The 42,319-nt window shown below is 68.4% G+C and carries 39 protein-coding genes and 3 pseudogenes; 20 read left to right on the top strand and 22 right to left on the bottom strand.

Translation table 11 applies throughout. The features are described from left to right. On the top strand, positions 1 to 672 hold a 672-nt coding region (locus tag M2302_RS29555), incomplete at its 5' end, for a hypothetical protein (protein WP_280841100.1). Positions 673 to 1,003: 331 nt separating this feature from the next. On the opposite strand, the gene M2302_RS29550 is transcribed toward M2302_RS29555, so the two are convergent. Continuing rightward, positions 1,004 to 2,104 carry a hypothetical protein gene (locus M2302_RS29550; RefSeq protein WP_280841099.1) on the bottom strand — a complete coding sequence of 367 codons (1,101 nt, stop codon included), beginning with the start codon at positions 2,102 to 2,104 and terminating at the stop codon, positions 1,004 to 1,006. A 298-nt stretch (positions 2,105 to 2,402) separates the two neighbouring features. Here M2302_RS29550 and M2302_RS29545 point away from each other — a divergent pair, with 298 nt between their 5' ends. The 3 genes from M2302_RS29545 to M2302_RS29535 all read left to right on the top strand — a co-directional run bounded on the left by M2302_RS29545 (position 2,403) and on the right by M2302_RS29535 (position 4,425). Next, positions 2,403 to 2,624, top strand: a complete 222-nt coding sequence (locus tag M2302_RS29545) for a hypothetical protein (protein WP_280841098.1) — start codon at positions 2,403 to 2,405, stop codon at positions 2,622 to 2,624. A gap of 559 nt (positions 2,625 to 3,183) precedes the next feature. Continuing rightward, positions 3,184 to 3,522: a hypothetical protein gene (locus tag M2302_RS29540; protein WP_280841097.1), complete on the top strand. Its 339-nt coding sequence runs from the start codon at positions 3,184 to 3,186 to the stop codon at positions 3,520 to 3,522. A gap of 321 nt (positions 3,523 to 3,843) precedes the next feature. Then, positions 3,844 to 4,425, top strand: coding sequence for a hypothetical protein (locus tag M2302_RS29535; protein ID WP_280841096.1), 582 nt, complete (start codon positions 3,844 to 3,846; stop codon positions 4,423 to 4,425). A gap of 528 nt (positions 4,426 to 4,953) precedes the next feature. On the opposite strand, the gene M2302_RS29530 is transcribed toward M2302_RS29535, so the two are convergent. From M2302_RS29530 to M2302_RS29505, 6 genes are all read right to left on the bottom strand, one after another. Further along, entirely contained in the window at positions 4,954 to 5,601 is a 648-nt protein-coding gene (locus M2302_RS29530) for a 3'-5' exonuclease (RefSeq protein WP_280841095.1), read from the bottom strand. Between the two features lie 19 nt (positions 5,602 to 5,620). After that, entirely contained in the window at positions 5,621 to 6,868 is a 1,248-nt protein-coding gene (locus tag M2302_RS29525; RefSeq protein ID WP_280841094.1) for a hypothetical protein, read from the bottom strand. A gap of 11 nt (positions 6,869 to 6,879) precedes the next feature. Then, positions 6,880 to 7,389 (bottom strand): nucleoside-diphosphate kinase, encoded by a 510-nt coding sequence (locus tag M2302_RS29520; RefSeq protein ID WP_280841093.1) that lies wholly within the window; start codon positions 7,387 to 7,389, stop codon positions 6,880 to 6,882. After that, positions 7,386 to 8,408 carry a thymidylate synthase gene (locus tag M2302_RS29515; protein WP_280841092.1) on the bottom strand — a complete coding sequence of 341 codons (1,023 nt, stop codon included), beginning with the start codon at positions 8,406 to 8,408 and terminating at the stop codon, positions 7,386 to 7,388. The genes M2302_RS29520 and M2302_RS29515 overlap by 4 nt, the downstream gene beginning before the upstream one ends. 11 nt (positions 8,409 to 8,419) lie before the next feature. Next, positions 8,420 to 9,451: a hypothetical protein gene (locus M2302_RS29510; protein ID WP_280841102.1), complete on the bottom strand. Its 1,032-nt coding sequence runs from the start codon at positions 9,449 to 9,451 to the stop codon at positions 8,420 to 8,422. A gap of 411 nt (positions 9,452 to 9,862) precedes the next feature. Further along, positions 9,863 to 10,105 carry a hypothetical protein gene (locus tag M2302_RS29505; RefSeq protein ID WP_280841091.1) on the bottom strand — a complete coding sequence of 81 codons (243 nt, stop codon included), beginning with the start codon at positions 10,103 to 10,105 and terminating at the stop codon, positions 9,863 to 9,865. A gap of 279 nt (positions 10,106 to 10,384) precedes the next feature. Here M2302_RS29505 and M2302_RS29500 point away from each other — a divergent pair, with 279 nt between their 5' ends. Next, entirely contained in the window at positions 10,385 to 11,452 is a 1,068-nt protein-coding gene (locus tag M2302_RS29500; RefSeq protein WP_280841090.1) for a helix-turn-helix transcriptional regulator, read from the top strand. Positions 11,453 to 11,736: 284 nt separating this feature from the next. Here M2302_RS29500 and M2302_RS29495 read toward each other — a convergent pair whose 3' ends face one another. Further along, complete coding sequence (locus M2302_RS29495; protein WP_280841089.1) at positions 11,737 to 12,612, bottom strand: alpha/beta hydrolase; 876 nt, start codon at positions 12,610 to 12,612, stop codon at positions 11,737 to 11,739. Positions 12,613 to 13,214: 602 nt separating this feature from the next. Between M2302_RS29495 and M2302_RS29490 the strand changes: the two genes are divergently transcribed. From M2302_RS29490 to M2302_RS29480, 3 genes are all read left to right on the top strand, one after another. Next, on the top strand, positions 13,215 to 13,847 hold the full coding sequence (locus M2302_RS29490; RefSeq protein WP_280841088.1) for a hypothetical protein: 633 nt from the start codon (positions 13,215 to 13,217) through the stop codon (positions 13,845 to 13,847). A gap of 11 nt (positions 13,848 to 13,858) precedes the next feature. After that, positions 13,859 to 14,176 carry a hypothetical protein gene (locus M2302_RS29485; RefSeq protein WP_280841087.1) on the top strand — a complete coding sequence of 106 codons (318 nt, stop codon included), beginning with the start codon at positions 13,859 to 13,861 and terminating at the stop codon, positions 14,174 to 14,176. Between the two features lie 67 nt (positions 14,177 to 14,243). Continuing rightward, positions 14,244 to 14,948, top strand: a complete 705-nt coding sequence (locus M2302_RS29480) for a hypothetical protein (protein ID WP_280841086.1) — start codon at positions 14,244 to 14,246, stop codon at positions 14,946 to 14,948. A gap of 151 nt (positions 14,949 to 15,099) precedes the next feature. Here M2302_RS29480 and M2302_RS29475 read toward each other — a convergent pair whose 3' ends face one another. Beyond that, complete coding sequence (locus M2302_RS29475; RefSeq protein WP_280841085.1) at positions 15,100 to 15,777, bottom strand: hypothetical protein; 678 nt, start codon at positions 15,775 to 15,777, stop codon at positions 15,100 to 15,102. Positions 15,778 to 15,794: 17 nt separating this feature from the next. Between M2302_RS29475 and M2302_RS29470 the strand changes: the two genes are divergently transcribed. Continuing rightward, positions 15,795 to 16,052, top strand: coding sequence for a transcriptional regulator (locus tag M2302_RS29470; protein WP_280841084.1), 258 nt, complete (start codon positions 15,795 to 15,797; stop codon positions 16,050 to 16,052). 500 nt (positions 16,053 to 16,552) lie between these two features. Here the strand turns inward: M2302_RS29470 and M2302_RS29465 are convergent, their stop codons facing one another. Continuing rightward, a complete protein-coding gene (locus M2302_RS29465) occupies positions 16,553 to 17,782 on the bottom strand; it encodes an IS110 family transposase (RefSeq protein WP_280841083.1) in 1,230 nt (409 codons plus the stop codon). Positions 17,783 to 18,088: 306 nt separating this feature from the next. Between M2302_RS29465 and M2302_RS29460 the strand changes: the two genes are divergently transcribed. From M2302_RS29460 to M2302_RS29425, 8 genes and pseudogenes are all read left to right on the top strand, one after another. After that, entirely contained in the window at positions 18,089 to 18,697 is a 609-nt protein-coding gene (locus tag M2302_RS29460) for a DUF6368 family protein (RefSeq protein ID WP_280841082.1), read from the top strand. A 638-nt stretch (positions 18,698 to 19,335) separates the two neighbouring features. Beyond that, the gene (locus M2302_RS29455) at positions 19,336 to 20,031 is read left to right on the top strand and encodes an SDR family oxidoreductase (RefSeq protein ID WP_280841081.1); all 696 of its coding nucleotides are present in this window, start codon (positions 19,336 to 19,338) and stop codon (positions 20,029 to 20,031) included. Next, positions 20,025 to 21,659 (top strand): MFS transporter, encoded by a 1,635-nt coding sequence (locus M2302_RS29450; RefSeq protein ID WP_280841080.1) that lies wholly within the window; start codon positions 20,025 to 20,027, stop codon positions 21,657 to 21,659. The genes M2302_RS29455 and M2302_RS29450 overlap by 7 nt, the downstream gene beginning before the upstream one ends. A 28-nt stretch (positions 21,660 to 21,687) precedes the next feature. Next, on the top strand, positions 21,688 to 21,885 hold the full coding sequence (locus M2302_RS29445; RefSeq protein WP_280841079.1) for a serine hydrolase: 198 nt from the start codon (positions 21,688 to 21,690) through the stop codon (positions 21,883 to 21,885). Between the two features lie 389 nt (positions 21,886 to 22,274). Further along, positions 22,275 to 22,487, top strand: a complete 213-nt coding sequence (locus M2302_RS29440; protein WP_280841078.1) for a hypothetical protein — start codon at positions 22,275 to 22,277, stop codon at positions 22,485 to 22,487. Positions 22,488 to 22,763: 276 nt separating this feature from the next. Continuing rightward, positions 22,764 to 24,767, top strand: a pseudogene (gene ctaD / locus M2302_RS29435) (cytochrome c oxidase subunit I). Between the two features lie 212 nt (positions 24,768 to 24,979). Next, positions 24,980 to 25,588 carry a hypothetical protein gene (locus M2302_RS29430; RefSeq protein WP_280841077.1) on the top strand — a complete coding sequence of 203 codons (609 nt, stop codon included), beginning with the start codon at positions 24,980 to 24,982 and terminating at the stop codon, positions 25,586 to 25,588. Between the two features lie 171 nt (positions 25,589 to 25,759). Continuing rightward, on the top strand, positions 25,760 to 26,413 hold the full coding sequence (locus tag M2302_RS29425) for a DUF1345 domain-containing protein (protein ID WP_280841076.1): 654 nt from the start codon (positions 25,760 to 25,762) through the stop codon (positions 26,411 to 26,413). 173 nt (positions 26,414 to 26,586) lie between these two features. On the opposite strand, the gene M2302_RS29420 is transcribed toward M2302_RS29425, so the two are convergent. Continuing rightward, on the bottom strand, positions 26,587 to 26,748 hold the full coding sequence (locus M2302_RS29420) for a hypothetical protein (protein ID WP_280841075.1): 162 nt from the start codon (positions 26,746 to 26,748) through the stop codon (positions 26,587 to 26,589). A gap of 1,378 nt (positions 26,749 to 28,126) precedes the next feature. Between M2302_RS29420 and M2302_RS29415 the strand changes: the two genes are divergently transcribed. After that, a complete protein-coding gene (locus M2302_RS29415; RefSeq protein WP_280841074.1) occupies positions 28,127 to 28,915 on the top strand; it encodes a hypothetical protein in 789 nt (262 codons plus the stop codon). A gap of 133 nt (positions 28,916 to 29,048) precedes the next feature. Here M2302_RS29415 and M2302_RS29410 read toward each other — a convergent pair. The 8 genes and pseudogenes from M2302_RS29410 to M2302_RS29375 all read right to left on the bottom strand — a co-directional run. Continuing rightward, positions 29,049 to 29,312: pseudogene (locus M2302_RS29410) on the bottom strand (transposase); the annotation flags it as partial. Between the two features lie 1,332 nt (positions 29,313 to 30,644). Beyond that, complete coding sequence (locus tag M2302_RS29405) at positions 30,645 to 31,079, bottom strand: transposase domain-containing protein (RefSeq protein ID WP_280841073.1); 435 nt, start codon at positions 31,077 to 31,079, stop codon at positions 30,645 to 30,647. Positions 31,080 to 31,248: 169 nt separating this feature from the next. Further along, a complete protein-coding gene (locus M2302_RS29400) occupies positions 31,249 to 31,977 on the bottom strand; it encodes a hypothetical protein (RefSeq protein WP_280841072.1) in 729 nt (242 codons plus the stop codon). A gap of 151 nt (positions 31,978 to 32,128) precedes the next feature. Beyond that, a complete protein-coding gene (locus tag M2302_RS29395) occupies positions 32,129 to 32,764 on the bottom strand; it encodes a site-specific integrase (RefSeq protein WP_280841071.1) in 636 nt (211 codons plus the stop codon). 341 nt (positions 32,765 to 33,105) lie between these two features. Further along, positions 33,106 to 33,591, bottom strand: a pseudogene (locus M2302_RS29390) (site-specific integrase); the annotation flags it as partial. Between the two features lie 123 nt (positions 33,592 to 33,714). After that, positions 33,715 to 34,023 carry a helix-turn-helix domain-containing protein gene (locus M2302_RS29385; RefSeq protein ID WP_280841070.1) on the bottom strand — a complete coding sequence of 103 codons (309 nt, stop codon included), beginning with the start codon at positions 34,021 to 34,023 and terminating at the stop codon, positions 33,715 to 33,717. 53 nt (positions 34,024 to 34,076) lie between these two features. Continuing rightward, positions 34,077 to 35,036 (bottom strand): DNA methyltransferase, encoded by a 960-nt coding sequence (locus M2302_RS29380; RefSeq protein WP_280841101.1) that lies wholly within the window; start codon positions 35,034 to 35,036, stop codon positions 34,077 to 34,079. 55 nt (positions 35,037 to 35,091) lie between these two features. Further along, on the bottom strand, positions 35,092 to 35,988 hold the full coding sequence (locus M2302_RS29375; RefSeq protein ID WP_280841069.1) for a hypothetical protein: 897 nt from the start codon (positions 35,986 to 35,988) through the stop codon (positions 35,092 to 35,094). Positions 35,989 to 36,782: 794 nt separating this feature from the next. Between M2302_RS29375 and M2302_RS29370 the strand changes: the two genes are divergently transcribed. Further along, positions 36,783 to 37,652, top strand: coding sequence for a hypothetical protein (locus M2302_RS29370; protein WP_280841068.1), 870 nt, complete (start codon positions 36,783 to 36,785; stop codon positions 37,650 to 37,652). Positions 37,653 to 38,047: 395 nt separating this feature from the next. On the opposite strand, the gene M2302_RS29365 is transcribed toward M2302_RS29370, so the two are convergent. Both M2302_RS29365 and M2302_RS29360 read right to left on the bottom strand, forming a co-directional pair. After that, positions 38,048 to 38,992, bottom strand: coding sequence for a hypothetical protein (locus M2302_RS29365; RefSeq protein ID WP_280841067.1), 945 nt, complete (start codon positions 38,990 to 38,992; stop codon positions 38,048 to 38,050). A 134-nt stretch (positions 38,993 to 39,126) separates the two neighbouring features. Continuing rightward, positions 39,127 to 39,720, bottom strand: coding sequence for a hypothetical protein (locus M2302_RS29360; protein WP_280841066.1), 594 nt, complete (start codon positions 39,718 to 39,720; stop codon positions 39,127 to 39,129). An 88-nt stretch (positions 39,721 to 39,808) separates the two neighbouring features. On the opposite strand from M2302_RS29360, the gene M2302_RS29355 reads away from it, so the two are divergent. Beyond that, a complete protein-coding gene (locus M2302_RS29355; protein WP_280841065.1) occupies positions 39,809 to 41,473 on the top strand; it encodes a DUF885 domain-containing protein in 1,665 nt (554 codons plus the stop codon). A gap of 181 nt (positions 41,474 to 41,654) precedes the next feature. On the opposite strand, the gene M2302_RS29350 is transcribed toward M2302_RS29355, so the two are convergent. Continuing rightward, entirely contained in the window at positions 41,655 to 42,116 is a 462-nt protein-coding gene (locus M2302_RS29350) for a hypothetical protein (protein WP_210776355.1), read from the bottom strand. Positions 42,117 to 42,319 lie beyond the last annotated feature (203 nt).

Here is a 42,319-nt window from a genome sequence, read left to right as displayed (position 1 = left end):
ACGCCTGCCCGAGACCCGCTGCCGGAACCGGAAAAATCAACGTCAGAGGGTCAAAACCCGAGCCTTGACCGGCCCCGCTCCTTCATGGATGACACCGCGGAGCTGAGTCGGGTCGCGCAGCTAGCTGGTTCTTTGGATGATCATCTGAACACTCGCCGTCTAAGGGATTGGCAAATCGCTGCGTTCTGGCACGCCGTTGACCGGTTGCTTCACGTCAGCTATCACACGACCACCCGCGAGATGTCCGACAGTCGGCGTGAATTCCTGCCTTACATGGACCCGACAGATGCAACCGTCCAGCTCACAGCTGCCCTCGAAGGCTTGTTTGATGACGAGGGCAGCCATGACGACGTGACGCGACGTCTCGCTCAACGAGTTGCGATCCTCGCCGCAACCGAGACGGATGATCGTCGCCAGTTAAGAGACAGGGTCATTCGTCATTATCGGATTCGCTCGGCCCGAGCCCACGGGCGACTGAAGCCTCCGCAAGGCGTAGACCTGGTTGACCTCCGTCGCTTGGTGCGTGCCGCCGTCTTGGGGTGGGTCGCACTCGCTCCCATGTTCGTCACCAAGGGCTCGATGGCCAAGGCGCTGGATGACGCCCTAGTCTCGCCAGATTCCGTCGGTCGCGAGGTCATGTCCCACATAGCCAGCTTCCGGCCAAGTACATAGGAGTCGCCAGCAGGAAGGGGTTGTTGGCAGCGAACTTGCCCCGGCCTGAGTGCACGGACCGGCCCGGATGGAGGGTGCAGTGCTTGAAAGGCGGAGAGCCCGGGCTTTGAGGAGCAGCCAACTGAGCAGCCAAACCGGCGAGCTTGAGCGGACGACGGCGGATCGGGGCGCCAGGTTGCGCAGGAGGACCGGGCGGTGGACCAGCCCGGCGGGGCCGACTCGTATTGCGTAGATCCCTAGCCGGGGTTGGCAGGCGGTGTGCGGGGAGGCGCACCGTCCATCGACGCCGAAGGGCGCGGCTAGTGATGACGCCGAGGCGGCTCAACCTTCCTCAGGATTGTTGAGCCGGCGCCTGCACCCCTACCAGAACGGCATGTCCTGATTGCAGGCTCTCTTGAATAGCTGTCTGTACAAGGGCACTGCCTCCTCCGCGGCTGCCGATCCAGCCGTCGCGGACCAGATCTACGAACATGGTGTTGTTGAAGTAGCGGTCCACGTTGGTGTAACTGATGCGGGTTCCCCCGCGCGGACCCTTGCAGTTCTGAAGCAAATGATCGAAATGCTCCCGGGCAAAGTACATGCCCCCGATGAGCTTTGATGGGTCCTTGACCACGGGTTTTGGGTCGCAAAGCTTAAGCCAGCATGGCGTTGCCAACAGGCGAAAGTCGCCGTCCTGCACTGCGCACGCTTCGTCTACCGCGCGCATGCGCTGCAGTTCGGCCTCGATATTCGCGTCAGGGCGATAAGTCAGCTGACGCTCATGCCCCTCGCCCTCTGGTCTCATCTTCTTGTACTGAACTAGCACAAAGGCGTCGAAATGCTCATTCCAGTACACCACGTCAACGCCAAGTGTCTTTTCCACCGAAGTGCGGTTGGCGTTCATCACGAAGAGTCTGCGTTGCCCGTCGGTAAACGACCGCCAGGCCACGTCCGATGTCGGCAGCTGTGACCATGGCTGAAATACCTCCATGTCGTGGGCGATCAGCAAATCTTCGATCGTGTCACGCTGTGGAATTCCTTCCAGGAATGGCACGCCGACGGGAGGAACGGACCACGAGCGGACTGGTCGCCGCCCAATGCCTGCGATGTCCAGCAGCAGCCCCAAGCCGTCACGCTGCTCATTTAGCAGCTCGCCCCGCTTGCCGCTGGGAAGAAGCAGCGAGCCCCTTTCGAGGCGATCAAGCAGTCCGGCAAAATCAGGCAGGGCTTGCGTCAGCGCGTCCCGTACTGCAGCGGCGGCACCGGACGGCAGGATGCCCCTACGATTGAGGGCCTCGTGATGCCGTTGGGGCATCAGGCGCTTCAGGGTCGCCAAGGCGACTGGTGGAACCTCCTCGATCTCGGAGACATTCACTATCCGGTCGCGGCTCGTGACTGTCTTGCCGCCCTCAGCCCGACCAATCCACCGGACCTGATCCTCGTCGATGATCACGGCAAGATGGCCTCCGCCACCCTCCCAAGACCCCCGCCGCCAAGCCTCAGAGAACTGCAGTGGTTGGCCGTACGCAGCTTGCCGATCGAGTCGGTCCGCGATGTCGAAGTCGCTCCAGAGAACAGCCACCATGGTCAGAGACTGCATGGCAGATCGAGGGATGCGCATCGTCTGGACGTCTAGATGATCCGCGCTGACAGCAACGCCACCGGACGGCAGCACGCTGACAGACGCCGGCACGGAGGAAGCTCCGAAAGTGCAGTGTTGTCGACGTGTCACCGCCTGCCAGCCGGGAAGTATGAACGTGAACCTGCTCGGCCTGGCCCGCCGTCTCGGTCTCATCGGCCAGGTCGTCGCCGTCGCCGGCGGACTGGTCGCTGTCGGCTTCGGGGTGGCCCTTGCTGCCAACGACTCGTCGGCGCTCCTGATCGGGATCGGCGTGGGCCTCCCTGCCGCCGCAGTCGCCTTCATCGCCGGCTCGGTCCGGCGATTCATCACACGAGCAACCGGCTCCCGCTAGGACTGCGAAGAACGACAGCTTGGGGCAAGCGAGCCGATCAGCCTGCTCACAGAGCGCCTATGATCGGCACGTGCTTCGATGGCGGCCGGGCAAGGTGCGGGTTTCCTACGAGCTACCCCTGTTCGTGCCAGTCGCCATACAAGTTCGCGCTCACGACCTGATCGAGACAGGCAGCTTCCGCCATGCCGTGCGCGTGCTGCGGAGGCAGGCTCAGCTTGATCGATCCGAAGCGTGGGAGGCGGCGTCGCGTCTTCGATCTGGAGAGGTACTTCCGGATTTCCCGATGCCTGGCGGACCTGAATTGGCCAGCCGAGTGCGGGATCTTAGGGACAGGGGACGCCGCAAGGAGGCGATCTTTGCGGTCCGTAGCGAGCGGAACGTTAGCCCGGCGGAGGCTACGTCCTTCGTCGACTCCGCCTAGCGAGGGCGTCGGGCGTGACGATTGCCCGGTAGCGGTGGAGGCAGCAAGGAGGCAGCGAAAGCTGCGGCCTAGGCTGTGAAGCCCTGTCAGCTAACCGCAGGCACCGGGCGAGCTCCAACCTTGCACGAGACTGTCACCGTGGCGCACGACGATGCAGCGGTTGTGAAGATGAACGACCTCTTCGACCCCGAGCCGGCAACCTGGGGCCTGCGTGGTGACCCCTACGTATGGGCAGCCCTTCGGAAGCACCTATCTGGTAAAGACATCCCGGCATCGATCGACGAGGTGGTCGCCCTACTGCACGCGGCGTTCGGTGAGCTCCTGGGTCTTGACCTCGTCACCGAACCGGCGTCGTCGATGTACCGGAAGCAATACGCCCACGGCGGCATGTCCAGTGGGATGATCAATCTCGACGCTTGGCGACAGCGGCTGATCCCATTGCTCACGGAGCGCGCCAGGATGCTGCTGGACGCATGATCGCAGCTAAACCTAGATCCGCCATTGCCGCATCCGGCGACGAATCTGTCGGGCCGGCCGAGAGCAGCGGACCTGCAGCGGCGGCTTGACATCAACCCCTGACATCAACGGTCGCGGCCCAGGCCGGACAGCCTCGTACCGATCTCGCCTACGGGCCGGAGCCGACGGACGTCAGCGGACTCTGCGACTCTGGCCCCAAACGCCTTGTAGGCGAGATGTCGCAGCCCCAGAGGTCGACGAAGGGCTCTACCCTTCAACCAACCCGGGTCTAAGGCCCCGAGGTGATCCCTCGGTCCAGCCTTGAACCGCTGAGGAGACTGCATGGCCGATCGTGAGAATCTTCTGGCCGAGTACTCGTCATGCCAAGCGACCTACCTGCACTACGACGCCTTCCGATGGCAGTCGGGATCGTTTCTCCTAGCCGGCGTGTTCGTCTTCTGGGGCCTGCTTGTCCAACAGCCTCTAGAGCCGGCGGTCGTGGCCGCGGGCGCGATGCTCGCGGCGCTGCTCATGTCTGCCTGGGCGCTCTTCGCCCATCACTACAGGCAGATCTACCTCTACAAGCTTCACCGGCTCAAAGAGATCGAGAAGCTACTCGGCATGGAGCAGCACCGCCGCTTTGATAGGTCGCGCCCCGGCCACTACGTCCTCTTCGGTCCGAGAGGGCATGTCCTCGACGTCTTCGTGTACGTCGTTGTCGCCCTCGGGGGCGCCGGAATTGGGGCCACACGGAACGGATTTTCGCCCCTGCACCTCCTGCCAGCTCCGCTGGTCCTGACAGTTGTCGCGTATGTCGTGATGAACGAGAGAAGGGTGGTTAACCAACTGCGGGTCAGGTCGGCGACGCTTGATCCGGAGCATGCACGGAATGATCAAGAAGAGCCAGCGGCATCGCAGGCATGAAGCCCCAGGTGAAGGGGGCGATGACTCCCGTCAGTGCAGCCCTTTCCTAAACCGTGTGCCGCAGTTCGAATCCTGCCGGGGGCACCAGGTCAGCCGCTCCGCACGCCGACCTCATTGGTTCGGGACGATGGTCCGGTTGTCATTGTCCCGGATGGCGGGCAAATCTGAGGCCGCCACCCGACGAGATCCTCCCCAAGTTGACCTGTCTCTAAAGCTTGATCCAGTACCGCCGTGCGGGCGTCGGCCAGAATCCGCACCTGGCGGGCTTGTTTGTCGCGGGTCCCGGTCGGGCCGTGACGAGATGCACCAGGCCCACGCCATGTACCTGGACGTCCTTCAATGGGCGGCCAGGTGCCGCGAAGTCGAAGTCGATGAACGCGACCGGCTGTCCGTCGCGGAAGACCGTGTGGTTCGGACCGGGGTCGTGATGGCAGCCAACCTCACCAGGGAGGATGGACGCCAACCGGTCCGCGCGAAGTGCGAGGTCGGGGCCGTCCGAGCAGCCGAGCGGGCACCAGCGGGCAGGATTTAGAAAAGGGCGGGCTGACGTGCGGTGGGCTGCTTCTCGGGGTTAAGGGGAAAAGCGGCTTCGGCGAGCAGTTCTTCCAGCGTGGGCGCGGTGGGCCAACGGCGGGTGACGAGCTCGGGCAGCAGTAGCGCCGTCGCGGTGGTGTCCCAGAGCGCGCGGTGTGGCTGCGAGCCGGGTGCGGCCGCGTTGACCCGGCCAGTGAGCCTCAGCTCGTGGATGAGCGCGGTCAAAGCGCGGGAGCGGCCCATCGTCAGCGCCTTCGCGAGGCGCAGGGTGTCGATGAGGCCGGCCGGCCGGAGCGCCGGGAGCTGGCGGTGCAGGAGCCGCCAGTCGACGGAGACGTTGTGGCCGACGAGGTAGCGGGCGTTGATCCGGTCGGCGAGGTGCGGCTCGATGTCGGCGAGGGCGGGGGCGTGGCGCAGCGTGGCGTCGGTGAGCCCGGGTGAGAGCCACGGGCGGGCTGCGATTGGCCGGCCGGGGTTGATCAGGGTGGTGTAGCTGGTGGGCATGTCCGGCAGCCCGGCGACGAGCGGAACGAGCGCGATCTCGAGGATCGCTTCGTCGTCGCGGTCCTGGGCGCCGGTGCCTTCCAGGTCGATGACGACCAGGCTGGCGGTGGTCCAGGGGTCGCTCGGGCTGCCGCTCATGCTTCTCCCCCGTTCTGGGTTAGTCGTCGTCTCCATACTTCACGGCTTCGACGAGTTCCGCCCGGACCGCGGCGAACCTTTCCACCTGGCGCGGATCCACCTCGTGGCCGAGGAGCTGGCGGCCGTGCGCGCCGGGGTAGTGCGGCTGGTTCGCCTCCCAGATTTGGTGGCGCAGGTGGTGTTGGACGGCGTACCGCTTCTGCTCGCCGAGGCCGTGGGTCCACACGTGGCCGGGTTCGACGAGGACGGTGCTGTCGTACCCGAGCATGTCGAGTACGTCCTTGACCTCCTGCTCGGTGGGGTCGCGGTAGTCGTCGATGCAGCGCTGCTTTTGCGTGGCGGGGCAGATGTTGCACAGCTCGTTGACGCCCCAGTGGCCGTTGTAGTCAGCCACGCCGTGGGCGTAGGAGACGCCGCAGCTGGTCTTGCGGAACAGCGGCGTCTTGATGCCGGACGCCTTCCACGCGCCGACGATCAGCTTGTCGATCTCGCGCGGGAGGGTCTTGCGGCGGGCGTAGTCGTCGCCGTACGGCACGTCTACGCCGAGCTGGCGTAGGTAGGCCGCGTTCTCCGGCTTGTGGTAGTAGCCGGTGAACACGGCGGCATCGACGTCGCCGGCGACCTCCAGGACGTGGTCGATGGTTTCGGGGGCGGTGTTCCAGCCGGGGACGATGGGCCGCCAGTACAGCACCACGCCGGTGCGCTTCTTGTGGGCGACCGCGGTGTAGATCGAGTTGATCGTGATGGCGCTCTTCGTGATCGGCTCGACCCGGTCGTCCTGGATGCCGGAGTAGGTGAAGAGCAGGGTCACCTTCAGGTGGCGCAGCGACTCCAGGATCTCCATGTCCTGGCCGGTGACCTTGAACCTGGTGATGATGAGGACCTGGTTGGTGTACCCGCGCTCGTCGAGGGCCCGTAGAACCTGGAACAGGTGAGGTTTCACGCCGGGCAGGAACGGGTCGGTGGCCTTGTTGAACAGCTGGATCGGGGTGACGTGGGGCCGGAACGCTTCGTGTCCGATCAGCAGCTCGATGGCCTCCTGCGTGGGCACCAGCAGCGTCGGGGTCTTGTCGTCGAAGTTTCCCCAGAAGTGGCGGACGCAGTACCCGCAGTCGAGCGGGCAGCCGACGATGTGGTTCAGCGACAGCCCGGACTTGCGGTAGCCGACGATCAGCTGCATGTAGGGGTCGAGGCGGGCCTGCTCAGCGGCCGGCATGAGCTTCAGCTGGCGCGGGCCTGAACTGATCTGGACGGGGACCTGGGTCATCGGGCGCCTCCTCAGGCGGCGGGTGGGCGCAGCAGGTGCGTGCGCTGGGGTCCGTACCAGATGCCGAAGTCCCGTTCGACCACGGCGCTGTGGTCGGAGGTGTGGATGAGGTTGTCGACCAGGCGGCCCTCGGCCACCGCCTTGTCGAGGCTGTCCTTGGCGTAGCGGCCCCGGACGGTGGTGCTGGGGGCGCTGGCCGGGTCGGTCACGCCGACGACGGCGCGTACCCGCTCGGCGGCGTTCTCGCCGTAGCCGAGGGCGACGACGACCCGGTTGCCGATGAAGATGCGCCGCAGCTCGGCGGGCACGTCGCGGCCGAGCTGCTCGGACAGGGGCAGCATGTCGGCGTAGTGGGCGAACACCTGGTCTTCGGTGGGGATCACCGTGTGGGAGTCGACGATGGTCACGAGACCGCGCATCCACTGCAGGACCTCGCTGACGAGGCCGCGGCGGACGCAGTCCGGCTTGAGCAGGATGACGGTCCAGCGGGACCAGTCGACGGCGGCGGTGTCGTCGGTCATGCCCGGCTCCCGGGGAAGGCGGGCACCCGCTCGGGCCACCGGTTGGCCACCAGCCACCAGTGCCCCGGGTGCAGCTCGGCGAGGATGTCCCGGCCGACGGGCTTGCCGGGGTTGTGCACGATCTGTCGGTAGAACTCGAACAGCGCCAGCACCCGCCGCCAGTACGGGTCGACGCGCACGGTGGTCAGCCGGCCGGGGGTGAGCTGGTCGCGGTCGTCGCGCAGCACCTGCTCCCATGCGGCGACCTCCCGGATGGTCTCCCAGCTCGTGGCGGGCATCTGGTCGACCGGGAAGCGGCGGTTCGGCAGCGGTCCGGTCGCCTCGGCCAGCATGGCGTCGACCTTGTCCACGTCCAGCTTGTTGATGTGCATCGAGCCGACGTGGTGGGCGTACCTGCCGATGCCGACGCCGAGGCGGCGGGCGGTGAACTCCTGGATGAAGGTGAAGGCGAACGTGTCGCCCAGCAGGCCGATGACGGCGTCGTTGCCGCGCATGTAGGCCGACATGTGCAGCTGTCCGTTGCGCAGGAGGAATTGCAGGCCGAGGGTGCAGGCCACGTCCGGGTTGGCGGGGTCGACCAGCTCGTCGGGGCGCATGATCACCATGGCGGCGCGCTTGGTGTCCGGGTCGTCGCCGAGCAGCCGCTCGACCCGCTGGAACTGGCTGTGCGCGTCGGGCTGGCCGGGGCGGAACAGGCGGGGCCCGTAGGCGGTGCCGGTGAGCCGGGCGCCGTCGGCGGACAGATTCCGCAGCTGCGGCGCGTAGTAGGAGATCATGTCGACGTCGTCGCGGCCGGTCAGGTACCACAGGGCCTCGGCGTGGTTGAACACGACGTTGGCCTTGCGGGCGGCGAGGTAGACGATCCGGTCGACGGGGTCGGTGACGGTGAAGCTGGTGTTGATGATCTCCAGGGCGTCCTTACCTCGCCCGCAGGTGTCGAAACGGTGCCTGGTGGCGATCTCCCGCAGCACGGCCAGGTACGCCGGCTGGAAGCTGCCGAACTCGGGTCCGAAGACCATGGGCGTCTCCCTCACTCGGGGGTGGACATCAGGTCGGTCATGACCTGCTGGAAGACGGCTGCCTGGCGGGACAGCCGCATCTGGTCGAGGTAGCGCAGGCACTGGTAGATCAGCCCGGCGTGGGTGACGGTCCCGGCGATGCGCTGGAGGTACTCGACCCGCTCGACGACGTCTTTGCCGTTGCCGACGATGAGCTCGTCGGGGACGAAGCGGTGCCCGTCAACGACGTCGGCCGGCATCAGCGGCACGCAGCCGGCGAGGACCGCCTCGAACAGCCGCTGCGTGATGTGGCCGACGGCGGCGTACCGGTCGGGCAGCAGCATCACGGTGGCCAGCCCGCCGCGGTGGATCCGGTCGACCTCGGTGAAAGCGCACCGACCGGTGAAGTTGACGTGCGGCCACGCCTGGGTGCGAGTCCACTTCCCCGCGACACGGTGGCCCACGTGGGCGGCCGGGCCGGCGAAGTACCGGTCGAAGTGCTCGTCGCGGTCGTACTGGTTCCCGACGTACACCAGCGGCGTGGGCCGGTGAAGCTGCGCCAACTCGTAGGCGTCGGCCGCGTCGAGCCGGGAGTCGGGCACCGGGCAGAAAGTGGTGGTCGCGCCCGGCGTGGGTCGGGTGGCGAACTCGCACACCCGCACGTTGGGCAGTGCGCGCAGCGGGTCGTCGGCGGGCAGCCGTCGATCGAGGTCCCAGATGATGGTGGGTACGCCGGCGAGGGTGTAGTGCTCGATCAGCTCGGTCTGTCGGTGCAGGTCGCAGTGGTGACCGGGGCTGCCGCAGGCCGTGGTGTTGCGGGCGGGCAGCGGCCACCGCCACTCGAACATCACGACGTCGAGGTCGGGCAGGCCGCTGTTGAAGTTGTACGCGTCGCGCAGGTCGAGGCCGGCCTCGTCGAGGTCCCGGTTGGCCTGAAGCAGCGTCACGAGATGACCGGCGATCTCCAGCGCGTCTATCAGAGGGGCCCGGTACGAGCGCGAGCCGTCGGGGGTGTCAACGACGCCGGCGCCGAGGAACCCCCAGCAGCTGTAGCCGATCTCCAGTCGCCTCACCGAGGGTCTCCCGTCAGGACGGGCGCCGGCGGCCGGGATCGCCGTCGCAGCACGTCTCGGGCGATGCGCAGTGGCAGGCAGTTGGCCACGCCGCAACGTGGGCACCGACCGCGGGCGTTCGGCCAGTGATAGGTGGCCACGATGCGAGCCAGCAGGACCACCCGCGCGGCCGTCTGCGGCAGTGACAGGCCGACGGCCGTCACGCCGGCTGTCGGGCGGCGGCGTCTGCGACGACCTGGGCGAGGTAGCTCTCGGCCCATTCGTTCTCCTCGCAGGTCCCGGGTGAGGTGCAGGAGATGCACACCCTGGCGTGAGGGCGGCCCCCGGGCATCCGGTGCAGGAGAGCGACCGAGTTGGCCCAGGCCGTGGCGGCGGCAGTGATGGCATGGACGAGGATCCCGCTCACCGGGGCCGCCCCGGCACCCGGTAGAGGGTGCGCTGCCCAAGGGTCATCAGCGGCCCGACCCTCGGGTAAAGGTGGGTCGGCTGCTGCGCCCACGAGGGTCGAGAGCCTCTGCTGGCCGAATGGATCTGTCCGGGCTCGAATTCCTGGCCCGCCGCCTCTTTGGCTTGCGCACCGGTGCCGCGTCGAGGTTGCCACCAAGCGCTGGGCACGCTGAGCACTTTGCCGATCGTCACGCTCACCACCGGCCTCCTTTCCCCGAGAACGCCTGGAATCAGGTCCCGGCGCGCTAGCGAGGGCGGCCTCGGGGCGGGCTGGCAACGCCGGAACAGGATTCGCACGGGCGGGGCCTCCTTCATCGGTTGAAGGGGGCCGCCCCACCGTCTCGCCGAGGCGGCCCCGTGCAGGTCCCGCCGACGGTTCGGGCCACGTCAGCGGTTCCGCATGTCCACAGTCTCGTGAGCGCGGGACTACTCTCGGAAGGCGATCGCGCTTTCACGAGCTTTCAACAGGGGGCCCCGATGGACGACCTCGGCGCGCAGTTGCGGCAGGCTCGTACCGAGGCTGGCGTCACGCTCGCCTCGGTAGCGGCCCGGTCGTGCTACTCGGCATCTCACCTGAGCAACGTCGAGGCTGGGCGACGTGCCGCGACGCCTGACATCGTGCTCGCATACGCGCGGGCGCTCGGGGAGGTAGACATGAACCGGCGGGAAGTGCTCGGCCTGGCGGCCGGCGTCGTCGGACCAGTCGTGGCTGGCGAACTCATCCGAGCGGGCTTCAGTGCCGCACTCGACGGCCGAGGTTCAGACGAGGATTGGCGCGAGCGGGTCGACCAGTACGGCCGGGACTACATGGCCGTCGGCGCCGCCCTACTTCAGGCCCGGCTCGCGAGCGACCTCGTGATCCTTCAGCAGCACCTCGACACGCCCCGCATGTGGTCGCACGCCGCGCGGGCGCTCGTGACCTACGGCAAAACGACGGGGAATCCCGCCGAGGCGATCCGCTGGTATGACCTCGCTGCCACGGCGGCCGACCGGTCCGACGACCTCGGCGTCCGCGTGTGGGTTCGCGGCCGGGCGGCGATCGCGCTCGCGTACGAGGGCGCGGCACTGCCAACGGCGCGCCGGTACGCGGACCAGGCCGTCGGCCTGTCCGACCGACCGTCGCTCGGGCGCGTTCAGGCGCTCATGGCACGGGCGCACGTGGCGGCGGGACGCGGAGACCAGGCCAGCGCTATCGCACTCGACACCGAGGCACGCAGGGCCTTCGATCGGGTCGCCTCCCCCGACGGCGAGGTCTCGGACACGGCGGTACCGCCCTGGCGCATGGCCACCTTCCGCAGCATGCTTTACGCCCGCCTCGGGCTACCCAACCTGGGCCGCGAGGCTCAGGAGGAGGCTGACCGGACGCGACCGGCCGGGCTTCCGCGCTTCGCAACGCATATTGAGCTACACAGGGGCCTGACGATGGCGAAGGCCGGCGACCGGGCCGGCGGCGCCGCGTACGCGCGGCGAGCGTGGGAGGCGCTACCGGCTGAGCGGCGATCGCAGAGTCTTGCGCTGATGCTGCGCGAGGTCGAGCGGGCCTAGTGCGCCGTTGTTGACCATGGTGGTCGTTGACCCGGGTAGCACCGGTGCGCACATAATCGGCACTATGCGTGAGTGTGCCGGCCTGCTGGCGGGCTTCCTCGCTGGGCCCGCGTCGCCCCGGCAAGCTTCTCCATTCCTTGCACTGACGTCGTCTCTTCAGCAGGCAACCAGGGGCCCTCGAGAACGCGGCCGCCCACCCGCACAGGACCACCGCCGCGCCCCAGGGCCGCTGCGGCGTCGGACCTACTTCAGGGCCGGCGGGGCGGCCAGTCGGTCGTCACACGTCACCTCCGGCTCGGAAGCCGGTCGCCGAGCCAGTCGAGCAGAACGTTCTCGTACTGCGCGCTGATGCGGTCCGGGGTCTCGCCCTCGTCGAGGGTGGGCAGGTGGTCGCAACCGGCCAGCCGGGCCGCGCTCAGATCACCGCCGCCGGCGGCCCGGCGCCACGCCGCCATGCTCTCCTCGATGGGCGTCCATCCGTCGGTCTCGCCGTAGCAGAGCAGCACCGGGCAGGACACCGTCGCGAAGACCGGCTCCGGGTCGAAGTCCATGTCAGCCCACGAGCCCGGCTCGGGCAGCTCTCTCGGCAGAAACACCAGTGGGAACCAGGGCCGTTCGACGGCGACGTCCAGCTCCGCCTGAGCGGTCGGGCGGGACACCTCGCCGCGCAGGTACGCCTCCGCGGTACGGCGCAGCCGGCCCACCTCGGCGATGTCGGCCTCGCCGTACCCGTGCCGGCGCAGCTGCTCGGCGGTCGCGTACCGCATCTGCGCGGCGGGACTGACCCCGCTGCACCCGATGAGCACGAGGAAGTCGACCGGGTGCCGGCTGGCGGTGAGCGAAGCCGCCCAGGCCCCCTGGCTGAAACCCCAGAGCCCAACTGGGACGTCCCCCACCTGCCGGCGCAGCAGCTCGAGAGCCTCCGCCGCGTCATCGGCCTGTGCAGTCAGCGGCACATCGCGACCGTCCACCCGGGGGCGTCGGTCGTACCGCAGCACCGCGATCCCGGCCGGTGGCAGCAGCCGGGCCAGGTGCTCGTACAGGAAGTACGACCGCTGGTCGGCATGGGACCCGTGCAACGCCACCAGGCTGCCGCGCGCGGGGCCGGCCGGCAGGTCCAGGATGGCGGGCAACCTCAGCTCACCGACGTGCAGCTCCATGCCGGGCAGTCAAACACGGCCGCGCAGATCCCGTCCGCCCGATCGGGGCGGAAAAGGCGGCTGCCAGGGCCGACATCATCGATCGTTCCATGGCGCCGCGGAGCTTGTTGAGCCAGTTGATGTTCCCTGCCATCTGTAGTACTGGACATAGCCCGCGCCAACACACGTACACACACAAAGGGCCTCGGTGACGCCCTGCTCGCTCACCACCGCCAAAGGCTCGACCGCATCGGCTTGCCGGCCATGGCAGAAGTTCCGCCCGCGTCCCGCCGCCTCTTCAGCCGCAACGGCTATATCTCGCAGACCGAGGTCGTTCTCCCCGGCGGCATCAGGTTCCAGCCGATGACCAGCCCTGGAGCCAGTCCTGCCCGTCCACCGTCCGGCTAGAGCCAGCTCGACGCAGCCCGGCACCCGGATGTCCTCCCTCTGACAACCGCATCCTCGTCTCCTGTCCCAGGGCAGAGGGGTCTGGCATCTACGGAACCCCATGGGTGGGCGTCCTTCACGTACGGTGGGTCGTGCTTCGCCGTGACAGGCGAATCACAGAAAGCGCTCGTTGTGCGAGGACACCCGGGGGACGAATGCGGCGAGACAGACGGAGCGTGCGCCTGTCCCTGGCAAGCCTCGACGTCCTCGGCAGCGACACGGAGCTGCGGGCACAGGCTCAACAGGCCTACCTGAAGACGGACACCCGCCAGGCGCCAGGTACCCACACGGGCCAGGACCGGACCGGATCCATCGCGGTGCTCGTCGACGGGCACCGCGACGTCGAAGACGTGTCCATTTCCCAAGACTGGCGCAGCCAGCTCGGCGTAGGCGGACTCGCTGACGCCCTCTTTCAGGCTTACACCGCAGCGCTGCAGACAGCACTTGAGGCAGCAGCACTACGAGAGTTGCAGACAGACCAGGACACGCCGCCGCCGACGGCCCCGGCATCGGACGCCGGTCAAGATGATCACGTCGACGAGGAGCACCTCTGGCTGCGTCGCACCTGGCGCACGCTGCACGAGATCGATGCGGATCTCCAACGGCTGGCCCACGAGCCGAACGTCGACGCCGAGCAGGCAATGTCCAGCCCGCACGGTTGTCTGACGCTTCGCCTGCGTGGCGGGAGCATCGTCGCCATCACACAGGATGTCGCCCGCATCGCACGCATGGATGTGGGCCAGGTGCAGTTCGAGGCCCGATCCCTGTTTCAGACCTACACACTGGCCCGCGCCCGCAACCGTTCCTGAGGTGTGTACGCATGAACGAACTGAACGTCATCACCGATTCTGTCCGCGCCGAGGGCGGCAAGTGGCTGAAGCTGTCCGACCAGGTCGCCGCGATCAAGAGCGCAGCCGAGCAGCTGCACCTCGACGCATCGGCCTTCTTCATCGGCGACGCGAACGTCCTCATCCACTCGGTCGCCTACCGGGACTTCCACACCTTCATGATCGACATCCTCGGCGGCGCCGTCACCGAGTTCGAGCAGATCGGCGGAGCGCTCCGGCGCGTCGCTGACGAATACGACCGCGCCGACAAGGTAGTCGCCCTCGACCTCAACACGATCTACACCGCCTGACGACGAAGGACACGAACACCCGATGCAGCCTGGAACCTCCGACATCGAGTACGGCGAGCCGTTCAACATGGCATTCGACCAGATCCGCTCGGGCATCGACACCGCCGTCGGCAAGTTCAACGAGATCGTCGACCAGGTCAAAGAGTGGAAGTGGCTCCTCGGACCGGCGGCGCTCTGGTGGATCAAGCACAACCTGGACGCCACCCGCAGCGCTCTGAACGCCGTCCTCGACCACGTCGACCGGGCCCTGGAACATCAACTACCGGTACTCTCGTTGATCAATACCAGCTTCCGCTGGGTCAACGACGTGAAGAGGCCCGTCTCCGACCTATCATTCGTCACCACGGAACCAGTCGACGAGAACCTGGCCAAGTGGACCGGCGACGCGGCGAGCGCCTACAACGCCAAGGCCGTCAAACAGAAGGCCGCCATCGACGAATCCGTGCTGAAGTCAGAGTTCATCAGCCAGTGGCTGTTCAAGATCGCCAAGGCGAACGTCGACTACGCCGTCGAACTAGCCAAGATCGTCACAGGCCTCGCCGGCAAGCTGGTGCAGGCCGCGACCGAGGCAACCACCGTGATCGACCTGCCCTGGGCCATCTCCACCCTCGCAGAGTCCGTCGGCGACTCCGTGACCGCCGGCCTGAACACCCTGCTCACCATCGGGCAACGGTTCGTAGACGCGTTGGGCAACGTGCGGGACATCGCCACCCAGGTCGGGGACTATTCGAAGCTGCCGGGAGGACAGTGGCCGCAAGCCGTGCGCGGCTGAGCGGCAACCCACCCCTCCGGTATGGGCGCCAATCTCCGCCCGCCTCCAGGATGGCGGGGCCGGCGGAGGATAAGGCTCCTGGCCGGGCGGTGGCATCGACACCCGCCGTGCCCGACACGCACCCTGCCGGCCGGCGCGCAGGCCCGCGGCATCATGCGGTGGGCACGGACGCCTGGGTCGCCTTGAGGAAGGTCAGGGATTTTCCGGCCAGCGTCTGCGTGGGCGTGTAGGAAGCAGCACCCACGGCCAGCCACACCTTCACCACCAGATTGCCGCTGCGGGCGTGCACCATGTACTCGGCATACCGGAACCCCGGCTCAGACCGCTTCGTGAACGCCTCCGCCTCCTCCCCCACGTTCGCCACCGCTCCCACCGACGTCATGCCCGTCGCCTGCCGGGTACCCCGGTAAAGCAGGCGAGCCTCGCCCTCAGACGCGGGAGTGGACGCCTCCACCCGCAGGTTCGCCTGATAACCCGCCTTGGTGCGCATCTCGAACAGGCACGCCGCCCCCGGCCGTCCGGCAGGCGGCTTCGGGTCGGTTCGCGTCACCGTCACACCAAGGTCCGCCAGCGGCCCAAGATCTGTACGCGCACACAAGTCCACGTTGACCGCCGTGTAGGAGAGCCTGCGGGCCGAAGTGGAGGCGCTGGGAACACCGGTAGATACCTGCGCCTCTGCCGACGGAGCAGCGGTCGGGGGGTCCGCGCCGACGTCGCAGCCGGAGACCGCGAAGACGACGAGTGCAGCGAGCAGGCAGGGAACACGGGGCGACACCAGCACGACCACGAACATACCCGCTGTCATCGGCCGGAACTGTCCGTGCAACAAGCGGCTATGGTGCCGGCATGAGCGCCCGTGAAGCCCTCGAACAGATCACGCGCACCCGCACCGTCACCGCCAGCGCCATCCTCGGCAACCACGCCGACCTGCGCGCGTATCCCTACCGGCTCCTGTCCATCGTCTCCCACCACGGAATCGGCGGCGATCAGGTCACCCAGGCGGTGGCTGCGGCAGAAGTGCTCGAGAAGTTCGGGTGGGAACTCGTCACCGTCTCCGAGTTCGCCAGCAGCAGGATCGTCTACGCCATCATGCGCCGCCGGTGACTGAATCCGGCTCCCACAGCAACGGCGCCACGAACGTCATGCCGCTGGTGGTCGCCGACGTCGCGGGGAGCGGGCTGCTCCCAATCTGCTCCCAATTTGAGGGGCAGACGGCAAAAAGCCCGTTACCGGGTATTCCAGCGACGGGCTTCTGACCTGCAAATATTCACGGTGGGCGATACTGGGATCGAACCAGTGACCTCTTCGGTGTGAAGCAGGACGCTCCGCCCGCTCTGACCTGCGAAAACGCAAGACCGCAGGTCACGACGTACGCCGTTGGGAGCCGTTCGGTGCCGTTGAGTGCAGTTCAACGCCGTTCAGTGCACCCGGCTGCTCCCAACCTGCTCCCCCGATTCCCGCCTCATGCCGTCAGCCTGGACAGTCTGCCTAACGCAGATCCGCCCCGCGGGTACGAGGCGAGCGACCCGACGACAGTGGGAACGGGACGGTGATGAGCGCGCTCGCGGACACCGCGCTTTGTCAGCGGCATGAGTAGCCCTGTGTCAAGCGGGGCAGGCGAGGACGGCCTGCAGAGCTCGGTGGCGGGTGGGGTCGTAGGCGACGCCGTCTTGCCAGCAGCGCCAGATCACGTGCAGCCAGGCGCGGGCGAGGATTCGAGTGGCGTGGGGGTGGTCGTGGCCCCGAGCCCGGGCCCGCCGGTAGAGGTCGGCGGCCCAGGGGTTGGCGTGGTGGGAGTCGCCGGCGAAGTCGATGACCGCTGCACGGAGTTGTTTGTCGACGGCCCAGCGGAAGCCGACGACTTTCACCTTGCCGGACTGCCTGGTCGAGGGCGCGGCCCCGGCCAGGCAGGTGAGTGCCTCGGGCGTCGGGAAGCGGCCGCGGGCGTCACCGATCTCAGCCAGGAGCCGGGCCGCTCGCACGATCCCCGCCCGCGGCAGGGATGTGAACACTGTGGCGTCGGGATGCTGCAGCAACTGGATCTCGATCTGCTCCTCCAGCGCGCTGATCTGCTCCCGCAGGGCAGTAAGCCCAGCCACCAACGCAGCGGTGACGTGCGCCCGGGCGGTGGCTTCAGGACCGTTGGTCCCGCGGGTAGCCGCACGCAGATGGGCGTGCAGCAGCCCGGCTCGTGCCGGGTTGGGGTAGGAGACGCTGCGCAGCCAGTTCTGCAGTCTGCGTGGCGACAGCCAGTCGACCTTGTCCTGAGTCGCGAACCGGGTGAGGAAGCTCAGGGTGATCGCGGAGTCGATGTCGCGGAACAGCCCGATCACGCCGGGCAGAACATGTTCGAGGTGGGCGCGGAGCTGATTGGCCATCGCGACACGGGCGGCGATGAGGTCCTTGCGGGCGCGGACGGTCATCCGCAACGTGAGTGTCGCGGGAGAGTCGACGGTGAGGGGACGCAGGCGATGGTGATCGGTGCGGACGGTGTCGGCCAGGACGTAGGCATCGAAGCGGTCGTCCTTGTTGCCGGCTGCGCCGTAGCGGCGGCGCAGGTGCTTGATCTGGTTCGGGGCGATCACGAAGACCGTGAGCCCCGCATCGAGGAGGGCCTCGACGACGGGCCCGTCGGGGCGTTCGATACCGACCTCGAGCACACCGGTCTGCTGCAGGCATCGCAGCAGCTTCCGCAGCCCCGCAGCGGTGTGCTCGACGATCATCCGTTGAACCTCGACACCGTCGGGGCCAACGATCGCGACGGCGTGCTCAGTACTGGCCCAGTCGATGCCCGCCGTTGGTCGACGCACCGAGGGCTGGTGTTCGACACTCATAGTGTCCTCCTTGCTGTTGCAGCAGCAGGTGGGCACCTGGTGGTCTCAGGACACGGAAGCCGGTCGCTCACTGATCGGCGCTCGACGGCGCGCAGCCCTGTCGCCAGTCATACGTGCCCTGGGACCACCGGGCCCCGCGGAACTCATGCCGGACCTCTCACGGTCAAGCGGACGAGGCGGTGGCCCGGTGGAGACCAGGTGCGCCGACGACCCCAAATCGCCGGCACCAGACACGGTGCCCGACGAGACCGCCGACAGGAAGAGTCTGCGCAGTGAGCGGATGCCAGTTGCCCTCAGCCGTGTTGCATGATTGTCATCGTGGCCGGACCTTCCGCCGCAGTTCTGCTGCCGGGCGAGTGGACTGCTGACGACGTCAGGGAGTTCCGAACGTGGCTGTCGGAGTCGCTCAGCCCGGACAGAGACAACTGGTGGGTACTTCGGGAACCGCGCAACCTCGACATGGCGGAGCCGTCGCCGCAGACCGGGCTGATGCTCGTCGAACCCGATGCTTACGAATGCGACGACGCTGATGAGGCGGCCTGCTTGACGCGTGCGGCGGGCTTCCTTCCGATCACCGAGATCGTCCTGGCCGCAGCAGTCAACGGCAAGGATGACCACCGGTTTCTCGCCCAGCTCGCTGTGGCGATAGCCCGCCGATACGGCGGCCTCATCGATCTCGACGGCCCACTTCCGGTACCTCCACCGCCGGGCGTCTCCGCTCTATCGGCCCTGGAGTCCAGCACTGGTCGCCGACGATGGGAGGAAAGTTCCCGGGCAACTACCGCCATGCTTTCCGGACGGTGGCACGAGATCCCCTACCGGACGGCATGGGACGAGGTTGCTGTGCGCCATGTCGTCGATGCCGATCTCCTCGCCTCATGGCTGCAGCATCCGCTCTTCCAGATGGTGAAGTAACCAAGTCTCGCCGAACGTTCGAATATCGGCACGACCGAGCGTTCGCCCCCACTGCACCGCGCCACCGGGCGTGGCGCCCGGTCGGCGGCATGAGCGAGCGCTCGCCCAGCCCAGCCCAGCGCGCCGCCGCCGCATCCGGCGCTCGTCGCATGGCCGGGCTGCGGAGCTGAGCCGGCATACTGCGGCCAGCCACTCGACGGATGTCGGGGAGGATCTCCACGTGCGTCATCTGAGCCGGGATCAGCTCGCCGCTTCACCGCTGCCCGACGGCCCCTTGGCCGAGGTGTGGCGCACCTACCTGGCGTGCTGGGCGCAAGGGCGGCGCCGTGACGCCTTGGCCAGCGCTAGCCGATTCGTTGACCTCCTGTCTGCCGCAGGGCTCGGCCCGTGCGCGGCTTTCGCCCGGTGGGTGTGCTCGATGCTGTTCGACAGCAGCGACTGGTGGGCCGGACAGTGGGGCGGCGGCATGATCCTGCGCAATGGCCGCTGGGAACGGCCAGCGGAGCCGGCGTTGACCGTCCACCCGATCGTCGTTCATTCGCCCTCATCCGACCCGGGCGCGCCGTCCCAACGCCCGACGTGTGGAAGCTCCGGCAGCGGGAAGGCAGCGCCGTTTGGCAGCCGGCAGCGGGAGGGACATGGGTGCCAGAACCTTCGTGGTGGTCGGCGGCACCAGCGGCCTCGGCCTGGCGGCGGCCCGCCTGCTGGTCGACGAACACCGGGTCGCCGTCCTCGGTGACGTGCCCGACGAGGTCGCCACGGTCGTCGACGAGCTGGGCTGCGCCGGGCAGATCTGCGACGTCTCCTCCTACGAACAGGTCCGGGACGCGTTCGCCGAGGTGGTCGACCGGTACGACGTGATCGACGGGGTGGCGGCGTGCGCCTCGATGTGGGCCGGCGGTGACCTGGCGGCCCTCTCCCCGGAGCGGATCCGGCGGGCCGTGGAGATCAACGCCCTGGGCACCACGTACGTGTTCAAGGAGGCGCTGCACCACCTGCGCCGACAGGGTCACGGCAACCTGGTGTATATCGGAGCGCTGGCCGTGACGAAGCCCCGGCCGGGCATCCCGATCTACCGGGCCACCAAGAGCTACGGCAGCAGTCTGGTCGAGTCGCTGGCCGAGGCCCAGCACAGCAACCGGATCAAGGTGATGGAGCTGCATCCCGGGCCGATGCCGACCCGGTTGCAGGAACGGGTCGGCGACGAGTTCCTCGACGAGATCTACGCGCTGCCGGAGCAGGTCGCCACCGAGGTCGTACGGCTGCTGCTGCTCGCCCCCGACGACCTGTACGTCTCCGGCGAGCGCGTGCTCCGCGCGGACGGGCGGTGGTGACGCCCGGAGGCGCCACGGCCGAGGTCACGGTCTCGGCGTGGACGCCGTTGCGCACCGCGGTCTACCGCAGCCTGTGGCTGGCCCTGCTCGCCGCGAACATCGGCACCTGGATGCAGACGGTCGGCGCCCAGTGGCTGCTGATCCATCAGTCGAACGCCTCCACCCTGGTCGCCCTGGTGCAGACCGCCAGCCTGCTGCCGACGCTGCTGCTGGCCCTGCCGGCGGGCGCGCTCGCGGACACCTTCGACCGACGGCACCTGCTGATCTCGGTGCAGCTGTTCCTGGTGGTGGTCGCCGCGGCGCTGACACTGCTCACCGCGACCGGCCGGATGCCCCCGGCGCTGCTGCTCACCCTCACCTTCGCCTTCGGCGTGGGGCAGGCGCTGACCCTGCCCGCGTGGGCGGCGGTGATCCCGGAACTGGTGCCCCGGGACCAGCTCCGGTCGGCCTCGGCGCTGGGCTCCATCAGCGTCAACGTGGCCCGGGCCGTCGGACCGGCCGCGGCCGGCGTGTTGATCGCCCGCACCGGGGTGGCCCCGGTCTTCGCCCTCAACGCGGTGGCCTTCCTGGTCTTCGCGCTGGCGCTGTTTCGGTGGCGGCCCGGCGACGCCCGCGCCGTCGAGGTGCCCGAGCGGTTCACCGCCGCGCTGCGGGCCGGCGGCCGGTACGTGCGGCACTCGCCGATCGTGCGCCGGCTGCTGCGCCGCGCGCTGGTGTTCGTGATCCCGGCGAGCGCGCTGTGGACGCTGCTGCCGCTGGTGGCGGCCCGCCGGCTGCACATGGACTCCAGCGGGTACGGCCTGCTGCTGGCCGCGCTCGGGGTGGGCGCCATCATCGGCGGCCTGCTGCTGCCGAGGATCCGGACCTGGATGTCGGCGAACCAGTTCCTGCTGCTGGCCGGGGCGACCTACGGCGGCACGCTGATCGTGGTGGCGTCGGTGCGGACCGTCCCGGTGGTCCTGCTCGCCCTGCTGCCGGCCGGGGTGGCCTGGGTGACCGTCCTCGCCAACGTCAACGCCGAGATCCAGCTCTTCCTGCCTGGCTGGGTACGCGCCCGCGGCCTGGCCGTGTACCAGATCGTCCAGGGCGGCGGGCAGGCCGTCGGCGCGTTCGCCTGGGGTGTGGTGGCGGACACCGCCGGGTTGGTGGCCGCGTTCTACGCGGCGGCCGCGCTGATGCTGATCGGCGCGGTGACGTCGCAGATCTGGCCGCTGCCCGAGCTGCGCGGGCTGAACAAGGACCCGACCACCTACCGGCCGCCCCTGGAACTGGCCCTCGAACCGGATCCCCGGGTGGGGCCGGTGCTGGTGGTGGTCACCTACACCGTCCGGTCCGGGCGGGAGGTCGAGTTCCTGGATGCGATGGACCACGTCCGCGGGTTCCGGCAGCGTACCGGAGCGATGCGGTGGGGACTGTTCCGCGAGGGCGAGAGCCCGGCCCGGTTCGCGGAGGTCTACCTGGTGCCGTCCTGGGACGAGCACCTGCGCCAGCACGGGGGTCGGCTGACGGGCGCCGACCGCGAGGCCGAGGAACTGGCCAAGGAACTCGCCGAGGGCGAGCCGGAGGTGCGGCACCTGCTGCCGGCCGCCGCCGGCCTGGCGCTGGCCGACGACGGTGACCTGTCGTGACCCCGTCCGGCCGGTGTGTCGTCCGACGGTGAGCCACCGGCTAAGCGGTTACGGCTACGGCGTCTTCGTTGGTGAGCTCAACGACCCGCAGTGGTGGCACCACAGCGGCCACAACGCGGGCTTCAAGGCGTTCGCCGCCAACATTCCGGACCTGGGGCGCCGCATCGTGGTCCTCACCAATACCGAGGCGATGGACGCTGACACCGTGGAGCCTCTGCTCGCATAGATCAGGCACGTCGAATCACAGTGGCCGTGCTGATCCGGAAGGCCCCGCCGAAGCCAGCGGCTGGTATCCGCTCATCGGCCATGAGCGGACGTCGCCGGCCTGTGAAGCGGAGCTGCCGGTGCTGACGCTTTCGGGCGCGCCGAAGAGTTCACCGAGCAGGAAGGCCTGGCCAGAAAGGTTGACCGTGGGATTCGAGTCTCAACTCCCGGGATCCGCAGCGACAACGGTGCGGCCAACCCCATAGCCTCATGCCGCACAGCAGAACCGTCTTGAGCGGCGTCGGTCGGCTCCATGACGACAGCCGGCCCAGGCCACACAGGGAGCGGCGAGGGCTGACCACTTCGGTCTTCTCTGGAGGTCAGGCTGACCCCTCGCCCGCAGCGCCGCAGGTGAGCGCGCTCTTCCTTACCGGCATCGTTGAGCACTTCGGGCACGGTGATCGCGTCGGCGGGCAGATTCCCGCCTGCCTGCCGGCGGCGGGCGACCTCGGCGAAGTGCCCTCGCAACCGCCGATAGACCTCGTACGCGGGGTGGCGGGCTTTGAGAAGGCCCTGGATCGACGGGCCGCCGAATACCGCACCACCCGTACCGACATCGAGTGAATCAACGATGAGAGCTGCATGATCGACTGCACTACTTTCGACAGATACGGATGCCGATAGAGCCAGACACGTCGGGTGGAGGGTGCTACCGCATAGCCAGAAGCCATCCCCGTCGTAGCGGATCACGTCGCCACCCGGCTACCGAACGAGGACCACTGGACGCTCAATCCATACTCGCTGATGCCGGTCAACCTAGTTCTTCGGTCAGCGCTGCTACGGACACCGCAGCCTGAATGCTGGCGGGCCGATTCGACCCCTCCGTGGGACGGGGTGATCATGCCCGAACAGACAACGGCCGAGCATGGCCAGGATCGCCGGCCGGCGATCCTGGCGCCGGCCCAGTTCGGCGGCTTCCCCGGTCCCCTACGCCGGGCACTGCCGGGCACCGCCCTGCTCAGGCTGCTCCGCACCACCGACGCCAAGCAGATCGGCCTGCTCTATCTGATCTCGTCGTTCTTCTTCTTCATCGCCGCCGGGATCGAGGCGCTGCTCATGCGCGGCGAACTGGCCCGCCCCGGGCTGCAGTTCCTGTCCGCGGAGCAGTACAACCAGCTGTTCACCTCGCACGGCACGATCATGATGTTTCTGTTCGCCACCCCGCTGGCGTTCGCCTTCGGCAACTACCTGGTACCCCTGCAGATCGGCGCGCCGGATGTGGCGTTTCCCCGGCTGAACGCCGTCGCCTATTGGCTGTACCTGTTCGGCGGGTTGATGGTGCTGGGCTCCTTCGCCAACCCCAGCGGCGCCGCCGACTTCGGGTGGACCGCCTATCCGCCGCTGAGCACGGCCGAGCACAGCCCCGGGGTCGGCGGGAACTTCTGGGTCATCGGTCTGGTGCTCTCCGGTGTCGGCACCATCCTCGGCTCGGTCAACCTGATCACCACGACCCTGACCCTGCGCGCACCCGGGATGACCATGTTCCGGATGCCGCTGTTCACCTAGGCGATGTTCATCACCGCGCTGATGGCGGTCGTGGTCTTCCCGCTGCTGTCCGCGACGCTGCTCGGCCTGCTGTCCGACCGCCTGCTCGACAGCCACATCTTCGACTCCAACCACGGCGGCCCGATGATCTACCAGCACCTGTTCTGTTATTTCGGCCATCCCGAGGTCTACATCGTCGCGCTGCCGTTCTTCGGCATCATCAGCGAGATCATTCCGGTCTTCTCCCGCAAGCCGCTGTTCGGCTACAAGGGCATGGTCCTGGCGCTGTGGTTCATCTTCTTCTACTCGCTGAACGTCTCGGCGCACCACATGTTCGCCACCGGCCAGGTCCTCCTCCCCTTCTTCTCCGCGACCACCTTCGTCATCGCCGTGCCGACCGGGGTGAAGTTCTTCAACTGGATCGGCACGATGTGGAAGGGGCAGATCACCTTCGAGACCCCGATGCTGTTCGCCGTGGGCTTCCTGGTGACGTTCCTGTTCGGCGGCCTCACCGGCGTCCTGCTGGCCAGCCCGCCGGTCGACTTCCACGTCCACGACTCCTATTTCGTCGTGGGCCACTTCCACTACGTCCTCTTCGGCACGATCGTCTTCGCAGCCTTCGCCGGCGTGTACTTCTGGTTCCCGAAGATGACCGGGCGGATGCTCGACGAGAAGCTCGGCAAGATGCACTTCTGGACCATGTTCCTCGGCTTCCACCTCACCTTCCTGGTGCACCACTGGCTCGGCAATGAGGGCATGCCCCGCCGCTACGCCGACTACCTGCCCCAGGACGGCTTCACCGCCCTGCACACGGTCTCCACCATCGGCTCGTTCATCCTCGGCGTGTCCACCCTGTTCTTCATCTACAACGTCTGGCGGTCCTGGCGGTTCGGCGCCGCCGTGAGCGTGGACGACCCCTGGGGGTACGGCAACTCCCTGGAATGGGCCACCACCTGCCCGCCCCCACTGCGCAACTTCGACCGGATGCCCCACATCCGCTCCGAACGGCCCGCCTTCGACGCCAAGTACGGCACGCTCGTCGCCGACCTCGGCCGCGACCTGCCCCAACGTGCCGCCAGACCACCGCAGAAATTGGGCGAGGAACTGCGCCGCGAGAAGCACGTGCCGGAACCGCCCAGCGCCGGAGGCGCGCAGGGCGCCGACGAGGTGACCGCGTACCAGCCGGCACCGCAGTCCGGTGCCCGACCGGTCGAGGTTCCGCAGCCCGAGGAGGCGCGCCGGCCCAGCTTCGCGGACAGCCACGAGCCCGAAGAGGACCCGCTGGACGCCCAGCGAGGCGACGACCAGAGCCCCCGACGGTGGCGCCACCCCGGGGAGTCGGACGACGACCGGACCTGATCGCCGAGGTGGCACACGCTCCCCAGCCACTCGACGAGCCGGCGGTGCGCAAACGCGGCGATTCCGGGAAGCCGGCGCCGTCTCGAGAGCACAGCCGGTACGGCTGGTGAACACAGAACGTCTCAGGGAGGTCGCCGGGTGAGGAACGACCACCACCGTCGGATCGAAGGTGAGGACAAGGGCGTCGGAAGAACACGATGGGCGTCCGCTCGGTGACGGACACCCTCGGCATAGAACGGGAAGCCCAGGACCGCGGCACGCAGGGGACGGCGCGGCTCCTCGGCTGGTTCAGCCTCGGCCTGGGCGTGGCCGCCCTCGGCGCGCGACAGCGGGTCAGCCGCCTCTGCGGCATCGACGACTCCCGCACGGCACAGACCGTGCTACAGGTCGCCGGGGTGCGGGAAGTGGGCCACGCCGCCGCGCGCGATCCAGCAGTTCGCTTTCATGGTGGACCTTCCCTCTCAACCGATCCGGGGGGTCGCCAGCGGCTGCGCCGGGCGCCGTCCGGGCTGCCGTCGGAACGGGTGATTTCGCCCGCCTCGATCACCTGCTTGAACCGCCGCAGGTCGTCGCAGACAGGCGATCGGGAAGCCCACGACCACCCGGTCGCCGACCCGCAGACCATCCCGTACGCCCTGGCAGGGGCCGCGAGCTCGAGACTGCACAACGCGCGCGAACCGGCAGTGGGGACGGAGGTAATAAGCGCCTGGCGGACTCCGCGCTCTCTCGACGGCAGTAGCCTGCACATGGCCTTGATCGGCCTCGCCGACAGCGACAGACAACGGCGGCTGGTCCGACAGGCGGCTGCTGCACTGCCATGATGACAACGTGATCATCCCCGGATAACTGGACGGGTGATCTTCGGTCGTCCTCACAAACCATCGATGATCAACACGGTGGCCGTCCTCATGCGCACGCCACGCCCTACGTCGAAGCCAAGTGACGTTAGAGTACTAGCCGCCCTTTCTCCGACCGCCTGGAATCCTGAGCCCATGGGTCGGGTCAAAATGCGAACGCCGGGCCGGATCCTCTCCGTCCGGCGCCTGTCGATCTCGCTGGCCGCCGGCGCCGTCGTCGCCGTGGCCGTCACGGTGCTCGGGTTCCCCGAACTGTTTCCGCTGGTCGGTTGGAACGTGGCCGCCAGCGTCGTGCTGGTCTGGGTCTGGCGGATCAGTTGGCGTCAGGGGCCAGAGGGCACCGAGCGACTCGCCGAGGAGGAGAGCCGGTCACGCTCCACCGACGGCGCGGTGCTGATCGCCGCGGTGGCAAGCCTCGGCACCGTGGCCTGGGCCCTCGTTCACTCGTCAGGCAGCCAGGACGCGCTCGCGGTCACCCTGGTCATCGTGAGTGTGCTCACGGCGATCTTGTCCTGGGGATTGATGAACACCGTATTCGCCTTCAAGTACGCGCGCATGTTCTACCTTGAGGATGGCGGGATCGACTTCAAGCAGAGCGAGCTACCGGCCTACAGCGACTTCGCCTACATGGCGTTCACCGTCGGCATGTCTTTTGCCGTGTCGGAGAGCGAACCGGCCAGTACGCGGGTCCGGAAGACCGCCCTCGGCCATGCGCTGCTGTCCTACCTGTTCGGCACGGTCATCCTCGCCGCGGCCGTGAACCTGGTGACCGGCCTGGGCGAATCCTGATCAACCAGGCTTCACGCGCAAGACCCGGCGGCACCGTCGGTCCACCGAGGCGCGACCGTTGGTGACATGCGACCCGTGGCCGCCGCTCCATGGTGGTCGCGCAGGTAGCGGGCCAGTCCCTCGCGCAGGTCGCAGCGCAGGTCCCAGGCGATGGCGCCGTCCGCGGCCGAGGCCTACACCTGATTGACCACCGCCTGATGGGTGGAGTCGACCATCTGGAGCACCCACTGGCCGCGATCCCACAGCGGCGAAGACTCGACCAGCCGGCGCGCCTCCCGGCGCAGGTCGTCGAGGTCTGCGGTGTGGTCGACATGGATCTGGATTTTGTCGACCACCCGGTCGCGAGCAGGCCCGCATAGCCGAAGGTGGGATTGAGCCAGCTGCGCCAGATGTCACCCTCGGCCGATGCCGGGCGGCACGCGGCCGGAGGCTAGGGCTCCGACGACGTTGCCGAGGAAGAACGGGGTGGCCACCGAGGAGATCGCGACTGGTCCCACCGACCGTTGGATGAGATCTCTGCGGTGGTGTTCATCGATGCCATCGTGGTAAAGGTCCGGGTTCTGTCGCTGATCTTGTGATGTGGACGGTCGAGGCCGTTTGGCGGCCTCACCGCTCAGCGGAGGGGTTGACTGTCTCACCGCCCAGCAGCTTGATCACCTGCTTGGCGGCAACGCCCGGCGCACCGGGCCCGGGGAAGCCGCAGACAGAGGCCGGGGCCAGCATCGCGGGCTGGCGGTCCAGCCCAGGCTCAGCAATCGTCCCCTTGAGCATGGTTGACCCCCTGGGATGACTGGGGACGGCCGACTACCTGACCCTATGCACAACAAGAGGGCAAGAGGTACGAATACCGGCGACAGCGCGGGTCGAGGTCGGCGCCATCCACCCGGCAATCCGGCAGTGGAGGGCGGTGAGCGGGCTGACGGTGGCGGTCAGTGGCGCCGGGTCGGCCAACCTGCGGGCCGCCTCCGGGAGCCAGGCGAAATCGGCGTCGAACCGGTGGCGCTCGCGTGCCTCGCCGGGGGATCGGCCGGGCCAACCCGACGGCCGTCGCCCATGACCGGGGCCAGCAGCGGTCGGCGGTCGCCCGGTGGCGGCTCGTCGCGTAGCCCGACGGCGTTACCGCTGTCCCGCCGGGATCACGGAAGACCTGCTTGGGGCCGGGCAGGGTGGCCTTGCCGGGCGACAGCTTGAGCCGACCGGTCCGACGGAGTCGGCACCACACCCAGGCGAAGGCGCCGACCGCCTGCCCACTCCCTGGATCACCTGATAGAGGGCCAGCCCCGGGCGCACACATGGCCATGAAGGACCTGGTGGCGCAGCTCCGCCTTCCCCGACGGCCGTGGTCCGCCGGTCATCCGGGACAGCGTGTTGCTCAATCTCAACAACGTGACGACCACCAAGCAGGCCGTCACCAGCACGACCGGCATGATCGTCATGGCTAGCAAGAAGACACCGATCGCTACTGGCACGCCGACCTGTCGTCGGGGTCGTCGTGAGCGCGGGCACGGGTGGGAGCAGCTGCTCACCTGCTTGCCCCTCGCTTTCAGGCGCAGCTGATCCGCCGTCTCCTCGGCCGCACCCCTGAACCGTTTGATGCGTCGGCACACGGGTAGACCACGACCCGGTCCGAGGGGATGGGCCGAGGATCGGAGCGACATACCGATGGTGGGCTCCATCCGGTCCGCATGCTAGGCGAGGCCCGAGGAGTGCGGGATGGCCGAACCGGAGAGCCGAGACACGGGCGCACGGGAGGCGCCTGCGCAACCGCGCGAGCAGGTCGATCGGCAGCGCGACGCCGAGGAGGGCGGGGAAGTCGCCGGTCGGGGCCAGAACCTCTGTCCCGCCGGCGGGCCAACGGATGCCGAGTCCGGCAAACGCCCCGCCGTCCCGCAGGGTGGTGAGCACGACCTTCCCCAGCCGGCTGGCGGGCACAGCAGCAAGACGATGTCAGACCCGGACGTCGTCCTCCAGATCCCGCAGGTCAAGGTCGAACAGATCTACGTCGAGGTCGACAACCTGGACGCCTCCGTTTCACTGAGAGCGCGGCTGGGTAGCCTGCTCCAGCTCGACGTGGGCGTTCAGGTGCATCTCGGCACGGTGAAGATCGACATCAAGGGCGTCGAAGCCGAGGCGATGCTCGAGGTTCGGCTCGAAGAGCTCCGCGGCATTCTCGACAGCGCCCTCCGCACCATCGAGCGCAACCCTCAGATCATCGAGTCGGTGGTGAAGACGGTGGACACCGCGGTGAACCAGGTCGGGCAGACAGCTCAGCAGGTGCTCGGGCCGCAGGGGCCGCTGGCGCGGACGCTCGACCACGTCGGGCAGACGGCGCAGGAGGCGCTGGGGCCCAATGGGCCGCTGTCGCAGACGCTGCAGCAGGCCACCCAGCAGGTCGGTCAACAGCTCGGGCAGACCACCCAGCAGCTCGGACAGACCACCCAGCAATTGGCTCAGAACAACGGGGCGGCGGCTGGCGGCGGTGCGGGGGGCTGGGTGGCGTGATGGGCGGATCTCCGGCCCGAGCGGCGTGGCAGCGGATGAAGAAGATCGTCAACAGCAGCCAGCCACTGAGGCAGGTCACGGCGCGGCTGGTAGGACCGCAGGGGCAACAGCCGCAGAGCTGATCGACGTCATGGCCCGTCGCGTCGGTCAGCACCGTCTTCGACCGGGTCCCGTTGCGGATGTTTCCTGATCCAGCCCCGGCAGGGTCGTGCTTCTCATAGCCGAGGTGCTCAGTCATCTCCTCGCCGAGGGCAGTCTCCAGGACCGTCTTGGTGAACTGCTTGAGCAGCCCGTCCGGGCCAGTCAGCGGCAAGCCTTGTTCCTTGGCCAGGCGCACCAGCTTGGCCGCGACGGCTGCCTCCGCTGACGGCTTCGGTTTCTTCTTCCTCGCGGTCAAGTCGTCCAGTGTCGTAATCACGGCACCTTCCTCACCAGGCACGGAAGCCCGGCGGGTCAGGCCGAAACACCCCTTAAATCCACAGGCCCGCTCCTTGATCAGGAGTTACACCGCTCGTCTTACAGTCCCGGACATGGGCTGGGCTGCGGCCGGACTTCTCCACCGCCGGTTCCTCGGGTGGTGGCTCAGCCCGCTCATAGGCCGACACAGACTGCCCCGTGGCCGCAGCCGTGGATCAAAGCATCCATCACCTAGTGATTCACCAGAGCTATCGGTGCCTGAAACGAACCTCTATCTTGAGATCACAAGGCCGGCTAGGTCTTAGGAGGTTGCAATGCCCGGAGAGTACTTCACCCCGCCACCTGGGTACGACCCCTACCAGCACGACGGACTGCGGCACACCATTGAACAACTAGGCCGTGATGGCTTTCCGCCAGCGCCATACGGCATGCCGCTGGACCAGCACCTAAGGCAGGTTCACGAGGACCAGGAGCGGCGTGATCGGCAGATGCGCGACAGGCTGGAGCAACAAAGGGCTGCTCGCCACATGCGGGACGAACAGGAGCGGCCGTTGCTGACGAGCCAGAACGCGTCGCAACCGCAGGCCGACATCTCGGCTGACCAAAGTCCCCTCACGATCAAGCAACAGGAGCTGCTCGACCGACTGACGCATGAAGTCAAAAGGCTGCAGGAGCGGCAAACGCAGGAAGTTCTAGAGCTGTATGAGCAGTCCATCGAGCTGTATGAACGGCAAGCTCAGGAGACTCTGCAGCAACACGAGCGGCAAATGCGAGAAATATTGGAGCTCTTGAAACCCGAGCTGGAAGGATCTGAATATGGAGAACCTTCCCGAGGAGGAGACCGCGGAGACACCCAAGCAGGAGCGGAAGGAAGCTCGCAGTCGCCTGCAGCCCCGATGAATCCCCAGGCGGAAGGATCTCGCGACACGGAACCTTCCCGAGGGGCAGATTGCAAAGACAACAAGGCAGGAGCGGAAAAGGGCTCGCACCCCCCACCACCCCACACCACCCCAAACCAGATCCCTAGGGGCCGCGCCACTGTTCCAGCTGACGCGCCTGCGCCGAAATTTACACGTGCGCCTGGGATGACGCCTCCTTCGGATCGGGTCGGTACAAGGCAACACGGCGCCGAGCGTCCACAACCGAACATTGCGCGGCCATCCGGAGACGCCGAGCATGTTTGGCGCGAGGTGTTCGATGCTGTCCGGAATCCTTCCGTTACCGGTCACTCGCCTCGGGTGGGGACGCTCGTCGCGAAGGCCCGTGCTACTGCATCCGCCGGGGCACACCAGCGATCGCTTTGGTGGTTGGCCTACCTTATGATTGCCGTTACGGTAATCGTCGGCGTGCTGGTCGCCGTTGTGTAGGCCGGAATTCCTGGGTGGAGGCTTGCACAAGTTGCCGATCCGCTGATACGACTGGCCAGCGGCACGCACGCCCGCTCGAACAGCGGCCTCACCGGTTCGGCCCCCAGCCGCTGGCGCGCCTGCGTGATCGCCGAAGCGGTCGGTACCTGCCAGTCATCGGCCCACGAGCCGAGCTTGCGCAGGTTACCGACCAGCCGGCGCATCACCTCGTCGTAGGACTCGACGAAGAACAGCCCCATCGCGATCACGTAACGGATCATCACGTGCGCTGGCAGCCGCCGGCTGCGTTTCTCCCGCCGCCCGGTCCGGTTGAGGACCTCTTCGAGCAGGTCACGATCGAACCGGGCCGACAACACACCCAGCCCAACATGGTCAGTCAACCGACCCCACGGCCGCGGCGGCGACTCCACCCCAGACGACGTCACGCCCGGGCACCGTGCCGGCCAACCACCGTCCCGTCAGCTCACCACGCTGACTTCAACAGATGCCCTATCTGAGCGGCATTGCGCCTTGAAGCGGCACCCATTTTTGACCCTGTATCTGGCTCCCCTACTCAGAAGCCGGTCCGGCTTGCCGGCGACGCAGCGTGCGGATCCATCCCTGGGCGGTGTGTCGGGGCACGTTGTAGTGGTCGGCGACGGCAGTCACACTTCCGGCTTGCTGGTAGACCGCTTCGAGATCGGCCGGTGAGCGCCGGTACACCCGTCCCTCGCCTCCGGAGGACCCGCCTTTGGCGGTCCGCTTCGTGGCCGTCGCCGCCGTAGTCGTGGCCTTGGCCCCCGTTGCGGTCTTCGGCTTGCCCGCTCGGCTGTGGGTCGGGCCGGCGCCTGACGCCCGGGTGGCCTTCTTCACTTTGCTTGCCTTGGTCGCCGGTGATGCCTGCTTGGGCACCACGACTTCAACCGAATTGGCGCCTTCAGGGCTACTCGTAGCAGTCGGCTCGTCCGCACCCGTGGTAAGGGCGGTGGGCTGGACCGCCGTCGGCTCGGCGGCGGGCCCACCATCGTCAACGGGCACGGCGCCGGCTGCGGGCGCCTCGTCGGATACGGCGATGGGCGGCGTGGCTATCGCCTGCCGCCCACCGGCGGTGGGCGCGATCGCCCTCAACAGCAGATCCAGGTCGACCGCGGGGATCTGGCCCGCCGTCAGCCCGTCCCCCTGCCCGGCGCGTACCACCAGCTCGGTGATACGCGGGGTGCTGTCGTTCACCTCCACCTTCAGGGTTGTGGTCGCTCGACTGGGATCGTCAGCGGCGATGGTGATGGTGTAGGAACTCATCGAATCATTCCCTCCAATGTGGATACCGGTTGTCGCCTCATGTAAAAAGTCCGGCAACGGGGCGGGAGTTCCACCTGTTCACCGATTGGTGTTGGTGAAGAAAGTACCGCAGGCCCCTTGAGCTGTTATGTCAACCCATCACCCAGGTCGCTCAAGCGGTACGTCGCCGCTTGTTCTTGATTCTGTCGGCGACGGCGGTTGCGGCTTCGTGGTGCAGCCGCTTGACGACGCTCTGGTAGGTGTCGCGGGTGAGCGTGGTGGTGGAGTGGCCGAGTTGGTCGGAGACGACTTTGATGTCGACGCCGGCGTCGAGGGCGAGAGTGGCGGCGCCGTGGCGCAGGTCGTGCAGCCGGATGGGTGGCAGCCCGGCTTGTTTGACGAGGCGGCGGAAGCGTTGGGTGACCGCGTTGGGGTGCCACGGTCTGCCGTCGGGGCGGACGAAGAACAGCCCGGTGTCGGGCCCGTCCTTCCCGGCGGCGCGGCGCCAGGCGGCGCGGCGTGCCTTGTAGGCGGTGAGGACGGCGACGGTGTCGGGGTCGAGGATGACCTCACGGTTGCCGGCATCGCTCTTGGGCCGTTTCTGGTGGGCCTCGTAGCCGTGGGTGGCGATCTGGTTGACGATGCTGACCTCGCCTTTGGCGAGGCGGACTTCGGCGTCGAGGAGTCCGCATGCTTCGCCGCGGCGGGGTCCGCGGTAGGCCATGAGGTGCAGTAGGGGGTGCAGCTCGGGGGCATGCTCGGCGGCGTAGTCCAGGAACTGGATGAGAAGGTCGTCGGTCCACACCATGACAGGGCCGGGGACCTTACCGGTGGCCTTCCACCTCTGGACGGTTCTGGTTCCCACACAATTGGCTTGGCCCGAGCGTTGGGGGTCTTGACGAGGGTGGCGGGGTTCGTGACGCCGCTGACCACCTCTCGGGCGAGGGCGTCGTTGAACGCCTTGCGCAGGGTGGCGCGGATGCGGGCGATGGTGGCGGGTCCGGTGGGTCGGACCCCTCGGACGCTGGCGCGGGTGTCGGGGTCGGGGCTGGCTTTCGCGGTGGCGATGTCGGCGTTGCGTTGCTTGATCTTGTCGATGAGGTCTTCGATGTGGTGGGGGCGCAGTTGGTCCAGGACGACGTCGCCGAGGTGGGGGATGAGGTGCACGCGGACGTGGGATTCGTAGCCGCGGCGGGTGTTGTCGTCGACGGTGAGCCGCTGCAGCCAGGTGGTCAGCCAGTCGGCGACAGTGGGCACCCCGGCCAGTGGGGTGTCGGCGCGGAGCCGGTTGCGGACGGTGTCGACGTCGGGCAGGGTGCCGCCGGCGCGGAGGGTGGCTTGCAGCAGGTCGCCGATTTCGATGCGGCGGCGGCGGTTGCGTCCGGCGAGGTCGAGCAACTGTCGGGCGCGGTCGAGTTCGTCGGCGGCTTGTTTGTGGGTGTCGAAGCCGGTGTGGCGTAGCTGTCGGCGGCGGCCCTCGGCGGTGGGTGGGAGTTCCAGTTGGTAGGCCCAGTGGCCGTGGTCGGGGTTCCAGGACCGGTTGGCGCGTCGGAGTTTCGGGCAGTGGTTGCCCAGCGGTTTGCGGGTGCGCGGGTCGCGGCAGCCGCAGCGTTTGAAGATTGATCCGTGCGACATGGGCGGGTTCTCCGGGTGGGTTGGGCTGGTGGCTGCCGGGGCAGCGGTTTTGTCGATCGACATGCACGCTCGACTGCCCACGACGATCAAGTCGTCGCGGGCAGCCGCCGCTCTGTGGGGGGTCTACGGTGCGGGTGGGTGCCGGTCGTCGCCGTCGGGTGTTGCCGGGGTGGTGAGGCGCAGGGCGGCCAGCAGGCCGGCGACGGGTATCCGGTACTGGTAACCGGCCTGGATGACCGGGACGGGGAAGGCACCGGCGCGGGCGAGGCGGTAGGCGGTGTTGCGGGACAGTCCGAGGATCTGTCCGGCGGTGACGACGGCGGTGGTCACGCCCAGCGCGCGGACATCCGTCTCGGTCCATCGTGGTGTGGTCGTGGCTTTGGCTGGTGTGGCGGTGTATGAGGGGGTGCGGGTGCGTCGCCGGTCGCTCATGACGCGGCACCATTCGTGGCGACCTGATGAGCCATGCTTGTTCGCAAGGGCCCTCAACCCTCCTCCCCCACGTCATTGGTGGCCACCTGGCAGGACGAGCCCGCGGGACCGACGGGTTCTTGCGCGCACGGGGCTTCCCCGGAACTGGCGGAGGCGGGCACCTTGGTGAAGATCAGGACGTCTTCGTGGGTGATCAGGTGCAGTGGGGTGCCGGCGGTGCGGGCTTTGCGGACGGCCTGGAGTTGGAAGAACGACGGCCGGGCGACGAGGCGCCCGTCGCGGACCGCGGCGAGTAGCGCGACGCAGCGTTCGGTCGGTGTCAGGCCGGCGCGGACGCCGGCGGCGATGACGGCGGAGGGCAGGTCGACGAGTTGGCTGTTCTTGCGCCAGGGGCGGGCGGTGACCACGACGGTGCCGCCGGGGCGTAGCAGGGTCGCACAGCCGGTGAGGATCTGCGCGAAGCCGTCGGTGAGGCCGGTGAGGTCGCGGTAGGCGAGGTTCCCTTTGTCGGTGCCGTCGTTGTAGGCGTTGTCGAACTTCGCCACCCCGTCGGCGCCGGGCCGGACGAGGCCGTGGACGGTGGGCCCGTAGGGCGGTGAGGTGACCACCAGGGCGACCTGCCCAGTCAGAGCGGCCGGCAGCAGGGACCGCAGGCGAGTGGCGTCGCCACGGATCACCGAGGCGCGGCCGGTAGCGCCATGGTCGTGGGCGTGGGTGATGTTGGCATCCGCGATGTCGGACCAGCGGGACTCGTACTCCACCCCGATGGCGTCACGGCCGCCGTGGACGGCCTCGACGAGGGTGGTGCCGATGCCGCACATCGGGTCCAGGACCAGGTCCCCGGGCTGGGTGTAGGCGTTGACGGCGTGCGCGGCGATCGCTGGGAGCATCCGGGCGGGGTGCTTGACCGACTCCGGCACGTACCGGCCGCGGCGCTGGACCGGGCCGGTGCGTTGGGCGGTCGCCCACACCGACAGCCCGCCGGGGTCCGGCTCGGTTGGATGGGGACGCAGGCGTCCGGGTGGGCTGGGGTGGCACGGGTTCTGCTCCGGGTGGACGTGCTCGTGCTCAGTCACGGTTGCCGCCTTCCTGCCGGCGCGGGCGCCGCGGCTGGTCGGGCTGCTGGCTGAACACGAGCAGGTCGGCGTGTACCCGCAGGTGCGCCACCGACCACTGCTGCTCGCCGGCCTGCTGGGCGAGGGTGAGCAGTTCCTCGTCGGTGACGTGGTAGACGAACGCGTCGCCGTCGGTGTCGGCGGCGACGGCGACGATGTGCTGCAGGTAGCCCAGGCCGGCAGCTGCGGCGGCGGTGGCCACCGGGGTGAAGTCCTCCGGCCCGACCATGCTCGCCGGCACGGTGACGACGAGGACGAGGCAGCCGCCGGGGCGCAGCAGGCGCGCGCACGCGGTCAGCAGCCACGCCAGCCGGACCCGGTTGGTTGCGTCGGCCGCATCCAAGGGCCAGCAGGCCACGACCAGGCTGGTCGCCTCCGCCAGCGACGTGCGACCGGGGTAGGTGGTGGCCTCGTCCGCGGGCAGGTCGGGGTCGGTGAGATCGTCGCCGAACCACGTGCGCATGTCGAGCAGGTCGCCGCTGCTGTCGTCGGGCAGGGCGGCCGGGTCGGGGCGGGTCGGTGGGGTGGCCGGTCCGATGATCAGGCTGGACGCGTCGGTGAACCAGCCCGGGTGGTGTCGACGTGCGCCGGCCGCGCAGACGGCGGTCAGGGCGTGGTCGCCGGTGAGGTCGACGACGGCCTCGCCGGGGCGGCTGTAGGCGGCGACGAGCCGGTAGGCCAGTCGGGCGCCGATGGTGCGGCCGGCGTCGGCCGGGCCGCGGGCGGTGCGCCACACGGTGACCGGCACGGGCGGGTCGCCGGCGACCAGGTCGATCAGGGTCGGGTCGACGTCGTGCGGGTCGACGGGCTGGGCAGGGTTGGGGTGGTGCTGCGGCGTGTGCTCGCTCATCTGGATGTGGGCTCCGCGCCGCGCCGTGATGCGCTGACACCCCTCAAACCGGCATTTGTCAGCTCTGGCGGACACCCCTCGGCCTGACAGAGGTCTGACAGCACCACCGTGCCGGCCCCGCCTGCAGGCGCTGCGATGCGGTCAGACCGGCGCCCGGGGCCGTCGTGGCCGCTCTTCGTGACGGAAGGTGACGGGCATCCCCTGCCCGGCGCAAGGACGGACGCCGATGGCGTTGGTGCGTGGACAGTACTGTCAGACCGACGCGGCGTCGCGCCAGGGCCAGCGTGTCAGGTCTGGCGCGGTCACGCAGTGTTGTCGATGACAGCGCCGCGACGTCGTGTCATCCGACGGTGCCGCTGTCAGATCGCGGTTCGCCGCGAGAGTGCCGCCGTGACAGACACCGTGCCGCCGTCAGGTTAGCGGCGTCTGACAACGGCAGGCTTGTCAGACACCGCCGTGGCGTCACGGCGGGGTTGTCAGATCGCTGTCAGACCCCTCTGACGGGCGCGGCCGGGCTGTCAGATCCGCCGGCGCGGCTGGCGTCACCACCGGGCCGGGTGGGGCCAACGCGCAGGTCAAGGCCACTTTGTTAGCCCGCTGTCCGAGTCGGTGCCGGTGGCCGCCTTTGTCTGTCAGGTCGGCGCATCGGCGGGCGGACACAGTGTCATCGGGGCGTTGGCCTGGGCTGTCAGAGGTCTGCGAGGTCGCCGTGGCGCAATCGATGTCTCCCGCGCCGAGGGTGGCACCACCGCGGCGCGTCATCGACGATCTTCTTATACAGGGAGTGTGTGGACATGACCCTGTCCAACCCGGACTGGCCCGACTCGCCGCTGGACGCCGTCGACGCCGCTTTCGCGGCGCTGACCACCGGCCCCGACCCGATGACACTCGACCTGGACACCCTCGGCCCTGACACCGGCTTGCCGGGCGGGGTCATGACACTCCCCGCGCTGCGGGATTGGCTGCTGCGCCATCCCCGCGCCTACACCGCGCGTGACGCGGTGTGGCGGGACCTGGTCCGCCGCGCCCGCCTGGACGGACCATCCTGGGTCATCGCGGCGGTGGCGATGGCGATGCCCGCGCTGCGCCGCCACGCCGGCCGACTGCACGCCGGTTGGTCCGGTGACGCCGCCGACCTCGACGCGGAGATCCTCACCGGGTTCCTCACCGCCCTGCGCGACCGCGTCGATCTGGCCAAGCCCGCCCCGCACGCGGCGCTGTGCATGGCCGGCTGGCGGGCCGGACACGAACTGCTGCGCCGCACGGGCACCGCGGTGCCGGTGGAGCACGTGGAGCACCTCACCGGCCCACGCATCCCGCACGTCCCCTACGGCCACCCCGACCTGCTCGTTCGCCGCGCCGCCCGCCTCGGCCTGCTCGAGCACACCGACCTGGACCCCTACATCGACCTGCGGCTCGGGCAGCGGGCGATCGAGCCCATCGCCGCGCGTCTGGGCATCACCGTCGACGCGCTGCGCAAGCGGATGAACGGCATCGACGAACGCCTCGCCGACGCCCTGGCCAAGGGACTGCTCACCAGCGTCGTGTCCCCCAAGACCCGCGCGTACCTGCAGAACCAGTCTGTGCACCGCATCCGGACCCGCACCGGCCGAGTCACCACCCGGCCCAGGCGGACGGCGTCCCCGGCAGCCGCCGCTGCCTGACCTGCACAACATCCGTGAGGCGGGGTCCGACCATGACAGTCGGACCCCGCCACTGCTGTCATTGTCGGCGTACGAGCCAACGTGCCCAGCCAGGTACAGCTGAACATGCACAGCGTCGTGTAGACGGACGCTGAGATGAGAGCGAGCAGTTTCCACCTTCAACCGCTCCCCGAGCCGACCAGCGGTGCCTCAGCGGGACCCATGGGTAGTGTCGGTGGCCGTCGTGACGTTCCGTGACGAAGCAGATGCGCCGTCGGCATGGCATCCGCTTTTGCCGAGATGAGTGCACAGACGTCGGCTTGACTTCACCTCCGTCATCTGGCCACGGGCAGGTGAGCCGGTCCGGCCCCACCTGCAAGATTGAGTGTCCACATCTGGCCGGTGAGCGGTACAACCTACTTGTGCTGCTCGGCGAGCGCGGTCAGCCGTTCGGTCGCCAGGCAGGAGACCAGGCAGCGTTCCTTCGTGTCGCCGAGAAGCTGCGCGGTCCAGGTGGTCAGCCCGCCGTCGCCGAGGTCGACGGTCCGGCCGTCGACGTCGGCCCGCAGCCCGATAGCGGCGCCGGCGTAGTAACCGGCCCCATGGCGGCGCTTGGGGTCCTCGACAACCGGAACAGGCGGCGCGCCGGCCAACGCCGGGTGGACCGTGTCGTGGAGGCGTTCGGTGAGGACTGGTTGCTCGAACGTGGTGACCGTGATCCGGGTGGCCGCCGTGGGCAGTAGCTCGGAAAGTACCCGCTGCCAGAAGCCGATATGCTCGATGAGCAGCTGCGCTTCGGTGGATCCCGAGCCGCGGTCGCGGGCGGTGGAGGCCAGGGCGAACAGCCGGAAATGCGCTGCGTTGCCGGGGCCGAACCGCTGGGCTCGCAGCACGCGGTGGCACGTAGCGAGGTCAACCCTGCCGCCGACGCCCTGCTCGCGGCGGCGCACTGCCGCCTCGACCGCGAGGGCATTGGTCGGGTCGCTGAGCACTTCACTGCCCCGCACCGTGCTCACCACGCGATGCTGGTCGACCGGGGCCAGCGCGGAACACGTTCCCAGCGGCGCCACTGGTGACAGTTCCACACCGACGAACCGTTGGGGCAGCAGCCGCCATAGCGTGGCTTCGAGCTGGGCCAGCAGCCGTGGATCGCATGCCGACGGGCGCACGAAGCGGTCCTGGCGCCAGCGCTGCAGGACCCGGGCCGGGGTGACCTTCTGCGCCCGGGCGCGCGCCACCGCCATCAGCAACGTCTGCAGATCAGTCGGCGCGAGGCCGCTCTCCAATGCCTGCCGCGTCCCTACCGGAACAACACCCGAGACCCGTCGTTCGGCCGCGACGCCGGACGGCTGAATATCCATCGAACCAGGTTGGCAGCATCCGTCCACGGTCGTCAGGCGATTTCCCACCCGACCGGCCCGACCCACAGCCATCCGCTTCTGCCGCGAGACGCGCCGGTATCCGCGCCGTAGTCTTGGCACGGCGCCGGCCTCGGTTAGGTGTCCAGGTCGGTGAGTGACGGGTCGTATCGCCGCAGCCGGATGCCGAGCACGTCGTAATGCGAGTACGTGTGGATGTCATCGGTCGTCTCCAGCAGCAGCGCCCGGTCACCACGTCGCCACACCGCCCGGTAGCTGTCGTACGCTCCGGTCACCACGCTCTCCGGCGCACCCAGACGGGTGGCGATTAGCGCGGCGAGGCGATCCCGTTCGGCATGGAACTGGGCCCGCCTTGCGTCCGGCCGCCGAGCCCACAGCGGGGGCAGGTCCTCGTCGTCCTCGTCGTCGTGCTCGTCCGGCTCCTCCGCCCCGAACGCCGGCCAGTACAGCGCGCACGGCAGGTGCACCCACACGTCCGGATCCGGCGGGGCCGCGCCGAGCTCGACCAGCCACCCCGACGGTTCGCCCTCGTGGTCGACGGCGAACTGGGGTGCTCCCCGGCCGCCCTGCCAACCGACGTCCTCGCCGGGCCGGGCGAGACCCCACTTCACGAACATCGCCTCGACCGTCGCCCGTTCCCAGGGCATGTAGGCCAGCGTGATCATGCGGTCCACCCACACCTCGTCGACCGGGAGCAGCTTGAGTGACATGACGGCAGACCGTACACGGCAAGGCCGGGCCGTTGGATGAGCGTGCGCCTGGCTCGTCGGCGTTAGGGCAAGGCCCTAGCATTGCCCCATGATCGGGGACTTCGCGGATCGGCTCCTGTGCGACATGGCCGGCCTCGATCCCTGCACAGCGGTCGTCGAGGCCGGCGAGCAGGATGTCGACGGGCTGACCGACTACAGCCCGGAGGGTCACCAGGCCCGCGCCGATCTCGCGGCCCGCGCCCTGCGCGAGCTCGAGATCTTGGGTGATGCACTGCCGGCCGCGACCCCGCTGCACGCCCACCTCGCCGAACGGCTGCATACGCGTATCGCCTTCCACGACGCCGGGGAGGACCTGCGCGAACTGCACGCGGCGGCCACCGGTCCGCTCCAGCTCATCCGTCAGGCCGTCGAGGCCGCGGTTCCCGGCTGCGGCGCCGAGGGCGGGGCCTTCGAGGAGGGCTGGGCGCGTGTCGGCGCACGCCTGGCCGCGATCCCCGCGGCCCTGAACGGGTATGCCCGCAGCCTCCTACTCGCCGCCGAGCGCGGCAATTTGCCGGCGCGGCGCCAGGTGGAGCTCGTCACGCAGCGCTGCCGCAACTGGATCGACGACGATGTCGCCCTGGTGGATCGCTACGGCGAGGGGCGTCAGCGGGCGTCGTTGCAGGCCGCAGCGACGGGCGCGCGAGAGGCGTACCAGAAACTGGCCGAGATGCTGACCGCGGACCTAGCACCGCGGGCCGGTGACGAAGAAACGTTCGGCCAGCAGCGGTACGCACTCTGGGTGCGCACCTTCCTCGCGACCCAGCCTGACCTGCGCGAGCTGTACGACTGGGGCTGGGACGAGTTCAGAGCGATAGAGGCAGAGCTCATCGCGGAGGCGAAGGCCCTGGGCGGGAGCGTGCCAGAGGTGCTCGCCTGGCTCGCCAGCCCCGACGCACCCGGCACGCTGCACAGCAGGGAGGCGTTCGCCGCGTGGCTGCAGGAGCTGTTGGAGGCCACCACCGAGCGGCTGGACGGCGTGTACTTCGACATCCCCGCCCCGCTGCGGCGCATCGAGTCGCGGTTGACCACGTCGTCCGGCATTGCCTACACCGGGCCGTCGCGGGACCTGACGCGGCCGGGCCGGGTCTGGTGGTCCCTCCCCGAGGACGCAGCGAGTTTCCCCACCTGGTACGCCTACAGCACCGCCTACCACGAGGGCGTGCCCGGCCACCACCTCCACCTCGGCTCCGAGGTCTGCCGGGGAGGCCTCGGGCAGCGGCTGAACCTGCTCGGCGGCCTCTCCGGCAGCCAGGAGGGCTGGGCCTTGTACGCCGAGCGGTTCATGGACGAGCTCGGGCTCTATGAACAGCCGGGTGCGCGACTGGGGCATCTATATATGCAGCTCCTGCGGGCGGCACGGGTCGTGCTCGACATCGGCCTGCACCTGCGACTGCCGATGCCGTCTGCCGACAGAGCAATGTGGACGCCGGATGCTGCGTTGAAGCTGCTGCGGGACCGCTGTCACCAGGGGCCGTACGCGTCCGCCGAGCTCGCGCGTTACCTGGGCCGGCCAGGGCAGGCGCTGGCCTACAAGGTGGGTGAGCGCGTATGGCTGGCAGGCCGCTCGTCCTTCCCCGGCGACCGGCGCGCATTCCACCGTCACGCGCTGGAGCTGGGTTCGCTGGGCTTGGATCAGTTGACGGCCACCCTCCAGGGTGACCGCGCACCACTCGTGCACCACGGTGAAACAAGCCAGGGACCGCGCTTGTAGCCGCACATCCTTGACGTCCGACCAGTCTGAACCAGGGCCAGACTTAACAGCGCGTACGGCCTTGGTATATCAACACGGTCATGGCCTACTTCCACGTCCGGATCTGCCGCCGACCGTGCGTCACGTTGAGTGACGGGCGTGGCGGCGCTCGACGCGCGGTTCTGCCGATGAGCGCGCACGTTCAGACCTCTCGGAGTGTGATCTCGAGGTCGCGGGGTGCTTGCACGCCGGCGAGCGCCCACGCCCAGCCTGGAAGGGCAGCAGCCTCTGCGAAGAACTCATCAAGGGGCGTGCCGAAGGACCACAGGTGCCCGGAGGCGAAACCCTCGGTCGCTGCACTGCGAGTCCAGTGAAAGGTGCAACTCAATTGCCACATGGGTGCGTACTCATCGCCGGCCTCGATGAACTGTCGCGTGAGATCAGCCGAGAATTCTCGCTGACCCCGGAAGTCAAACGTTCCGAACTGGGCGAGGACGCCATCGCCGTCCTCCTCGGGCGGCGCCGCATCATCGATCGAGATCGCGGCGAACCGCCGGAACACCTCGACGAGCGTCCGCACGTCAGCCGTGGTCACGACGCTCGGATTCACCCCGGCATCGGTAAGCATCGACTCCAGGAGCACCTTGGTCTGACGGATCAACATAGGCGAAGCATGTCACTCCCGTCGCCTCACACACCGCAGCTTCGCGACCGTGCGCACTGCGGAGATGCGCCGATAGCTGGGGTCGCGCACGCGTGGACCAGGTGTCCTCATCTGGCACCCCTCTGTGTCAAGTGATGATCAAGAGGGATGTTCTAGGCTGGGGTGTGGCGGGTCCGGGAAGTGACTTTTCCGAAGTGTCGATC

Origin of the sequence: Micromonospora sp. A200, from assembly GCF_029893845.1 — a bacterium.
GTDB classification, from domain to species: Bacteria; Actinomycetota; Actinomycetes; order Mycobacteriales; family Micromonosporaceae; genus Micromonospora; species Micromonospora purpureochromogenes.
This window is presented reverse-complemented; position numbering and strand designations above follow the sequence as displayed.

Bases quoted from the DNA above. Each gene is read 5' to 3' on its own strand.
- M2302_RS29495 (WP_280841089.1), bottom strand. From the start codon at position 12,612: ATGGAGCTGCACGTCGGTGAGCTGAGGTTGCCCGCCATCCTGGACCTG.
- M2302_RS29530 (WP_280841095.1), bottom strand. From the start codon at position 5,601: ATGAGCGGCAGCCCGAGCGACCCCTGGACCACCGCCAGCCTGGTCGTC.
- M2302_RS29520 (WP_280841093.1), bottom strand. From the start codon at position 7,389: ATGACCGACGACACCGCCGCCGTCGACTGGTCCCGCTGGACCGTCATC.
- M2302_RS29545 (WP_280841098.1), top strand. From the start codon at position 2,403: ATGAACGTGAACCTGCTCGGCCTGGCCCGCCGTCTCGGTCTCATCGGC.
- M2302_RS29500 (WP_280841090.1), top strand. From the start codon at position 10,385: ATGGACGACCTCGGCGCGCAGTTGCGGCAGGCTCGTACCGAGGCTGGC.
- M2302_RS29470 (WP_280841084.1), top strand. From the start codon at position 15,795: ATGAGCGCCCGTGAAGCCCTCGAACAGATCACGCGCACCCGCACCGTC.
- M2302_RS29460 (WP_280841082.1), top strand. From the start codon at position 18,089: ATGATTGTCATCGTGGCCGGACCTTCCGCCGCAGTTCTGCTGCCGGGC.
- M2302_RS29485 (WP_280841087.1), top strand. From the start codon at position 13,859: ATGAACGAACTGAACGTCATCACCGATTCTGTCCGCGCCGAGGGCGGC.
- M2302_RS29365 (WP_280841067.1), bottom strand. From the start codon at position 38,992: ATGGATATTCAGCCGTCCGGCGTCGCGGCCGAACGACGGGTCTCGGGT.
- M2302_RS29425 (WP_280841076.1), top strand. From the start codon at position 25,760: ATGGGTCGGGTCAAAATGCGAACGCCGGGCCGGATCCTCTCCGTCCGG.
- M2302_RS29355 (WP_280841065.1), top strand. From the start codon at position 39,809: ATGATCGGGGACTTCGCGGATCGGCTCCTGTGCGACATGGCCGGCCTC.
- M2302_RS29455 (WP_280841081.1), top strand. From the start codon at position 19,336: ATGGGTGCCAGAACCTTCGTGGTGGTCGGCGGCACCAGCGGCCTCGGC.
- M2302_RS29465 (WP_280841083.1), bottom strand. From the start codon at position 17,782: ATGAGTGTCGAACACCAGCCCTCGGTGCGTCGACCAACGGCGGGCATC.
- M2302_RS29375 (WP_280841069.1), bottom strand. From the start codon at position 35,988: ATGAGCGAGCACACGCCGCAGCACCACCCCAACCCTGCCCAGCCCGTC.
- M2302_RS29350 (WP_210776355.1), bottom strand. From the start codon at position 42,116: ATGTTGATCCGTCAGACCAAGGTGCTCCTGGAGTCGATGCTTACCGAT.
- M2302_RS29480 (WP_280841086.1), top strand. From the start codon at position 14,244: ATGGCATTCGACCAGATCCGCTCGGGCATCGACACCGCCGTCGGCAAG.
- M2302_RS29400 (WP_280841072.1), bottom strand. From the start codon at position 31,977: ATGAGTTCCTACACCATCACCATCGCCGCTGACGATCCCAGTCGAGCG.
- M2302_RS29415 (WP_280841074.1), top strand. From the start codon at position 28,127: ATGGCCGAACCGGAGAGCCGAGACACGGGCGCACGGGAGGCGCCTGCG.
- M2302_RS29525 (WP_280841094.1), bottom strand. From the start codon at position 6,868: ATGACCCAGGTCCCCGTCCAGATCAGTTCAGGCCCGCGCCAGCTGAAG.
- M2302_RS29370 (WP_280841068.1), top strand. From the start codon at position 36,783: ATGACCCTGTCCAACCCGGACTGGCCCGACTCGCCGCTGGACGCCGTC.
- M2302_RS29535 (WP_280841096.1), top strand. From the start codon at position 3,844: ATGGCCGATCGTGAGAATCTTCTGGCCGAGTACTCGTCATGCCAAGCG.
- M2302_RS29385 (WP_280841070.1), bottom strand. From the start codon at position 34,023: ATGAGCGACCGGCGACGCACCCGCACCCCCTCATACACCGCCACACCA.
- M2302_RS29395 (WP_280841071.1), bottom strand. From the start codon at position 32,764: ATGGTGTGGACCGACGACCTTCTCATCCAGTTCCTGGACTACGCCGCC.
- M2302_RS29515 (WP_280841092.1), bottom strand. From the start codon at position 8,408: ATGGTCTTCGGACCCGAGTTCGGCAGCTTCCAGCCGGCGTACCTGGCC.
- M2302_RS29360 (WP_280841066.1), bottom strand. From the start codon at position 39,720: ATGTCACTCAAGCTGCTCCCGGTCGACGAGGTGTGGGTGGACCGCATG.